The organism is Streptomyces sp. NPDC048560, from assembly GCF_040650955.1.
Lineage (GTDB): Bacteria > Actinomycetota > Actinomycetes > Streptomycetales > Streptomycetaceae > Streptomyces.
This window is the reverse complement of the sequence record NZ_JBEZIJ010000014.1, coordinates 168575-222548: the sequence shown is the minus strand read 5'-3', so window position 1 is coordinate 222548 and position 53974 is coordinate 168575. Positions and strand designations below refer to the sequence as shown.

Below are 53974 nucleotides of genomic sequence, written 5' to 3'. Positions count from 1 at the left end.
TGTACAGGTTGAAGCCGGCTGAGTTCGTTCCGGCGCGCGATGCGTACGTTGCCGAGGCCCGGAAGGCGAAGGACAGGGCCGCGGCGAAGGCTGTCGCCGCGCTGCGTCGGCCGGTAGCCGCAGCGTGGGCTGCCAACCTTCTGGTCCGCGAGCGGCAGCAGGAGGCGGAGCAGTTCCTGGCGTTGGGGGAGACGCTCCGCGAGGCCCACCGGACGCTTGATGCCGAGCAGCTGCGTGCGGCGAGCCATCAGCGGAACCAGCTCATCACCGCCCTTGCCCGGGCGGCTGCCGGACTGGCCCGCGGGGCTGGGGAGCCGGTGAGTGACACGGTGCTGCACGAGATCGAGCAGATCCTCCACGGTGTGCTCACGCACCCGGAGGTCGCCGAGCAGTGGTCGAAGGGCCGGCTCGTGAAGGTGCCCGAGGCCACGGCCGGATTCGCCGCTGTCCCCGAGGGGGCGGTGCCGGACCGCCCGGCCCCGACGGAACAGCCCACACCGAAGAAGAAGCCAGAACGCGCAGCGGCTCGGCGAGAGGACCTCGAGCAGGCGCGTGCAACTGCGGTGGAGGCCGACGCTGAGGTCGGCCGACTCGAGCGGAGGCTCGGGGAGGCCCGCGCTGCGCAGGAAACTGTCGAACGGAAGGCAGAGAAAGCGGCCGAGCGGATTCACCGCCTGGAGCGCGAGCTCCAGGCAGCCCGTCACGCCCACGCCGAATCGGGGGCAGCCACGGCGGAGGCTCGTTCAGCGGTGCAAGAAGCCGAACGTGCTCTGCGGGAGGCGCGCAGGAGTGCTGCGCACGCCACCCGTGTCGTGCAGCGCCTTGAACAACAGGGCGAAAAGTAGATGCGATCTCTACGAGGCCAGCCAGAGCGCGCTCGGCTGCCCGGTGGCGAGGCCAATCGCGCGATGACGTTCTCAGACCATGTTCTGCATGGTCAGTTCGAGGACCGCTTGTAGCGGCAGAGCGGCAGAGCGGCTGCCGGTCCGAGAGTGGCCAGGTAGTTGCCTGGAATCGGCTGACCATGCTGCCGACGACGGTCTTGCCATGCCCGCGGGCCTCGACGGTCCCGAGCGCGAGGAGCAGACCGTTATGAGGACGTGTCGGCACAGGTTTCGAGCTGTCTGCGAAGCTGTCGCCCGTCGAGCTGACCGTATGGGCTCTGAGCTGCGGTAATACGTCGCGGACGTGCCCGCGACGTCCCTTTCGGTATGTTCTTCGAGGCTCGCGGATGCCGGGCCTCAGATGTGCCGAGGAGGATGAACGTGTCTGGTGAGCGGCTCGACTCGGAGTGGGTGCGGAGCTGGTGCGAGCAGACCTCCGCGGTGCTCGGAGCCTTGATGTCGTCGTTTCTGAAGAACCATGGTTTCCCACCTGGTGAGAACGCCGTCGTCCTCGCGACAGATGAGAGCCACGAAGCGACAGACGCACTCGTGGACCTGACGCCGATCGCCTCCGACCTGACGACGCTTTACTGGGTGATTTCCGAGGTCTCTTTGCCTGATATCGAGCAGGGATGCTTCATCCACTCACCCTCGATGGTTGCCAAGCACTTCCGCGAATACGGCTCTGTCCCGCTCGATGACGAGTCACCCGGCATCGTGTTCGCCAGTGATGGTGGTGGTCATCTGTTCGCAGTGGGAGGCAGCGGACGAGTCTGGAGGTCGGCCACGGCTTCCTGGTTCGACGAATTCGAGGTCGCCGCCGTATCCATCCAGGAATTCCTTGAGCAGATGAGCCGACAGGCTGCCGACCAGAGCTGACCCGCCCATCCGTCCGATGACGTGGCTGCCGTACCACGCAGCCGGTGCGGTTCGCCGCCGGAACCCGAGGCTGCGCAGGTTCAGCCGGCGTCGGCGTCGAGCTTTCCTTCGCTCCGGAACAGCGAGCACACATAACGCGCCGTTGCAGTCCCGACGCGACTCCGGCCCCCTCCTCCTGTGCCGAACGCGCCGAGTTCGGAGCCACGTTCGGCAGGGAGCCTTTCGCGGGCCCTGGGCCCACTGGTCGCCGTCTGGATAGGTTGTCCCAGTGCGTAGACCGGGAAACTGGGTGAAGCGGACCCGAAAGGGGCTGTTGTGGGCTTCCGCGTCCATGCTTCTGGGCTCCACAAGTCACGTTGCGGCAGGTGGGCAACTGCCCGACGTGCGAGGTCTGGTAGCCGTCTTCGCCGCACTCGCCACGCTCGGTGTCGCAGTCATCGGCGGCCGACGCCATCGCTTCGACGTGGCTACGCTGATGCTGGGCGTCACCCAGTTCGCCCTTCACCTGGTACTCCATCGCCTCTCGATGTCCGGCGGCGCCGGACGCGGGATGACGCCACGACAGGCCGGCCACCATGCCGGGACTGTCGGCATGTCCGACGGGTCCATGGACATGGGCGCGGCGCGGGATGTCGTCACAGGGCAATCGATGACCCTGGGAATGACGGCTGCGCACGCGCTCGCCACCGTGGGATCAGCCCTTTGCGTCGTCCACGGAGAGCGAATCCTGCGGCGCCTGGCCGCGCTGATCCGCCCTGCCCTCCGGTGGGCGTCGCTACCCCCGCATCCCGGTTCGGCTGATCGTCCCCCGCCTTCCTTCCCCACGACCACGCTCCCTTCGCGGTTCGGTGTGCTGCTCGCGCGGACCCGGCCACTTCGAGGTCCTCCCCAGGTGACTCCTGTCTGATCACGTTCGCGTGATCACGGCACCCGATTCCGCGGCGCGTACGACACCCACCGCCGCGGCTGCTCTTGTCACCCACCCGACTTCGCCGTGCGCGCAGCCTCAGGCGCGCGTGCATTCCTTTGGGGAGCACCCATGTCGTCAACCACTGAACAAAGGCCACCGGAACAAACCTCCGGGGAAACCGACGCACCGACTGCCGGACGCTCCTGGGCGGGCGTGCGGGCGCTGCTCGTCCGGCTCCACTTCTACGCCGGAGTGTTCGTCGCCCCGTTCCTCCTCGTGGCCGCCCTGACCGGGCTCGCCTACACCCTCACCCCGCAGCTCGATCAGATCGTCTACGGTGATCAACTGCGCGTCGGGCGAGTGGGCGACGAGCCCCTTCCGCTGGCAGAACAGATAGCCGCGGCCCGCACCGCACACCCGGAGGGCACACTCGCCTCCGTCATCACCCCGGCCGAGCCGGACGGCACCACCCGCGTGGTACTGGACGTTCCCGAGCTGGGCGAGAAGCAGCGCACCGTGTTCGTCGACCCGTACACCGCCGAGGTGCAGGGCGAGCTCAGCACCTGGTTCGGGTCCACACCCCTGACCACCTGGCTCGACGACCTGCACCGCAACCTGCACCTGGGCGAGACCGGCCGCTTGTACTCGGAGGTGGCCGCGAGCTGGCTCGGGATCATCGTCACGGCCGGACTCGTCCTGTGGCTCGGCCGCAGCCGAGGCAGGCGCGACAAGTCCGCGCGCGGGGTCCTGCTGCCCGAGAAGGGAGCCCGCGGCGTGCGGCGGACACGCAGCCTGCACGCGGCGACGGGCGTATGGATCGCTCTCGGCCTGCTCTTCCTCAGCGCCACCGGCCTGACCTGGTCCCACTACGCGGGTGAGCGGTTCGGTCAGCTGCTCGACGCGGCGAAGGGCCACGCGCCCGCGCTGGATCCCGTCCTGCCGGGCGCTCAGCCGGAGGCCGGGGACGAGGGCGGGGAACACGCCGGGCACGCCGGCACCGATGCGAACGAACAAGGTGCCCAGACGGATCCCGCCGACTTCGACGCCGCGCTCGCCGTCGCGCGGAAGGCCGGACTGGAAGGGACCGTCACGGTGACGCCTCCCGCCGATGCCGCCGGCGCCTGGGTCGTCGCCCAGGACGACAACGTGTGGCCGGTGCGCTACGACCAGGTCGCGGTGGACACCGTGAACGCCGAAGTCACCTCGCACAGCCGCTGGGCGGACTACCCGCTGCTGGCCAAGCTCAGCAAGCTGGGCGTACAGGGGCACATGGGTGTGCTCTTCGGCATCGTCAACCAGATCCTCCTGGCCCTGCTCGCTGTGGGACTGATCGCGGTGACCCTCTGGGGCTACCGGATGTGGTGGCAGCGCCGCCCCACACGTGAGGGCAGTACAGCGCGCCTCGGAAAGGCGCCCGGGCGGGGCACCTGGCGGCGCATCCCACTGCCGGTGCTCGTTCTGGGCGTACCGTTCGCGGTCGCACTGGGCTGGGCCCTCCCGCTGCTGGGCATCACGCTGCTCGCCTTCCTCCTCGTGGATGCGGCCAACGGCCTCGTACAGCGAGCCCGGGCGGGACAGGCGGGATAGCTGACACCGGGGATCGCCGGCGCCGGGGAGCGCGCAGCAGTGCGCCCTCCCCGGCGCCAGGCACCACCTCGAACCTGTTTTCACATCCCTACAGTTCGGGCTGACGCCGATGGTGAGGTTCGCCCGAAGCGTGTCGGCTCAGGTGCGCAGTGAGTGCCCGGTCGTTACGTCCACGTGGTCCGGGATCTCGTCGTGACGATCGCCCACACTCGATGTTCCGGCGGGCTCGAACAGGAGGATCGCGGCGCCGGACGGAGCGTACGGCCTGTGCTCCGTGCCTCGGGGGACGGTGAAGACCGACCCCTGGGGGAGCAGGACCGTGCGTTCCCCGTCGGGCTCGCGCAAGGAGATGTGCAGCTCTCCGCCGAGTACGAGGAAGAACTCGTCGGTGTCGTCGTGGACGTGCCAGACGTGTTCGCCCTCGACCTTGGCGATGCGGACGTCGTAGTCGTTGACACGCGTGACGATGCGGGGGCTCCACAGTGCGTCGAACGAGGCCAGAGCCGTGCTGAGAGAGATGGGTACGTTGCTCATGGACTCATCCTGAGACGGTTCACCTGGCCGGCGTGAGTGCTAGGAATCGCACATGACGAAAGAATCCTCGCATGCAGGTGTGGCTGCGGGCGTACACCGGGTCGTCGTGATCGTGGACGAGAACTCGAACCCCTTCGAGCTCGGCTGCGCGACCGAGGTCTTCGGCCTGCGCAGGCCGGAGATCGGCCGTGAACTCTACGATTTCAGACTGTGCTCGCCCGAGCCCCGCACCTTGATGCGGGACGGCTTCTTCTCGCTCACAGGGATCGCCGGCCTGGGAGCGGCCGACGCGGCGGACACCTTGATCGTGCCCAACCGGCCCGACACCGAGGTGCCCCGCCGCCCCGCCGTGCTCGATGCCATCCGACGCGCTCACGCACGCGGTGCGCGCCTGGTCGGCTTCTGCAGCGGTGCCTTCACCCTGGCCGAGGCCGGAGTCCTCGACGGGCGCCGGGCCACCGCGCACTGGCAGTGGGCGGATTCCTTCCGCGCCCGCTTCCCCTCCGTCCGGCTCGAATCAGACGTGCTGTTCGTGGATGACGGTGACATCCTCACCGCTGCGGGGAGCGCGGCCGCGCTCGATCTCGGGTTGCACGTGGTCCGCCGCGACCACGGCGCCGAGGTCGCCAATTCTGTGAGCCGACGGCTGGTCTTCGCCGCGCACAGGGACGGTGGGCAGCGGCAGTTCGTGGAGCGCCCCATGCCCGACCTGCCGGACGAGTCCCTGGCGCCCGTCCTGGCCTGGGCCCAGGGCCGGCTGGACTCACCGCTCACCGTGTCCGACCTCGCGGTGCGTGCGGCGGTCAGTGCGGCGACACTGCACCGGCGTTTCCGGGCGCAGTTGGGCACGACACCGTTGGCGTGGCTCACGGGGGAACGGCTTGCCCTGGCATGCCGGTTGATAGAGCGAGGTGAGTCCCGCTTCGAGATGGTCGCGCGGCGCAGTGGGCTCGGCACCGCTGCCAACCTGCGTACTCTGATGCGCCGCGAAACCGGCATCACCCCGTCGGCTTACAGGCGCCGGTTCGGCCCCGGGGTGCGTTGACGGCCGTCCTGAATCCTCTGCCGACAGCCCTCTTCCCGAGAGCGTGAGGCCAGGAGCGTGGATCGGTGACGGGCAACCGGGCGACCGGTCGCCATCGGCGCAGCAAGCCCGTCGGCAGTTGCACCAGCCGCTCCCGGTGGCGCAGGGCCTAGGTGGCATCCCGGCCGAGCGCCGGCCGCGTCGGCACTGGCCAGGGCACCTGGAAGCCGAGGGGACCACCAACCTGCCCGGGTCCGCAATGTGCTGCCGACTCCATCCCCACCGGCCCAACCATCTGGCACTCTGCCGAGCATGACCTATTGGGATCCGATACCGACCGTCAGAGCCCTGGTGGGCCGGCCGCATCCGTTGTGGCGAGGCGACCTGGAGCACGACTGGTCCGAGCCCGCGCCCGACGGCGGGTGGGAGGGCCGGGACTGGCGGAACGTCCCCGGCCCCTTCTACACCGCCAATACCGACAACTGCTGCACCGGGCGCCAGTACGCGCCCCGCCTCGTCACGTATGAGGACGAGGAACTCAGGGAGTTCGTCTTCCGCCAGCCGGTAGGGGCCGTCGAGGTCCAGGAGCTGGTGTGCGCCGCGGAATGCGACCCGTTCGCCGGGTACGGCGGAGACGGCGACCTGCACTGGACCCCGGAGCTGGTGCGGGACTGGTGGCGTGAGCGCGGCGGGGTCCAGGAGTGGGCCCGGCGCATGGGCCGGAGCGAGTGGATGCTCTCCGACCGCGAGCACCTCCGGGACGCCGCGGTCGGCGCGCGGGCGTACTTCACCCACCTGAGCCAGGGCCTTGAGGCATACCTGCGCGACTACATGTTCTGGCTGGCGGAGGGCCGCCCGGCGACCTCTGGCGATCGGCTGCCGGTGCTGGACGCATAGAGAGTTTGCGGCTCACACGTGAACAGGTCGCATGACGCTCAGCTCACCGATGCGCCCGGTGCCAGAGTCAAGCCTGCGGCCGCGAGGAAGGCATCGAGGCTGATGAGACCACCGTCGGTGCCGTCATCCCACTCGACCAGGAGTTCCGAGAGGCCCGAGTTCCAGCTGTCGGGAGCGTCGGTGCCGGGGTCGGGGTGCCGTTCGACGCGGCCTTCACCGTGCCGGTAGCGGAGATGCAGGTACTGTCCGTCGGCGGTCCAGGCGTCCCACTGAGACGGGAACGCGCAACACGTCTGTACGACCCGTACCGAAGCCTGGCTCCCGGCGCTGTTCACCCGGCGATGATCGCGCACTCTTCCAGCCCGGGCTATCGGGTTCAGATCGCAGGGCGGACGCACGGTAAGCCAGAGCTCCCACCAGCGGTGACCGGCCGCAAGCGAGCGACGATCAGCCGGAGCGGCCGGCCGCTCCCGTGCTCACGAAGCGGTGATCGCCCCGGCTCGCTCCTCCCGTCCGAGCCCTCCCTTCGATGGCGTCCGACGGCATCGGAGCTGATCCACCGAACCGCCTCGGAGCGGCCCACCGGGTGCGTGCATACGCCGGTCGGGAGCATGCTGAGGTGTGACCTGGTTCGGCGCGGCGGAACGCGCTCCACTCGGCAAGAGCGGGGCTGCGCCTGCACGGCACAACGGTGGTGGTGTGCCGGACGAGCTGTCCCTGGTGCTGGCAGAGGCCGTGGTGAGCGCGGTCGAGTCCGTCGGCGGGTATACGGGCGGTGTATATCTGCGCTCCGAGACGCCGGGGCTGCTGCGCCTCACGGTGCTCGCAGGTCTACCCATCCCGCTGTTCCGCCCCTGGTGGCGCATGCACGTGAACCGGCCCTTCCCGGTGGCCGAGGCCTTCTCCACCGGTCAGCCCGTGTTCCTCGGCGACGCCGAGGAGGCCACGCGCCGGTTTCCGCAGCTGATGGCCGGCCTGCCCTTCCCCTTCGGCTCGCTGTACGTGCCCGTCGTCAGCGGTCACGAGAGGATCGGGGTCCTGGTCGTGCTCCGGCCCGCCACCCCCGGACAACCGGTCACGCCGGTGGACCGCGACAGGTTGCAGCACGTCGCCCAGCGGCTCGGCGACGACCTCGAGGCGCTGGCTGACGACGGAACGCCGGTCCGGTGGGAAGGCGATCCGGTTCCCGTCCAGCTGCCTGCGGCCACCGCGCCCCCGGTAAGGATCGGTCAGTTCGACTGGGACCTCGACAGCGGCGCCGTCACCGCGGACGAAGACGTGTGCGCGATCCTCGGTACGCGGCCCGCCGACTTCCCCGGCACCATCGACGCGCTGGCGGCGCGGCTGGTGCCGGAGGACGTGTACGGCCTCTGGACACTGGCCCGCCAGGCCGTGGGGACCGGCACACCTGTCACCCGCAGAATGCGACTCCAGGGCCCCGACGGCAGGTCGCACCTCCTGGAACTCTCGGGCCGCCGGGCCCGCCCACCCGGCGACGGCACGGGAAGGCACCTGACCGGATACCTCGTGGACCTCGGGACCGGGCCCGTCATTCCCGAGGCAGCCGACCGGTTGCCCCGAGGAATCTTCTCGCTCGACCGGCTCGGACGGATCACCTACGTCAACCATCTGGCGGAATCGCTCCTCGGCTCCGCCCGGGCAGACCTGGTGGGACGCGTCCTGTGGGAGGCCCTGCCGTGGTTCGGTCATCCCGCGTACGAGGACCACCACCGCGCGGCACTGCTCTCCGTAGAACCCGTGCACTTCCTTGCCCTCCGCGCCACGGAGGAATGGCTGTCCGTCTCCCTGTACCCGGGCGACGACGGGGTGACGGCCACGCTCACCGCCACGGACCAGCCCGCCTACGCCCCTGGATCGGCCGTCACCCCGGGCATCGGGATCGGAGCCCCGGCCGACCAGTCCACCGCGCTGTACCGGCCCGTGGCCCTCGCCATCGCGCTGACGGAGGCAGTCACCGCGCGACAGGTGTCCGCCGTGGTCACGGAGGAGCTGCTGCCCGCATTCGGCGGACGGCAGCTGGCGATCTACCTGCTGCACGAGCGACACCTCTACCTGGCCTGGGAGACCGGCTTCCCGAAGGGCTTCCTCGACCCCTTCGACGGCGTCGCCCTCGATGCCCACCTTCCGGGCGTGGAAACACTCACCTCCGGCCGCCCCATCTTCTTCGAGTCGATGCAGCACCTGGGCGCCGCCTACCCGGGCATCGCCATGGAGACCGACGTCGGCGCCCGGGCCTTCCTGCCACTCATCGCCTCCGGGCGGCCCGTCGGCTCCTGCATTCTCGGCTTCGACCAGCCGAGGGGCTTCAGCCCCGAGGAACGCACGGTCCTCACCGCCCTGGCCGGACTCATCGCCCAGGCCCTCCAGCGCGCCCAGCGTTACGACACCGAGGCTGCCCTGGCCCGTGGACTGCAGGACGCCCTGCTGCCGCACCGGCTACCCCAGGTCGAGCACGTCGACACCGCCGGGCGCTACCTCTCGGGCACCCAGGGCATGGACGTCGGCGGTGACTGGTACGACGTGATCGAGACCGACCGGGGCCTCGCCCTCGTCATCGGGGACGTCCAGGGACACGGCGTCGCGGCTGCCGCAACCATGGGCCAACTACGCAGTGCCGTACGTGCTTTCGCCTTGAGCGGCCAACCTCCGCAGGAGGTGATGAGCGGAACCAACCGGCTGCTCATCGACCTCGATCCCGGCCAGTTCGCCAGCTGCTGCTACATCGTCCTGGACCCCGGGACCGGCTACACACAGGCCGTGCGGGCCGGCCACCCGCAGCCGATCCTCCGCCATCCCGACGGCACGGTCGAGACCCTGGAACTGCCCGGCGGCGTCGTGCTGGGAGTGGACGCCACAGCTTCGTACCCGCTCACCGAGCTACGGCTCGAACCCGGGGCGACGCTGGCCCTGTTCACCGACGGACTCGTCGAACAGGCGGGCACGGACATCGACCTGGGCATCGAGCGGCTCTGCGGCACGATCGCCCAGGACCGTTCGGCCTCACTGGCCGACACCGCGGACCATGTGATCAGGGAGGCGAGGCAGGCGGCCGACCGCCCCGACGACATCGCGCTCCTGCTCGCCGCCCGCTGGGCCGTCGGCCGCGAGAGATAGAACCACTCGGCCTCACCGGCCCGGGTGCGGGCAGCGCCCTCGTCCCACGCGCAGCGGTCGCGCCGAACGGCCGCTCACCCGGCGGGACAGTGGTGACGGGTGCTCGGGGCGGGGGCGTGGTCGACTGGCCGGGTGAGGTGCGGTGCATGGCTGCGCGGTGCATGGCCGTGTGGTGCTTGCCAGGGAGGCAGTGATGGGGCAGGACCGGCTGTACGGGCGGGTGGCAGTGGTCACCGGAGCCGCGCGCGGGGTCGGCGCGGCGACGGCGCGCCATCTGGCCGAGCGTGGGCTGCGGGTGGTCCTGCTGGGGCGGGAGCTGGAGTCACTGCGGCGGGTGGCGGCCACGCTGCCGACCGAGGCCCGCTGCTTCGAGGTCGACGTCACCGACGAGGCCGCGCTGCAGGGCGCGGCACGCGTCGTGGGGGAACGGATGGGGCCCGCGTCCGTGGTCGTGGCGAACGCGGGGATCGCGGCGGCGGGCCCGTTCGCCGCCAGCGAGGCCGCGCTGTTCAACCGGGTCATCGACGTCAACCTTGTCGGCAGCGCGAACACGGCCCGTGTCTTCCTGCCCCAGCTCATCGCGACGCGCGGCTACTTCCTCCAGGTCGCCTCCACCGCCGCCTTCGGGGCCGCGCCCTTCATGAGCGCCTACTGCGCGTCCAAGGCGGGAGTCGAGTCCTTTGCCCAGGCCCTGCGTACCGAACTCCGTGCCGAGGGCGTCGATGTGGGCATCGCCTACCTCCACTGGACCGGCACCGACATGATCGACGCCCTCGACGAACACCCCGTCCTGCGCGCTCTGCGCGCCCATCAGCCCGCCCCCGCCCGCCGGGTCCACTCCTCCGACCAGGTTGCGGCCTGGCTCACTCGCGGTGTGGAGCGCCGAGCCACCAGCATCTACGCACCACCGTGGCTGCGCCTCGTGCAGCCCCTGCGCCCCCTGTTCCCCCTGATCGTCTCCCGAATCGCCCGCCGCTCCCTCGCAGGTCTCCCGGCCGACGGCCTTCAGCGCACCACCGGGGTGCTGGGAGCAGGAGGCCGGGCGGACTGGGAGGCCCGGCGACCGGAGACGCCAGGACCACCCGTCATCCCGCCTCAGTGTTGAACCTCGGGGGTGGATGGGGATGCACCCGGAGCGTACGCAGGGTGTGTCCGCCACAACACGACGCTGTCGCGGCGTGGTGCCGCGTGGATGGGGCGCGGTCGCCGCGACGGCCTCACCGCCGTCCTCGGCTGCATCCCTCTTCCGGCCCCTGGTGGGATGATTGTGCGGCCGGAGGTGTTTGCGCGTGCTGCCACCGGTCACACGAGAACTGTTCCTGATGTCGAGCAGAGCAAGGGTGTGAATGACATGGCTGCCGATGAGAAGAGCAAGGCGAAGACCGAGCAGGCCAAGGGCAAGGTCAAGGAGGCCGCCGGCCGCACGGTCGGGAACGAACGCCTCACCGCCGAAGGCCGGGCCGAGCAGACCAAGGGCGACGCCCGCCAGGCCAAGGAGAAGGTGAAGGACGCCTTCAAGCACTGACGTCCGCGAGAGCGCGACACGCTCTCAGCCTTGTGTGTGGCCCGGCCCCCTGCCGGGCCACACACATGTCGGCGGCAGGGGCGAGCGATGTGCGTGCGCCGGGTACGGGCCGGTGGTTGTTCCTCCCGACCGCTTCCCGCTCTCCCGCTCTCCTGCCGCTCCGGGTCGTCTGCGACCGGAGCCCGGATACGTCTCCGCCGTGCCTGGCGGCCTCCACCCGGAGTTCAGCTGACGTCGTCGCCGTGCCGGGGCTTCGGAGCGCCCGGTGGTACGAAGCAGGCGGTGACGGTCTTGCCCGACGCCTGCGGATGCGTGGCCCAGCTGTCCGCGAGCGCGTCGATGATGGCCATGCCGCGCCCCCCGGTCGTCGTGAGGTCCTCGGGCCGCTTGGTGGGGGGCAGGGGATCGGAGTCGTGGACGCTCACGTGGAGACAGTGGCTGTCCCAGGTGAGGACCAGCTGCGCGTCGCTGTGCGCGTGCACGTGAGCGTTGGTGATCAGCTCGGAGACGCTGAGCAGTATCGCGTCCACCGTGTCGGGGGAGTCCTCGGTCCACTTCAGGGACTCCAGGTGCTCCCGCGTCCACCGACGGCCGGCCCGCACGCCCTGCGACACCGGAAACGACTGTGCCCATCCCATCGCGCGCAGCGACGTGTCCTTCGTCATCGGCCCTCCCTCGCTCGGCTCTCCACATCTCCTACCCCCGCCTGCGCGGCACATCCGGGCATCCCCGGCGCACACCCCGGCAGATGACCCGAAGCAAGAGCGGGAGCAGAAGCGGAAAACAGAACAGAAGCGGGAACGGGGTCTGTCCCTGGGATATCCGGGCACACGCATCTCACCCCCTTCGAGAGGAGCGCCCCATGCTCGGTATAGCCGCAGCCGTCCTGTTCTTCATCGCTTTCCTGATCAACGCAGCGGACATCGCCACGAACGACGTCTTCGCCTCCGTGAACGTCATGCTCCTGGGCCTGACACTTCTCGCGCTGCACGTCGCGGGCATCGGAGCCAACCGCCCCGCCCGCAGACGCTGACGACACCAACTGGAACCCGGCGCGGGCAAGCGGTCATCGAGCTTCCGCTCCCGCACCGGGCACAGAGCGGCCCTGGCCCCGAAGCGATTCGAGGCCAGGGCCGCTCTGTGCCCGTGCGCAGTGAGTGGAACGCGGCCTGCTCGGGGCGCCGTGCGCCGGGCTGCCACAGCCTGCCGCCCTCATGCCGTATATCATGTAATGGCGCCATATCTATGTGACGCGGGCAGCGTGTTGTCTCCGATTGCTAAGAGGGCACATGGCCGCAGGCGAAGAGGACGAGACAGAAGAGGTCCGGCGTCCGTCCACCAGGAAGCCCACCAAGAAGTCCACGAAGAAGACGACGGCTGGGCGGGCGGGCAGCGGGACGAGCGAAGCCGGGCGCGCACCCCGCAAGGTATCCGCGGCGGGCGCCATGCGGAACGCAGCCGCGCAGCTCCAGGAGCTCCTGGGACGAGCCCCTGAGTCCGTATCGGCTGTGAAGCCGACGGAGGAGGGCTGGCAGGCGGACGTGGAGGTCATGGAACTGGAGCGTGTCCCCGGGACCACCAGCGTGATGGCGAGTTACCGGGTGACGCTGGACGAGGAGGGTGAACTGGTGGCGTACGAACGCACCCGCCGGTACACCCGAGGGCAGATCGACCAGAGGTAGCCAGGCCGGCGCCCCGGGACGTCACCGCGGCCGCCGTGTGCAAGCGCCCGGAGCAGGCCTGGACCTCCGAAGGGAGGCACCATGACTGTGGTGCCGCAAGGTGGAGGAACCGTTTCCAGGGGCGGCGGAGCGGGGTCCGGGAACCTCTACGACATCCTCGAACTGATTCTGGACCGCGGCCTGGTCATCGACGTGTTCGTGCGTGTGTCGCTGGTGGGAATCGAGATCCTCAAGATCGACGCCCGCATCGTCGTGGCGAGCGTCGATACCTACCTGCGTTTCGCGGAGGCCTGCAACCGCCTGGACCTGGAACAGGGGCGCAAGGCGCCCTCCCAGCTGACCGACCTCGTCGGCGAGGTGACGGAAGGCGGATCGCACGGCAAGGCCAAGGGGGCCCTGAGCGGGGCCGCCGAAGTGGTGACCGACGCCCTCAAGGGGGAGAGCGGGGACGACGAGGAATCCGGCACGAAGCGCAAGGAGCCCGTGGAGAGGCGGGAGCGGCCGAAGCGTCGGCCTGCCGCCCGACGCCGTGAGGAGTGAGCCATGGCCGTATACGTCTACTCCATCGTCGCGAGCACCCATCCGCAAGGCCTGGACGGCCTCGACGGGGTGGGGGACCCGCCCGCGGACCTTCGCACGGTCCGGGCGGACGGACTGTCCGCGATCGTCAGCGACGCCCCGGACGAGCTACGGCCCAAACGCCGCGACCTCGGCGCGCACCAGGCCGTGCAGGAGCGGCTGATGGCCGACGGCACGGTCCTGCCGTTGCAGTTCGGGCTCACCGCAGCGGACGACGACGCCGTACGAGCCGTGCTGGAGGACAGCGCGGACGCGTTCAACGAGCGGTTGCAGGCGCTGGACGGTTGCGTCGAGTACCACCTGAAAGCCGGCCAGGACGAGGATGCGCTGCTGCGGCAGATCATCCTGGAGTCCGACGAAGCGCGTCAGCTCAATGAGGAGATCAAGAGCGGCAAAGGTGGCCAGGATCTGTCGCTCGCACTCGGGGAACTCGTCTCCAAGGAGGTGCAGGCGCGGCAGGACAGGCTCGCTGCCGGAGTCTTCGACGCACTGCGCGGCTTCGCGCGGGAGGATCGCCCGTCGCAGGCGTCCGGTAACGACTTCCTCAGCGTCTCCTTCTTGGTCGAGCAGGCCGACGAGGAGAACTTCCTCCGTGAGGAGCAGGCGCTGGCCAAGGAGTTGGGTGAGGACTTCGACTTCCGGCTCCTGGGTCCGCTGCCCGCATACAGCTTCGTCTAGGGAGCCTTCCCATGGGTTTGCTGAGCCAGCTCGCCACCTTGCCCCTGGCGCCCGTGCGAGGCGTGGCCTGGGTCGTGGAGCGCGCCATCGAGGCCGCGGAGAACGAGTACTACGACCCCGCTCCCGTCAAGCGTGAACTCGCCGAACTGGAAGAGGCGTTGCTGGCGGGTGAGATCGACGAGGAGACCTTCGACCGGCGCGAGGACGAGTTGCTCGACCGGCTGGACGAAATCAGGGCCCATGAACAAGGCACCACTGCCTGATCACGGGGGTTGCCGCCCTGACGGGGCACCGCTGCGGGCGCCCGTCGCACCAACCGGGACACCGAACGAGGGAGGTGCAGCGACGTGAACGAACCCGTCGCCAGGAGGATGGGCGACTTCCCCTCAAGGGCCGGGCCGTACGGCGGTCAGGGCTCTTCCGCCAATCTCGCCGACATCCTTGAGCGGGTCCTGGACAAGGGCATCGTCATCGCGGGCGACATCCAGATCAACCTGCTGGACATCGAACTCCTCACCATCAAGCTCCGCCTGCTGATCGCTTCGGTGGACAAGGCGAAGGAGATGGGCATCGACTGGTGGGAGCACGACCCCTCGCTGTCGTCACGCGCCGAACCCGCGCTGTCATCACGCGCCGCGGGCGAACGTTCACTCGCCGAGGAGAACAAGCGGCTTCGCGCCGAGATCGAGGCCCTCCGTGAGGGCAGTGAACTGCCCCCGGCGAAGGACGGGGAGAGCTCCGAGCCCACCCCCCGACGCACCTCACGCTCCACCCGCACCAAGCGGGCCGAGCCCAGCCCCCGCCGCAAGAAGGGGGACGCGTCGTGACCGACGTCGTCAGCTATGCCTACGCCGTCGCACGGGACGTCGAGGGCGTGTTGGAGGATGCGCTGACCGGGCTCCGGGGAGTGGCGGACGCGCCGGTGCGCCTGGTGCGCGTAGCGCGCGCCCCTGACGTGGTGGTCGCCGTCAGCCCCGTGCCCGCGCCGGACTTCGACGAAGTGGCACTGCGTGCACACCTGGAGGACCTGGACTGGCTGGAGGCGGTCGCCCGCGCTCACCACCGGGTGATCGAGGCGCTGGCCGCGCACACCACCGTCCTGCCGCTCCGGCTGGCCACCGTGTATCTCGACGACCAACGGGTGCGACAGATGCTCGAAGCCCGTCTGGAAGCGTTTGCCACCCGGCTGTCCGACCTGGCCGGGCAGGTGGAATGGGGGGTGAAGATCTACGCCGTGGCGCCCGCGGCCACGGAGGGACCGGAACCCTCCGCGGATCCCGGCCTGAGCCCTGGACGTGCCTACCTCAGCCGGCGCAGAGCGCAGCGCCACGCCCGCGAAGACACCTACCGTGACGCCGAACAAGTCGCCCGTCGTATCGAGGACGCGGCCCGAGAAGTGGCCGTCGACCGGGTGCAGCACCGGGCGCAGCAGGGCGAACTCGCCCGCGGGCCGGGAGAGAACGTCGTCAACGACTCCTACCTCGTGCCGATGGCGCACGCCGAACAGTTCCGCTCCGGCGTCCTGCGGGCCGCCGAGGGGCTGCCAGGGGTACGCGTCGAGGTCACCGGACCGTGGGCGCCCTACTCCTTCGCCACGCCGGAAGAAGCCGTACCGCGCAAGCGAGCGGTCCCATGAGCGCGGCCGGTGGTCCGTACGCAGCGGAAGAGCCGCTCCCGGACCGGCAGATCGCGCTGATCGACCTGCTGGACAGGCTGCTGAGCGGAGGGGTGGTCCTCACCGGTGACGTCGTGCTCTCGATCGCCGACATCGACCTCGTACGCGTTTCGCTGCGCGCCCTGATCGTCTCGATCAGCGAACAGAACCCTTCCCCGTGGCCTGCCATCACGCCGGTGCGAGGCGGCCATGAATGAGGAAACCCCCCGACCCGGCAACCGCTTCGAGGAGGTCGCCGCCGCGGCGACCCGTGCCTTCAGCCTGCTGCCCGCGGCACCGCAGGACGCTCCGCCCTTGCGCGGCGCCGGGACGGCGAAGCGCGCGCACCGGGTCTCCACCGACCCCGACACGGTGGAACGGGACCTGATGAAACTGGTTCTCACCCTGGTCGAGCTGCTGCGACAGCTCATGGAACGCCAGGCACTGCATCGGGTCGATGCCGGAGACCTCACCGAGGAACAGGAGGAGCGGCTGGGCGCCACCCTCATGATCCTTTACGAGCGCATGGTCGAACTCTGCGACCGGTACGGCCTTTCCATGCAAGACCTGAATCTGGATCTCGGACCGCTGGGAACACTGCTGCCGCCGTCCGAGTGACGGCCGGCCGACTGCACCCCTGCGGCTCGCCCGCGCGGCTCACCTGCCGGGGCTCCTCACGTAAGCACCGGTCCAGAACGACGGGATGGATCAACCGGCGCCGAGGACGACGCCGCCGTCCGGCACGATCGTCACCGTGCGGAAACCGGGCACCCGTCGGCGGAAACTCGGGTGCGGGTGCCGCGCAGCCGCTCTAGGCTGCGCCCTGCGCAGGCCGAGGCGCCGTATCAACCGTCAGTGGATCGGAGACACCCGGGGTATGACCAGTCAACTGTTCGCGATCTGCTTCAACGCGACCCGGCCCTCGGGCCTGGCGCGGTTCTGGTCCGGGGTCCTGGGCTGGGAGTTGGCCGACGGCCCGGACGACGAGATCGCGATCCTGCCGCCCGACACCGACGGGTACCGCATCCGTTTCCTGCCGGGCCAGGAGCCGAAGACCGGCCAGAACCGGGCGCACTTCGACCTGACGAGCACCTCCCCGGAGGATCAGCAGCAGACGGTGGCCAGGGCGCTGGAATTCGGCGGGCAGCACATCGACGTGGGCCAACTCCCCGAAGAGGGGCACGTGGTGCTCGCCGACCCCGACGGCAACGAGTTCTGCGTGATCGAGGCGGGCAACACGTTCCTCGCCGACACCGGCTTCATCGGAGCGCTGGCCTGCGACGGTACGCAGGAGGTCGGTTACTTCTGGAGCGAGGCGCTGCGGTGGCCACTGGTCTGGGACCAGGACCAGGAGACCGCGATCCAGTCGCCGAACGGCGGTACGAAGATCACGTGGGGCGGTCCTCCGGTCGCTCCGAAGAAGGGCACGAACAGGCTGTCCTTCGAGCTCGCGCTCCCCGCCGACGCCGACTGGGAGGCGGAGGTCGACCGCCTGATCTCACTCGGCGCGCAGCGCACCGACATCGGCGAGGGCGACGGCCTGCAGGCGCTGATGCTCGACCCCGACGGCAACGAGTTCTCCGTACGGAGGCCCCGGTAGCGGGGCTGTTGTCGCGCGCGAGCAGACGGATGTCATCGGCGGTGTGTGAATCGGCCCCTCCCCCCGCCTTGATGTGGCTGCTCCCCGAGCACAACGGTCAGAGCCGCGCGTACCCGCGTCCGGGCAACCTCACGAAAGCGGTGCCGGCATCGTACGAGTCATGAGAACCGCAGGAACGACACCGGAACCGGAGTCATCGGCCAGGGATGCTCTCACGTCTCTGGGCGAGGTGGCGTGCCGTTACCAGGCGCATGAGATCCGCCCGGAGGACCTGCCGATGATCGCGGCCGAGGCGATCGCCGCCGGACTGGACACCCCGACGCTGTGCGAGCTCGCCGGACTGCCACGCAACGCGGATACCCGCGAGATCCGCGACGCGTTCGAGCAAGCACTCTCCGAAGCCGGGATCGAGTTGCCCGACCCGGGCCTGGCACGGCGCCACGCGCTGCGCCGGCTGGCAGCGAGGCTGATCCATGGAGAAGTCGAAGCGGCCGACCTGACGTCGAACGACTGGTGGGACACGGAGGCCGAGACCGATGAGGAGAGCACACTCGTGGCGCTGATCCCGCAGTGCGGGTGCTGCATCGAGTACGCGTCGGGGCTCGACCATCGGACCTGGGTGTCCGAACTGCGGATCGCCGCGCTCGCCCTGACATCGTCTCCGCCGATCCGCCCCGGCTGCTGACTGCGCCTGACGGCGTGAGTACCCGTCGAGGGCGCGGGCTGTGCTGCGTGCACGCGGCCGGGCCCGGTGTCAGCACCTGGAACGCGGCCCGGCCGGGGTGAACACTGCCGGGCCCCGGGTAGTGGCCGGTCGGCTGAGTACGGGGACCGGCCGCGGACTGTCGCCCCACTGCCCGGGCGTGATCACATCTGCGCCGGACCTAGGCAGTTTCGTTTGGATCACCGAGTAGAGGAGAGGAAGATGCCCGCGATGTGGAGTCCAGCCAGGTAGATGGTCGCGGTCTTCTCGTAGCGAGTGGCGATGCCTCGCCACTGTTTCAAGCGGTTGATGCAGCGTTCGACGGTGTTGCGCTGTTTGTATGCCTCGAGGTCGAATGCGGGTGGCCTGCCGCCCCGGCTGCCGCGCCGCAGCCGGTGGCCGCGCTGATCGGCCGGAACGGGGATGACCGCACGGATCCCACGCTTGCGCAGGTGCTCGCGGATCGCGCGGGAGGAGTACGCCTTATCGGCCAGGACCAGGTCCGGCCTGGTACGGGGACGTCCTCGCCGTCGAGGAACGCGGAGACGGGCCATGACGTGAGCGAAGGCGGGTGCGTCACCGGCCTGTCCGGCGGTGAGCACGAAGGCCAGTGGCCGGCATTGGGCATCGGAGGCCAGGTGGATCTTCGTGGTCAGTCCACTGCGGGACCGGCCTATGGCACGGTCTGCCGGTTCGCCTGCTGGTGCCCCTTTTTGCGGGCTCCGGCAGCGTGCTGGTGTGCGCGCACGATGGTGGAGTCCACCGAGACAGCCCAGTTGAGATCGTCGTCGGCGTCGGCCTGCGCGACCAGCGCGGTGAACACCCGCTCCCAGGTGCCGTCGACGGCCCACATCCGCAGCCGGTTGTAGACGCCTCGCCAGTTGCCGTACTTCTCGGGGAGGTGGATCCACTGCGATCCCGTCTGGAACTTCCAGGCGATCGCGTCGATCACTTCTCGGTGATCCCGCCACCGGCCACCCTGCCGCGGTGTCCGATCTGGGAGTAACGGCTCGCTTCACGCCCACTGCGCGTCAGTCAACGGCACACACGAACAACGACTGGCGGTGCGGGTCGGAACGGCGCCCCTGTCAGACGGTCGGCCCGGTGCGGAGCCGCCGCGCGTCCCGCACGAGCGTGCACGAAGCGCTGAGGAAGATCACGGCTCCAGCCACGAGCCAGAGGATCGAGGCCCCAGAGCGGTACTCACGAACGCCCGCAACTACCAGCATCACGCTGGCAAGGACGCCGAAGGCCGAGATCAGAGCGCTGATGCGGTTAGTCACACGGCCATCATCAACGACAACCTCGGCCAGCGGAAGTGATCCAAACGAACCGGCCTAGCCGCCGGTTGTGCCGTCGAGCATCTCGCGCAGGATGTCCAGGTGGCCGTTGTGGCGGGCTGTCTCCTCGGTGAGGTGCAGGAGGATCCAGCGCAGGTCGACGTGGAGACCGTCGCGGACGGCCCGCTCGGCCCGCTTGTCCAGGCCGTTCCCGGTGACCAACGTGCGGTAGCGGGCGCTCTGTTCGGCGTATTCGTCGAGCAACCGCGTGAGTGGGAAGTCGACGGCGATACGCATCTCCCGGTCGGGGTCCTCCTCCGTCCAGGGGCCCTGGTCCTCCTCGCCGAGGAAGACCACTTGGAACCAGTAGTACTCGACCCAGCGGAGGTGGTTGATCACCCCGCTCAAGGTCATCAGGGGAGACCCCGGCAGGAGCGCCGTGCGGGCACCCTCCGCGGAGACGCCGTCACACTTGGCGCGGGCGGTGTCACGTGCGTAGTCGAGAAACGTGGTGAGCTGGGTGCGCTCGTCCCACGCGGGCGGTGTGTCGTCGATTCTGGTCATCGCGGGAAGCGTCCCCGATCACCGCGACCGATGTCGATGCATTTTCCGGAACGCCCTTTCCGCCTGCCGCCGGTTTCCTGCAACCAGCGCCCGCGCGCGATGGCGCCTTGGTCCACTACTTGCCGCAGTACATACGGCACTTGCCGAGGTACCGACGAAGACAGTGGGACCGGGCTGTTCCGGTGGCCGTGGGGGAGAGGTGGTCCACCTGATGGCGCAGCGCCGCGTGATTGCCAGCCCGCCGGAGGAGCGAGCGAAACGCTGCGACCTCGGCTCCGTACAGGCACTCTTTGGGGACATTGCCGGTCGATTCGCATCTCTCGGGGGACTCATGAAGATCCGCGCGCTCGCCACCGTCGCACTTCCGGCCGCTTCGCTGACCGCGTGCGGGGAGGCGGATGAAGCGCCGCAGGACGATGCCGTCTCCGCTGAGGACATCGGGGACGACGGCACCTATGGTGACGACGAACCTGAGCCTGAGACGGAACCCGAGTCGGATTTCGCGAGGGGTGACGCCGTCGCGTCCAGCACCGAGTACCTGGAGAGCGTGGGCGTTACGGACGAGCTCGTACAGCAGCTTGCCGCAGTGGGCCAGGTGAACAACTACTGCTTGAGCGTGGAGAAGCCGATGACCTAGTTCGAGAAACAGGGCCTCGCCGTCGGCCAGGTGATGAACTGTCAGGACGTGAACGGCGGCGACCGGACGTACGAGGATCTGATGAACGACGACATGAGCACGGGCGCCACTCACGAACAGGTCAGTGCGATGTACGGCTTCCTGGAAGTCTCGTTCTGCCCGCATGTCAAACCCGACCCGGTCTCGTGAATCCGGCGGGGCGAAGTTCCTCGGGGTGTTTTTCGGTCACACCTCTATCCCCGTGGCTGATTCAGGTGCATCGTTGATCACGCGGTAGGGACTTCGCCCCCGATGGCCCCCGCTCAGGTCCTGCCCGCTGCCCCCGTTGCGGGCGGGACCTGCCGCCCCTCCCGACCTCCCTGCGGGAGGGTCGGGGCATGTGCGGGGTCAGGTCCTCCAGGCCGTTCGAGGTCAGTGGTGACGTCGCCGCTCCGCGCCGAACACCCGCAGCAGTCCGGACGGTTCACACCCAGGGCATCGTCCCGGGTGGTGACTGCGGCGGCAGAGAAGCCGAGGCGGCCTGCGTGGCCTTGCCAACTGGGCTTCGTCGACCGTCGGGTTGGTCCAACAACTCGCTCCCGGTCCAGTGGCAAGGTGGTGAGATGAGAAGCCTCATAGTGCCCACCCTGCTGGCAGCATCGATCCTGACCGGGTGTTCGGACACCGGGGGGTCACCCTGCACCCTCATCGGTATGGATTCCGCGGTATCACTTGTCTGGCGCCCCTCGGACTTCGGCAAGGCGAACGCGGCCACCCTGCGTCTCTGTGCCGGCGAGGCGTGCGAGGAACGGAAGTCCGGCGATCCGAACGACCCGGTGAACCGACTGGCGGTCCCACTGCCCGAGGCAGCCGGTCCCGGACCCGTGCGGGTCCGGCTCACCGTCACGTCCACGGTCGACGGCAAGGAGATCGTCACCGACGAGACCGAGGCGCCCCTGAAGGAACAGCACCCCAACGGCAAGGGCTGCGAACCCACGGCATGGACCGCCACGTTCCGCGCCGAACCCGTCGGGCTCACCGACCCGAAGGGGCTGTCCCTCCAGTAGGGACGGACCTTGTGGACGAGCGATACCTTGCGTGGCGCCCCTCCTGCGACTGAGCGGGGCCCAAGGGCGGCAGTTACGATCGCCTGTGCGCGGCCCCGGCCGCGGGTCCGGGAGAGAGCGGGACGGGAGGCGGCGCGTGGGCAGGCGTGACTGGCGCGGGTTGTTCCGGCGCCGTCGTTCGGACGAACTGGCGCTGATCGACGCCGACATCACCGCATTCGGGGAAGAACTGGCCCGGCACGTGTTCGTCCCGACCGGGCACGATGCGGACGCCCTCGTGACCGAGGACCTGCAGCGCGCGCTGGAGGCGTACGAGCGGGCGAAGAGCGATTTCGTCGGCGACCGCGACCGTCAGGACGCCGAGGACGTCATGCGCGCCCTGGCGGACGGTCGGCACGCACTCGCCTGCGCGTCGGCGCGCGCGGCGGGTGACCCGCTTCCCGCGCGCCGGCCACCGTGCTTCTTCGATCCGCGTCACGGTCCGTCCACGGCTGCGGTGCGGTGGTCACCGCCGGAAGGAGCGCCGCGCCTGGTGGACGTCTGCGCGGCGGACGCCGTCCGCATCCAGGAGGGGCATGCGCCGATCACCACCGGCGGGAACCACGTGCCTGCGCCCCGCACCACCTCTCACACCACCCGCCGGGCCCCGGTGGTGGCGCCCCGCACGCCTTCGCCCGCTCCGACGCCGCGGGCCGGGCCACGTTCCGTTCCCGGCACGCGGGCAGTGCCCCGACAGAGCACCAGCGGGCGGCCGTTCAGGATGTGGCCTCCCGGCACCCCGGCCGCTCAGTGTGCCGAAGGGGCGGGGAACCGGGACACCGAACTGGTCCGACCGGACGCGGACCGGCCGGTGATCCTCGTGGTCAGGCTGCATACCGGTGGATCCGCCGAACTCATGGGCCCAGGTGGGAGGCAGCGCCTCGTCAAGCGCGGCAGCAGTGTGCGGCGGACGGTCATTCCGCTACCTCCGAACGGCAGCGAGTTCGTCCACGTCAGGCTGGAGACACACCGCACATGGCACGTATGGCTCCAGCCGTTCGACGACCTCGTGCCGGTGCTGGAGACGAAGCTGAACTCCAACGGCCCTTATGTCTTCCGCTACTTGGGGGGCCCGGCGACGATCCGAGTCAGCCAGCGCGGCGGCGGTGCGTTCTCCCTCGACGAGGTGACGGACGAAGGCGAGGCAGGGCAGCGACTGATCACCGGGCAGGGGACGTTCGACGGTGAGGCCCGGCTTAGCGGGCCCGGCCTCTTACATGTCCGGTCCAGCGCCCTCTGGCACGTGGCGCTGCGCCCTTCGGGGTAGGGCGCCTGACGGCCTGGTCCAAGGCGGTGCTGCCGAGCGCTGAGGATCGGTTGGGTCACGTACGTACGAATGCCGTCACTGCTTCGCAGGGGTCGGAGTCCGTCCCCTGCCGGACCGTAGCGGACTGCACAGCCGGCCGTACTCAGTCCAAGCAGAACTCGTTGCCCTCGACGTCCTGCATCACGAGGCACGACTCGTTGTCGTCGTCGGCGGTCAGCAGTCGCACGCGTACGGCGCCGAGCGCCATCAGTCGTGCGCATTCGGCCTCAAGTGTGGCCAGGCGCTCTTCGCCGACGAGCCCGGTGCCGACCCGAACGTCGAGGTGCAGCCGGTTCTTGACGACCTTGCCTTCGGGAACCCGCTGGAAGAACAGTCGCGGGCCCCCACCTGAGGGCTCGATGGCTGCGAACGCCGGTCCCCGATGCCCGGGTGACACCGCGCGATCGAAGTCGTCCCAGGAGGCGAACCCCTCCGGCGGCGGAGGTACGTCGTGCCCCAGCACCTCGCGCCAGAAGCGAGCGACGCGCTCAGGGTCCGCGCAGTCGAATGTGACCTGAACCTGCTTGATCGACGCCATCGGTCCACCCTAGAGGCTGGTCCTGCGCCGTCTCCACCGGCCCGCCCCTCACTCGAATGCGAGGGCGACACCGCGCTCCCTCAGCGACTTGATGACGCGGGCGTTGTCGAAAGCGGACAGCACCGGGTGCTCGTCGCCCGCGATGCGGCCGTAGCGCCGGTAGTCGAGGGTGCGCAGCGACGACATGCGCTCAAGAGGGGCGAGGTCGATGATGTTGCGGTAGTTGCTGTCGTGGCAGCCGTCGAGGGTGATGTTCTCGAGCGGAAGGCTTGCCAAGGGGCTCAGGTCCTCGACCAGCTTGGACGTGAGGACCAGTGTGCGGAGGGAGTCGGCCCGGGAGAGCGGATTCAGGTTCGTCTCGTCGTCGTACCGTCCGGCCAGAGACAGCATGCACAGCCGACCGCAGTGGGCCAGCGGGGTCAGGTCGGTGACCTCGGTCAGTTCGAGATGGAGCGATTCCAGGGCGGGCAGCGCGATGGCGATGCCGTCCAGCGACCGGACGTTGAACTCGTCGCACTCGCCGCCCCATTCACTCCAGATCATGGCAATGGCCCTGGAGGACGTGTCCCACCGCACTCGGCTCAGCGTGGCGCACTGCTCGGTCGTGACAGGCAGGCCGAGGAGGGCGTCGGCCACATCCTTGCGGTACTCGAACTCCCAGGGTCGGTCGAGCCAGTCCGTGCAGGTGTCGTCGCAGTCGTCGCCGCACTCATGAGCGCCTTCGGGCGCCGGGACCTGGAACGGCGGCACCGTGCCCATGTCCATGAGCCGGCTGAGAACGGCGAGGTGCAGGTTGGTGTCGGGGAGTTCCCGCAGCGGATTCGCGGTGGTCATGCCCGGACTGTACTGCCGGGGTCGGACAGCGTGACGTGGCAGCGGTGTGGCCGCAGCGGGTGGCATCTGGCACGGAAATCAGGAAGGCTCGCCTGCATGGTCTCGGTATTGCAGAACGTAGCGATCGACTGTGCGGACGCTTATGAGCTGGCACGGTTCTGGAGCGGAGTCACCGGCCGACCGCTCGACCCGGATGACAAGCCTGGCGATGGGGAGACTTCGGTGCTGCTGGCGGATGACGGCCCGGTGCTGTACTTCAACCAGGTGCCCGAGGCCAAGACGGTCAAGAACCGGGTCCATCTCTGCCTGCGCCCTGAGACCTCGCGCGATCAGGAGGTGGACCGGCTGCTGGGCCTAGGTTCCACACTGGTCGCGGATCACCGGGACCCTGATGGTGCGGGCTGGGTGGTCCTGGCCGATCCCGAGGGTAACGAGTTCTGTGTTCCGCGGAGCGAATCCGACCGGGCGGCCATGCATCCCTGATGCTCACGTGCCGTCCTGGGGACGACAGTTGGTACCGGCCCACCGCGCGAGCGGGCGGGCCGGTACCAGCGCGGGACCGGCCGGATCGGCGTGCGGGCGGCTCCGCCCGCACGCTGACCCGACGGCTCCGCTCCAGGCCACCGACTCCGCGATCCGGCGGCGTACTGGTGCGCCTGGGCGCGCCTCGGATACGGCTCTAGCGGCGGCGCAGCGCCTGCGCGCCCGCGTACTGGGCGCTGTCTCCCAACTGTTCCTCGATACGGATGAGTTGGTTGTACTTGGCGGTGCGGTCGGAGCGGGACAGTGATCCGGTCTTGATCTGGCCGCAGCCCGTGGCGACCGCCAGGTCCGCGATCGTCGTGTCCTCCGTCTCTCCCGAGCGGTGCGACATGACGACGGTGTACCCCGCCCGGTGGGCGGCGTCGACGGTGGCCAAGGACTCCGTCAGGGTGCCGATCTGGTTGACCTTCACCAGCACCGAGTTGGCGACACCGGAGTCGACGCCCTCACGCAGGAGGGTCTCGTTCGTGCAGAACACGTCGTCACCGGTGAGCTGGCAGCGCGCGCCGACCCGAGCGGTCAGGTCCCGCCACCCTGCCAGGTCGTCCTCGGCCATCGGGTCCTCTATGGACACGATGGGATAGGCGTCGATCAGCTTGACCAGGTAATCGGCCTGTTCGGCGGGTGTGCGCCGCACCTCTTCCCCGGTGTAGTCGTAGACGCCTTCGCGGAAGAACTCGGACGAAGCCGGATCCATGACCAGGCCGATGTCCGTGCCCGGCCGGTACCCCGCGCGCTCGACGGCGGTCACCACGAAGTCGAGAGCCTCCTCGGCGGTGCGCAGTGCGGGCGCGAAGCCGCCCTCGTCGCCCACACCCGTGGAGTATCCGGCGGCGAGGAGGTCGCGGCGCAGGGTGTGGAAGATCTCGGATCCCATCCGCACGGCCTCGGCGAAGGTCTCCGCGCCGATCGGCGCGATCATGAACTCCTGGAAGTCCAGGGGGTTGTCGGCGTGCGCGCCCCCGTTGACGATGTTCATCATCGGTACGGGGAGCAGCCGGGCGCCGGCGCCGCCGAGGTAGCGGTAGAGCGGCAGGCGGTGGGCGGCGGCAGCGGCCTTGGCGTTGGCCAGGGAGACACCGAGGATCGCGTTGGCGCCGAGCCTGGACTTGGTGGGTGTGCCATCCGTGGCGATGAGGGCCGCGTCGAGGCCGGCCTGGTCCTCGGCCTCGCGACCGGTGACGGCGGCTGCGAGCTCCGTATTGACGTGGCGTACCGCGTGGTCGACGCCCTTGCCGTGCCAGCGGGCCGGGTCGCCGTCGCGGAGTTCGACGGCCTCGCGGGCGCCGGTCGAAGCGCCGGAGGGGACTGCTGCCCGGCCGATGGATCCGTCCGCCAGCTGCACGTCCACCTCGACGGTGGGGTTGCCCCTGCTGTCGAGGACGCGGCGGCCGGTGATGGAGGTGATGGCGGTCATGGGAGACCTTCCCGTTGTCGCGTGCGTGCCGGGTTCGGCTGCGACGACGGTGGCGCTGAACCCGACGCGGAGCACTCTACAGCAATGCTGTGCAGTTGTGCTGTTCAGCTGCGCTGTGCAGCCATGCTGTTCAGTCACGCTGTTCAGTTCTGCTTTGCAGTCGTGCTGCGTTAAAGTTCGGTATGCCCCTCCCGGAATCCGCCGCCGTCGCGGCCGAACTGCGTACCACGATGGGAAAGCTCACGCGGCGCGTGAAGCTCGAGGACCAGATGCCGCTCGGCCAGGTAGCCGTCCTCGGCGCGCTGGACCGCAGCGGTGCGATGACGACCAGCGAACTGGCAGCCGATCAGCGGGTGCGTCCGCAGTCCATGGCCCGGGCCGTCGGACTGCTCATGGATCAGGGGCTGATCACGCGCCGCGCGCATCCGACCGACGGCCGCAAGAGCCTGGTCGAGCTCTCCTCTGCGGGGCAGGCGCTGCTGGAGGAGGAGCGGGGGCGCAGGGCGGATTGGCTTGCGCGGGCGATCGAGGCGGAATTGACGGGCGAGGAACGCGAGTTGCTGGCGCGGGGTATCGAGCTGGTGGAGAGGCTCGCGGCGCACTAGGTTCTGGCGTCGACCGGGGCGGGCGTCGTCGTACGGTTCGCCGTCCGCCGTCGTGACGTCAGTCGCGCGCGGCCGTCGACCGTCGATCGGTTGCGGAGGGGCCGGGGAGCCCGTCCGTGAACGGACGGGCTCCCCGGCCTTCGGCGCGGGTGTATCAGGTCAGCGGCGCGGGAGGCTGGGCGCCGTAGAACGTGAGCGGAGGCCAGCCCTTCGACTCGGCGATCGCAGACAGTGCGTTGGCGACCTCAAGGGGAGTGATCTCCTGCGCCGACGGAAGGCCGTTGGGCCAGTCCACCCGTACGCTGAACGTCATTTCCATCATGAGGTCCGATTCGTCCATGCTCGCGCTGGTCTCGAACTTGGTCCCCGGTGAGAACACCGCGGCCGACTGCGTCGCGGTCGTGTCGTCGGCCGCGGCGGTCCCGGCGGAGGCGAACACGGCGCCCGCAGCCGCCGTCCCCGAATATCCCAGCAGTGACCGTCTGGACATGTTCGACATGTGGTCCCCTCGTCCTGATGATCCCCCGCGCCCCGCGGGAGCTGAAAGTGATCATATGAACGGCTCCTCGGCGGACGGGTGGCTTCCGGCGAATCGAGCGGACCGACGGGGTTGAGTTCCGTACGGCTCTGTCGGCGTCCCCCGGCCGCCCAGTTGGAACCCGCGAGGTGGGAGGACGTCTCGGACCCCGGATGCGGTGGCCCCGGAACCCGTCACAGGGCAGCGGTGAAGCGCGGATGCAGAGGCGGCCGGCCGGCCGGTCGTCGGACTGGAAGCGCAGGCAGGCGAAGGCGAACGAGCTGTCGGTCCAGTCCCGGCGGGTGAGGGTAAGGCGATGGACACAGGCGGCCCAGGCGAGATCAGCCGCACGTCCAACGGCGGGGGAGCCGCGAAGCCGGGCCGAGAGGGCGGGGCCCGGTTGTGGGCACAGGCGGTCCATCAGCTCCGACCACACGCCGCCCGGATCCGCGCCGAACCGGTCCAGCAGAGCAGGGACGTGTTCCGCGGAGCCACACGCGTCGATGAGTTTCGACCAGTCCCGTCATCGGTTGATCCGACAGGCCCGGGGGGCCGGAAGACCGCGTCCCGACGGTGCGGGGCGCGTCCGCGATGGAGGTGTCCTCTCAGTCCTCGTCCGCGATGGACAGAGCGTCGGTGATCAGGCGACTGGCGAAGTCGGGATCGTCCGTGATCCGGTTGATGTGCTCCGCGAGCAGGAAGGCGGTGGCTTCCAGGGGGTTCATCTCCTTGTCGGTCCAGTCTCCGTACTGCTTGCGCCACAGGTTGGGACTCAGGCCGGTGCCCGCGGCGACGACCAGTCCGGCCATGGTGGGAATGGCCTCGGGGCGGATGCTCTTGGGCATCTTGCGCATGGTCGCCACCAGATTCGGCACGACGTACTCGATGACGTCCTTGTCGTGAGCCTCGTGTGCCTGCCGCAACCAGGTCATGAACATGAAGATGAGCGTGCAGGCGCCGTCCAGCACGTCATCGACCCCCTCGGCATCCAGCGAGGCGGCGAACTGGTCGGTCAGCGCCTGCTGTTCGGGGTCGGTCTCCGTCCTGCCGTCGTGGATTCCCTTGAGCCGGGAGTCGATCATCAGGAGCGCTGCGCCCACATCACCGACGGGAGCGTGCTGGGGGTCGCAAGGCGATGACACAGGATTCCTCCTCAGGTGGCTGCGACGAGCAGCACGGGCACGTCCGTACAGTAGACGGCCGCCGGGACGGGACCGGGCGGCTTTACCCCATCAGGTGACGGGGCGTCGGGGGGCCGTTCCCGGCCCCGAGCGGACAAGGCGGAACGCGGCGAGCTGCGGGTACGGATCTCCTCCACGGCAGTACGCGGAGTAGTGGTTGCCGCGTCGCCGGAGTCGCCGTCGCTGCGCGGATGCCGAACGCTGCATCAGCCACCTCACAGTTCGGAACAACCGAACGGACGTCCAGCACACGGACAACTGGGGTGCCGTCCGCAGCACGATCACCGTCGACGAGCGCTTCGGGGAGGCGTGTCTCCAGGGTCTGGAGGGTTTCTCCCATGTGGAGGTCCTCTTCATCTTCGACCAGTTCCCGGAACAGGACGACTACAGCGAACCCCGTCCGTACCGCGGCCGCTCCGACCTCCCGCCCGTCGGTGTCTTCGCCGGCCGTGGGCCCCGCAGACCGAACCGCATCGGGGTGACGTGCTGCGCCATCGAATCCGTCCACGGCCGCGAACTGACGGTGATGGGCCTGGACGCGGTCTCCGGCACTCCGGTCATCGATCTGAAGCCTGCAATGGCGGAGTTCAGCGCGGTCGGCATCAAGCAGCCGGAGTGGGTCAGCCGCCTGATGTCGGAGTACTTCCTGCCGTAGATCGGCCCCTGCCGTCACGTCGTCCGGAAGTCCGTCGGGCCGACTCCGGAGGTGGGGTCCGGCGTATCGGAATCGAGGTCGACGTCTGTGTCGGATTCCTGCCAGAAACTGGGCGGCAGCCGATGTTGACTGCGTCCATGACCATCACACAGGCGGACAACGCCCGCGTCTTCCGCTCGCTGCACAGCCCCGCGCAACCTCTCGCGCTGGCCAACGCCTGGGACGTCGCGAGCGCTCGCGTCATCGAGGCCGCGGGTGCCTCCGCGATCGCCACGACCAGTGCCGGCATCGCCTGGGCACTGGGTTCTCCGGACGGCGACGTCCTCACTCGTGACCGGGCGCTGGAACTGATCGGCCGAATCGTCACGGCCGTCGCGGTTCCCGTCACCGCTGACATCGAGGGCGGGTACGGCGACGACGCCGCCGGCGTGGCCGAGACCGTCGCCGGGGTGCTCGCGGCGGGCGCCGTCGGCGTCAACATCGAGGACGGCACCCGGCCTCCGGCAGAACTCGCCACTCGGCTCACGGCGGCCCGGCAGGCATCCGACCGGGCAGGGGCGGACCTGTTCCTCAACGCCCGTATCGACACCTACCTGTTCGGACTCGGCGCCCCGGCCACCCGCCGGAAGGAAACCTTGTCCCGGGCGCGCATGTACGTCGATGCGGGCGCGGACGGCATCTTCGTCCCCGGCGTCACGGACACCGGCATCATCGAGGCGCTGGCCAGGGACATCTCCGTACCGTTGAACGTCATGGCCGGCCCAGGCGCCCCGACCGTTGCCCAGCTCGGCACCCTCGGCGTGGCTCGCGTCAGTCTCGGCTCGGGCGTGGCACAGGTCGCCTATGCAGCCGCCCGCCGCGCTGCGCAGGAGCTCCTCGGCACCGGCGACTACGACTCCCTCGCCGAAGGCATGGCCTTCCCGGAACTCAACGCGCTGTTCACCGAACCCCACTGACCCGGGACGAGTCGGGAGGCAGGCCACGGCAGGGCCCGTTCACCGGCCTCAGCCCGCACTGGTTCTGTGCGTTGGTCACCGCGCTGTGTCGTGAAAGGGGCTGATTACGTGCGTCCGGGACCGCCGTGGAGCCTGCCGCAGGAAGCCCGGAGGGACCTCCGCCAACTGCCGACCGAAGGGCGAAGGCGTCCACCACGTGATGCTCCGCATCGCCCATCTGCACAACCTTGCATGCAGCGCGTGACCGCACTCAACCCACGCTTGTGCCCGTTTCAAGATTCGATGGGCAGGAGCTGGACCAGGCCGACCCAGGTCTCCTCGTTCGCCTTGGTGTGGGTGGCACGGACCTTCCAGCGGCCGGCGGGCAGTGGGACCGACGCCTGGTCGGGTATCCCGCCGCCGGGATACTCGATGTCCAGATCGGCGCCTGCTTCGGCGGAGTCCATCAGCTTGGCTGGACCGTCCGACATCCACGTGCCGCACTCCTCCCACTGAGTGGCGGCATCTGCGAGGACAGCCTTGGCCGCAGCCTTCAGTTCGGCTTCGGAGTCGGCGGCAAGCCACCGCAGGAAGGCTCGGTGCTCGGGCAGAAAACAGCTGGTGGCGGGCTCGTCCGCCAGCACCAGTGCCTGCGCACCGCTGACTCCGACGGCGATCACACCGGCCAGATCATCCACCGTGCAGGCCCGGTCGTAGTCGTCTGGAGCGGTGGCGTCCCCCGCCAGGACCCCGCTCTCCGTACTTCCACGCCATGCAGCCAACGCAGAGTCGGGGACGACGATCAAAGGCCCGCCCATCGACTCGACCCAAACGGGAGAGTTGCGGGACGCATCGACTGCGGTAGACGGAGAGATGCTCATGCCGTCAGTGTGCCCGCGCCCACTGACAACGCCCTGCGGCGGCTTATTGCCGCCCATGACAGGAACGGGCACCGGGCATACATACGGCGAACGCAGCCACGGGGCAGTCCCTAGGCCATGGTCAGGAGGTGATCCGTCGGGCCGTAGTCGATCTTCCAGTCGGCGTAGACCCCCACGGCGCCGTCCTGCCGGCACCTCAGCCCCACGGTCACCCAGCGGACCGACCCGTCGCCGCCGAGCGAGTACGCGACTGCCGTCTCGAACTCGTCGCTCCCGCACGGGCAGCCGGCCTCGCCAGGATCCGCGTCGTCCCAGAACTCCTCGCTGTCCGCGATGAACGCGCGGCCGGCACAACCGGTGCACACCCGCTCGGCTCCACCCTCGACATCGTCAACGAGTACAGAGAAGACGTGTCCGTCGCAACTCCCGCAGACAGAAGGAACGATCTTCACCGGACGGCTGTCGTCAGCGTTCCGGAGAAGCGCCGCGAGGTCCGTGGATACGCCCTCACCAACCTGATCATCAGCGTGCACGGGCACATCGTTTCAGATGCCCCGACCTGGTACTCGTCCACCTTGACCAACGACAGTTGGGGTACGCCCCGGGCCCGGAACGACCCTTCAGACCACGCGAGGCTTGAGGCGTCTCGTGTGTCCAACGCGATGAGTGCGTCGCAGTCGGCTTCTTGTGACGCCTGTCCTGACCGGCGTACGGGCCTGGACGCATGACATCACCGCCTCTCCTATGCCCGGACGGTCGCCAGGAGCCAGGTCAACGGGAGGGTGAGGATGCCGAGGGCGATCGCGCCGAGCAGGGAAGCGAGCCAGACGAAGACGTAGTTGTCGCCGTCACGCAGACGTCCTTCGCGGGCGGAGGTGAGGAGCCAGTGCCCGGGCAGGCCGAGGGTGACGACCGTCCAGCCGGCGAGGGTGACATGCTCGGCGGCGGCGAGCGGCGAGGGCTCGAAGACCGCGTCGCCGACGAGCCGGACGTCGCGCCGGGTGCCCGACCGGAGGTCGCCGGAGGCGGAGCGGAGGTGTATCGGCCGCGCCGCCGTCGCCCCGGCTGACGAGGACGCGGAGGATGGTGTGTACGTGCCGCGGCAGTGGATGTCAGTGGTGTCCAGTCCGTCGAAGCAGTCGGTGACCACGAAGGTTCCTGTCGGACCTGCGACGCCTGTCAGCGCGCCCAGCCGGGCGCCGAACAGCAGCCAGATTACGGCCGATCCCCCCACGAGCCACAGTACGGCGAGCCCACCGGCCGCCCGCCAGACCCATGTCCGTTCCGTCCGTCCCATGCGATGCCCCCCGGCCATCCGTCCGAGGACGCCTTACCCGGCGGCGGCGCCGCGGAACCGCACGGGCTTTCGGTCGGGTCCCCGCACCGATGGGGCCCAACACCGGTCGGACAGCGCCGCGTAGGCCGGGCCGTACTGAACTGCTTGCAGACAAGGCTGCCGAAGCGGCCAGTTGTCGTACGTCGGCCTTCAGGTCAGGCGGTCACCTTCGCGATGAACGCGGCCAGGTTCGCCACCGTCCGCTGGATCTTCTCCTCCAGGGTGAGGGACTCATGCAGGCGCGCGCCGATGCCCGCGTCCCGCTTCCCGCGTACGTAGAGGGAGCAGGCCAGGTCGCTGCACATGTAGATGCCGACGGAGTTGCCCTGCTGTCCGGCCTTTCCGGATCTCGGCGCGACCATCAGTGAGACGCCGCCGGTGTGGGTGGTGACGCAGACCAGACACATGCTGCGGCGCGTCTGCCAGGAGCCGCTGCTGGAAGACCGCAGTTGTACGCCGACAGGGCGGCCGTCGAGCTCGGTGACGAGGTACGCCCTGTCGGGTGCCTGGGGGTCTCGCCAGCCCAGGAAGTCCAGGTCCTCCCAGGGCTGCTCGGCCAGGTCCCGGGGAATGTTCAGGCGCTTCGCCTCGCCCTTGGTGCAGTTCACAAACGCGTTTCGTATCTCGTGCTCGGTCAGCGGGTTCATACGCACCACGCTAAGTTGCCTAATTGGATTAGGCAACTTCATAATGAGTAGTGGCAGGATCGTAGGGGAATTAGGAGGGCGCATGGCAGCTCGGGCAGGACTCACCACGGAACGACTGGTACGGGCAGGGGCGGAACTCGCCGACGAGATCGGCTTCGAGCAGACGACCCCCGCAGCACTCGCCCGCCGGGTCGGAGTCAAGACGGCGAGCCTGTACTCGCACGTGAAGAGCGCCCACGACCTCAAGACCAGGATCGCCCTGCTCGCCCTGGAGGAACTCGCCGACCAGGTCTCGACGGCCGTGGCCGGACGGGCCGGCAAAGACGCACTCACCGCCTTCGCCAACGTCTACCGCGACTACGCCCTCAAGCACCCGGGCCGCTTCGCGGCAGCCGGGTTCCGGCTCGACCCGGAGACGGCGGCCGCCAGCGCCGGCGTACGGCACGCCCAGATGACGCGGGCCATCCTGCGCGGCTACAACCTGGCCGAACCGCACCAGACCCATGCGGTCCGTCTGCTGGGCAGCGTCTTCAGCGGTTACGTCGGCCTGGAGTCCGCCGGTGGGTTCAGTCACAGCGCCCCCGACCCGCAGGAAAGCTGGACCGCGATTCTCGACGCCCTCGATGTCCTGCTGCGCACCTGGCCCACCACCTCCTGACCGGCCACGTCCAGGCTCACCCCCACTCCGGGGCGTGCCCGGACCGGCCCTCCCGATCGAAGAGAACGACGAGATGAACACCGAGCCCGAGTACCGCTGGACCACCACTCCCCTCACGGCGGCGCTCCTGAGAGGCGCACTCGACCTGGAGCACACCGAGCGCGGCGTACTGCCCCACCGCCTGCCCGCGCCCGCCCGGCAGCAGATCCCCGACGGACAGCTGGCCAAGGCGGAGTCGCAGCCCTCGGGAGTGCGGCTGGCCTTCCGTAGCCGCGCCACCGCCGTCGAGCTGGACGTCGTGGCCACCAAACGGGTCTACGCCGGAGTGCCGCCACGTCCCGACGGGGTGTACGAGCTCCTCGTCGACGGACGACTCGTGGGCAGCGGCGGAACCACCGACGGCGACACCCTCACCATCGACCTGGTCACCGGGGCCTCGCACACCAGGCCCGGTCCGACGGAGACCCTGCGCTTCACCGGCCTGCCGGACCACGACAAGGACATCGAGATCTGGCTGCCGCACGACGAGACCACCCAGCTGGCCGCGCTTCGCACCGACGCCCCCGTCCGGACACCCCCCAGCGACCGCAAGGTCTGGCTGCACCACGGCAGTTCGATCAGCCAAGGCTCCAACGCCAGCACGCCGACCGGGATCTGGCCCGCCCGAGCCGCCGCGCTGGGAAACGTGGAGCTGGTCAACATGGGCTTCGGCGGCAGCGCCCTGCTCGACCCGTTCACCGCTCGCGCCATGCGCGACACCCCCGCCGACCTCGTCAGCATCAAGATCGGCATCAACATCGTCAACGCCGACCTGATGCGGCTACGAGCGTTCGGCCCGGCCGTCCACGGATTCCTCGACACGGTCCGCGACGGCCACCCCACCGCGCCGCTGATGGTCGTCTCGCCGATCCACTGCCCCATTCACGAGTACACGCCCGGACCCGCAGCACTGGACGTCGAGGCGATGAGCGGGGGGCAGCTACGGTTCGTGGCCACCGGCGACCCTTCGCAGACCGCCGCCGGGAAGCTCACCCTGACTGTGATCCGGCGCGAGCTCGCCCGCATCGTCCAGCAGCGTGCGGCCACCGACCCGAACCTGCACTACCTCGACGGACTCGACCTCTACGGCGAGGACGACCACACCGAGCTGCCGCTGCCCGACAACCTGCATCCGGACCCGGCCACCCACCGACGCATCGGCGAGCGCTTCGCCCACCTGGCCTTCGGCGGTCCATTCGGCGGGGCGAACCGACCTCCTGGCTGACGGTCGGGCGGGCAGGCGGTAGCGCCGCCGCCCGCCGCCCCTCACTCGGCAGTCCGGCCCCCGAGAGGCGGCGGCCAGGCTGCGCCGGAGAGGAGGGCATGGTCGCATCGGGAGATGGAGCTATCACACAGCGAGATGACGGCGGACCTGCGGCGCGCGGCCCGACTGGCCGTCGTCAAGCACGCCACCGATCCGGCCGACCTCGCGCAGCTCCTGGACATACTCGACCTGTGCAGCGAGACGGACCGCCCCCGTGCCGACCGATCCGGTGCCGACCGGCTCCGTGCCGACCGTTCCGGTTCTGACCGGTCCCGTGCCGACCAGGACACGGCGGGCCCCGCCTGATCGGTCCAGGGCCGCCGCGAGCGCGCCGTGCGGGCGACGCGGTCGTACGTGCGACGCCGTACGGGCTGCGGAAGTCCCCGCTCAGGGAGTCGGGGAGCGGGAGAGCCGGAGCAGGATCTCGCGCGAGCAGAACCGGCCGGCCCCCAGGCGCCGCGAGCACCGGAATCCGGCCGCATCGCGACAGCGGTGACCGGGCGGGGTGGAATGCGGCCCTGCGTCCCCGCTCGCTTCTAGGCTCGGCGCGTGACGGAGAACGAGATCAAGCTCAAGGCCATCGCCGCGCTGACGGCTCTGCGGGGCGACGTCGACGAGGGCCTCGTATCGGATCTGCTCGGCGAGGTGACTCCCGGGCAGTTCGCCGTGCCCGTGGGGGCGAGCGCGGAAGAGGTCGGCCTGGCGGTGCTCGCCCAGCTTTCCGAGCCCCTGAGCGCGCTGGTCAACGGCTTCATCATCGCTTTCGAGACGCTTGCCGAAGCCTACGATCGGACGGTCGGCGAGCCAGGCACCGAACTGATCCTCCAGGAGCTGGCGCGTCGCCTCGCGCGTGACAACTTCGAGTGAGGCAGTGAGAGCAGTGAGGGCGAGCGAGCTACCGCAGCACCTGTGAGGGCCCTCAGCATCCGTGTCGGCTGCATGGCCACGCCTACGTGGCCCGGAACCCGTCTCTGTTCGACCGCCGTCGCGAGTCCCCCGCCGGTCCGCTCCCGCACGCCCCACGGGACCGGGATGTGCCGGTGCGCCCGCTGGTAAACTGGGGGGTCACGCTTCGAAACCGTTGGGGCCCGTACCGAGGGGTACGGGCCCCGGCGCGTTCCGGGCGCCGAAACCGAGGAAGGTTCCCCATGAACGCGAAGCCGCCGGCCCCGGAGGGCGAACTCACGACGCCGCAGACGGTGGCCCCCGGCCTGCCGCCTGTCGAGTCCTTCGACGCACTCGGGCTGCCGCCCGAACTGACCAGGACGATGACCGGCCTCGGCGTGACGGAGCCTTTCCCGATCCAGGCGGCCACCCTGCCCAACGCGCTGGCCGGCCGTGACGTCCTCGGCCGTGCGCGGACCGGCTCGGGCAAGACGCTCGCGTTCGGGCTCGCGCTGCTGGCCCGGACGGCCGGAAGGCGAGCGGAGTCCAAGCGGCCCCTCGCCCTGGTCCTGGTGCCGACGCGGGAGCTCGCGCAGCAGGTGAGCGACGCGCTCGCGCCGTACGCGCAGGTGCTGAACGTGCGACTGGCCACGGTGGTCGGCGGGCTGGCGATCAACCGGCAGATGGCGATGCTGCGGACCGGCGCCGAAGTGGTCGTCGCGACCCCGGGGCGGCTGACCGACCTCGTATCGCGTAGGGCCTGTGATCTGCAGCAGGTGCGGATCACGGTGCTGGACGAGGCGGACCAGATGTGCGACCTCGGGTTCCTGCCGCAGGTGTCGGAGATCCTGGACCAGGTCCGTCCCGACGGGCAGCGGCTGCTCTTCTCGGCCACCCTCGACCGCAACGTCGACCAGCTGGTGCGGAACTACCTCCACGAGCCGGTCCTGGCCTCGCTCGACCGTGTGGCGGGCTCCGTCGCCACGATGGAACACCATGTGCTGAACGTCCACCCCGCCGACAAGTACGCGACCGCGACCGAGATCGCCGCGCGCGACGGCCGGGTCCTGATGTTCCTGGACACCAAGGCCGGCGTGGACCAGTTCACCCGTCACCTGCGGGCCAGCGGTGTGAGGGCCGCCGCCCTGCACAGCGGGAAGTCGCAGCCGCAGCGCACGCACACGCTCGCCCAGTTCAAGGACGGCGAGATCACCGTGCTGGTGGCCACCAACGTCGCGGCGCGCGGCATCCACATCGACGCGCTGGACCTCGTCGTCAACGTGGACCCGCCGGCCGACGCGAAGGACTACCTGCACAGGGGCGGGCGTACGGCTCGCGCCGGGGAGTCCGGGAACGTGGTCACGCTGGTCACCCCGAACCAGCGGAAGGACGTGAACCGGATCATGACCGACGCCCGGATCCGGCCGACGGTGACGCAGGTGCGCTCCGGCGAGGAGAAGCTGACCGCCATCACCGGTGCGAAGCGCCCGCCGGTCGAGGGGAAGGGCAGCGGGAACGTGCCGTTCCGCGGCATGGGTACGCGGCCGGGCCGCCCGAAGGAGACCCGCAGGACGGCCGATGCCCGCAAGGCGGCGGAAGCACGCGCGGCGGCCCGGGTGCGCAGGGGCCGCTGAGGGTGCTGATCCGGCCGGAGCACGTCGCCTGTCCGGCTCTGGTGTCGGCGGTCCACGCGAGCGAGCGGTGACGCGCGCAGGGGGGTGGGGAACACGGATCGCCGGGGAGGCCTCCGGCCCCTTCCGCAGAGCGTACGGGTGTCACGACGTGATCCGGATCACGTCGTGTCACAGAGGACGATGTCGTGGTGTCTTGAGGGCGAACCCCTGAAGCCGCATTCCTCGAACGAAGGAGACACCATGACTGAGCGCACCGATGTGGTCGTTATCGGCGGAGGATACGCCGGGGTCATGGCAGCCAACCGTCTGACGCTGAGCGACGACGTGACCGTGACCCTGATCAACTCGCGGCGGACGTTCGTCGAGCGCATCCGCCTGCACCAGCTGGTGACGGGGTCCGACGACGCGGTGGTCGACTACCGCGAGGTTCTGGCGGAGGGCGTACAGCTGGTCGTCGGGTCCGTGGAACGGATCGACGCGGCCGGGCGCGGCGTCACGCTCGCCTCGGGCGACACGGTCGGTTACGACTACCTGATCTACGCGGTGGGCAGCGGCGGCGCCGAGCCGAGCGTGCCCGGCGCGGCCGAGTTCGCCCACCAGGTGGCCACCCTGGAGCAGGCGGAGCGGCTGCGGGCGGTCCTCGGCACCTCGCCCGCGACGGCTCCGACGACAGTGGTCGGAGCCGGTCCGACCGGCATCGAGACCGCCGCGGAACTGGCGGAGGCAGGCCGTGCCGTGACCCTCGTCTGTGGCGGGGTGCTCGGCCCGTATCTGCACCCGCGTGGGCGGCGCTCGGTCGCCAGGCGGCTCGCCGCCCTCGGTGTGACCGTGCTCGACGGGCCCGGCACCAAGGTGACGGCGGTGACCGCCGACACCGTGCGGCTCGACGACGGGCGCGAACTGCCCAGTCGGGTGACCGTCTGGACCGCCGGATTCGGTGTGCCCGAGCTGGCCGCCCGCAGCGGGCTCAGCACCGACGCCGCGGGCCGGCTGCTCACCGACGAGACGCTGACGAGCGTGGACGACGTACGCATCGTCGCGGCCGGCGACTCGGCGGCGCCGTCGGGTCTGCCGTTGCGGATGAGCTGCCAGGCCGCGATGCCGCTGGGCGCGCGGGCCGCCGACACCGTGCTCAGCCGGATCGCGGGGGAGCAGCCCTCGACTCTCAACCAGGCGTTCGCCGGGCAGTGCATCAGCCTGGGCCGAGGCGCCGGCATCTTCCAGTTCGCCCGCCGGTACGACGTCGCCGTGTGGTTCCACATCGGTGGCCGCCCGGGCGCGAGGATCAAGGAGTTCGTGTGCAAGGGCGTCGTCGGTCATCTGGCGGGCGAGGCACGCAAGCCCGGCTCGTACGGCCTGCACCGCGTCTCAGGAGGTGCCAAGCGGCGACAGCTGCTGCAGGCGCAGCGCGGCGGGACGCCGGCCACCGCTGAGACGGCGGCGTAAGCCGGGGTCGGACGGCGGCAACGCAAGGGAGGATTCTGTCGTGTTCGCAGACGCAGCACGTGTGACGGCCGTCGGCCAACAGGGCCGGCCGCGAGGGGGAGGGCTCCAGACATGAGCGACCACACCGCTGATCCGGCGACCGAGGCTTTCGTCGCTCACCGGAACCTGCTCTTCACCGTCGCCTACGAGATGCTCGGATCGGCGGCCGACGCCGAGGACGTCCTCCAGGAAACGTGGCTGCGGTGGGTCAAGGCCGACCTGGCCGAGGTGCGCGACCACCGTGCGTACCTGGTCAGGATCACGACCCGGCAGTCGCTCAACCGGCTGCGCGCCATGAAGCGCCGCAAGGAGGCGTACGTCGGCGCCTGGCTGCCCGAGCCGCTGCTCACCGCGCCGGACGTGGCACAGGACGTCGAGCTCGCCGAGAGCGTGTCGATGGCGCTCATGCTCGTCCTCGAAACGCTGTCGCCGACCGAGCGCGCGGTCTTCGTGCTGCGCGAGGTCTTCGACGTCGGGTACGACGAGATCGCCGCCGCGGTCGACAAGAGCCCCGCTGCCGTGCGCCAGATCGCACACAGGGCGCGACGGCACGTGGACGCCCGCCGTCCTCGCGAGGTGGTCTCCGCGAGCGAGACACGGGCGGCCCTCGAGTCCTTCCAGCGCGCGCTCGAAACCGGCAACATCCAGGGACTCCTCGATGTGCTGGCCCCGGAGGTCGTCCTGGTGAGTGACGGCGGCGGCATCAAGCAGGCCGCTCCGAGGCCGGTCACCGGCGCCGACAAGGTGGCCCGGTTCATGGCCGGTGGTCTCGGCAAGGTCGGGGCGTTCGGCCAGGGCGACAGCCCGGTCACCGTCGTTCCCACCGTGGTCAACGGCAGCCCGGCACTTCTCGTGCACATGCACGGCGAGATCGACGGCGTCATGGCGGTCCGTGTCCAGGACGCCCGTATCACCGGCCTCTACTACGTCCGCAACCCGGAGAAGCTGTCCCGCGTCGCATCCGAGACCCGGCTCACCCTGCGATGACGTCCGGCTCGCCGGGCATCATGGAGTGATCCGACAGGGCGTCGCTGAACGATGGGGGGATGCGTGGGGAGGCCGACAGGTGGACAGCTCCCGACGGTTGCGTTTGAGGAGCACGTGCGGGCCCGCCCCGACCTGTACTTCGGGGTCGGGCGGGACAGCCCCGAGCTTCCCACCGAGGTGCTTCAGCGGGTGGTCAGGGACGCGCTGCACCACGGCGACGGCACGCATGGACGGATCAGCGTCGAGATCGGCTCCGACCTCTGCTTCACCGTGGAGGACGACCGGCGCCGCAGCGTGGACGAACAGGGCAGGCCGCTTCCCGGGTTCTACGACTCCCTCCTCGACAGGGAGCGGTGTGTTCCCGCGGCGGCCGCCGCGCTGAGCGTCGTCACGGTGGTGGAGGTCCGGCTGGACGGCCTGGGCTACCGCCAGGAGCTCGCCGGGACGAAGCCGACGGGTGACTGGGAGGAGTTTCCGGCACACGAGCCGGACGGAACCCGGGTCACGTTCTGGCTGGACCCCTCCTACTGCGGCGACGGCGAAGCCATCGCCTGGGCCCTGCGCCCCGAGGAACTGCACGAGGACACGTGCGAGGCACGTCCCTCGTTCACGGCATTCCCGATCCACGATCGCCGCCCCGGAGACGGAGACGGAGACGGAGCGGCGAACGCCCACTCCGGTGCAGGGCTAGGCGCCCCTGCGGCGGGACCAGCGGGCGAACGGGCCTCGTTGCTTGTGCGGCCGCGGGGCGAACGCCGTGGGGGCGATACCCAGCGCGCCGAGCCGTGACATGAGCTGTGCCTCCTGTTCGGCGGTGACAGCGACGTACAGGGACGTGCCCGTGTCGGCGGCGCTGAAGACGACCTGGTCCAGTCGCCACGCCTCCGCACCGATCGTGAAGGGGGCCAGAGTTAGCAACACGTCGAACTGTGCGTCGTCGCGGACCGCGATGGTGACCCCCATCCCGGCGTCGCCCTTGACCGACCGGCCCTCCGAGGACAGCTGGCTCGTACCCAGCGACAACGCGTACGCGTGAGCGGGCATGACGTCCAGCGGCCACGCGCTGTCGCTGTACGCGTCGACGTATGCGGTGTCGATGCTGTCCCGCAGGACATGCAGGGCCTCGCGGTGTGCGCCGACCACGTCCGCGGGCTCCAGGTCGTCCCGGAGGAACAGTTCCCGACGTGGTTCGTCCGCTCCGCTGATCATGGTGCCCAGCCTGTCATGCGGGGCCGCGGTCCAGAGGCAGCGGGTGCGAGCGAGCGCGGGCCAGGCCCTGACCGTGCCCCGCGCCCTCACCGTGGCCCGCCCCGACCGGGCCCCCGCGCAACCCCACCTGTGCACGGCCGGCTCACCCGGTGCCGGCTCCGACCGGGCCTCTGGGCTGGTTGATCTGGGCCGTCAGCAGGTGGGAGTCGAGCAGGGACACGTCTGCCGTGCGGTCGGCCCGCGCGTAGCCGGCCAGCATACGTTTGGTCAGGACGAGTGCCTCGGGGGAGCGTCGGACGAGGGGCCGCGTCCAGGCGAGGACGACGTCGTCCAGCTGGTCGAGAGGAGTGGTCCTGTGGAGGAGACCGAGCCGGTGGGCGGCGGCCGCGTCGAACACGTCGCAGGTGAGCATGAGTTCCCGGATGCGTGCGGCGCCGGCCTCCGAGACCAGGCGGCCCATCGCTCCTCCCCAGGCGGGCGGGAGTCCGATGCCGAGCTCCGGCATACGGAAGCGGCAGGTGTCGGCGCCCGCGCGCAGGTCACAGAACGAGGCGAGGGCGAGCCCCGCGCCGATCACCCGGCCGTGGAGCCGGGCAATGGTGACGGCGTGGGTGTTCTCCAGCGCCTGGCACAGGCGGTGGGCCTTGTCCGCGATGCGCCGCAGTCCGGCCCCGGTCGGGTCCGCGACGAGCGCTGCCTGGTACTCGGCGCGGTCGGCGCCCAGACAGAAGTCCGGGCCCATGGAGGACAGGACCAGGATGCGGATGTCCGGGCGTTCGTGGAGGTCGTCGAGCAGCAGCAGGAGATCGTCGAGGACGGCGACACCCAGTGTGTCGTCCTGGTCCCACGGGTTGAGGCGGACGTGGAGGACGGGGCCGTCCTGCTCGACCCTTATGGACTTGCCGGAAGGGCTCGTGAGGGCACGGGTGCTTTCGGTCATGCGACAGCGACATCCAGATTCAGAAGGCGCCGGAACGCGACCCGGGGAGCCATCGTCGGGCGGCGTACGAGAGTGAGGCGGGGGAGGTGCCGGATGAGCCCGCGGAGCAGTATCTGTGCCTCCATGCGGGCCAGCGGCGCGCCGAGGCAGTAGTGGATGCCGCCGCTGAAGGCCAGGTGGGCAGGCTTGCGATGCGGGTCGAACCGGTGAGGGTCGACGTGCTTGGCCGGGTCCCGGTGGGCCGCGCCCACCATGAGGTGGACCATCTCGTCCTTGCGTACGTCCAGTCCGCCCAGGACACAGTCCTCGCCGGCGATCCTGCTGATGACGTGGGTGGGCGGGTCGTAGCGCAACGTTTCTTCCACGAACGCGGGCACCAGGTCGGGGTGATCGGCGACCATGTCCCAGCGCTCCGGGCTTTCGACGAGCAGGAGTGTCATCGTCGTGAGGAGAGTCGACGTGGTCTCCAGAGCGGCCAGCAGGACGAACAGGACCAGGAAGTAGACGGCCTCGTCCGCCTTGTCACGGTCGGCCTCCATGGAGTCCCACGTCTCGATCCAGCGGGACACGGGGTCAGCACCCGGGTGGGCGCGCCGATCGCTCACCAGGGCCATGAAGTAGGCGCGAAGTTCGGCCGTGGCCGCGTCCGATCCGGCCAGCTGGCTCGCCGAGGGCAGCAGTTCCTGTGTGAAGACCTGATCGTGGGTCAGCTGCCGCAGGCGGGGCCAGTCGGCCGAAGGTATCCCGAGCCATTCCCCGATGGTGGCGACCGGCAGTTCGTCGCCCACCACGGTCACGAAGTCGGTCTCCCCCTCACGCACCTGCTCTGCCAGGGATTCCAGAAGCCGATCGGTCGTCCGGGTCACGGTCCGGCCGATCTGTTCCACTGCGGCCCGGTCGAACGTGCCGGCGGCCCGGCGCACCCGCGTGTGGTCCGGGGGATTGAGCGCGGCCAGCGTGTTGCTCATCTCCCGGGAGGAGGAGGCGTTCCAGCGTGTGCCGGATCCCTGCCGCTCGCGCCACTGTTTGTCCGGTTCGAGCCAGTCACGGCTGCGCAGCACCTGATCGCAGAGGGCGAAGCTCGTCACGACGGAACCTCCCCAGGGCGCGAGGCTGACATCGCCCCTCGACAGCAACTCGTCGTAGATCGGGAAGGGGTCGGCCTGCCCCTTCGCCGTCCGAAGACGGGAGAAGAGGGAGGCGGACGCCCTACGGTCGTACGACGGAGTCGTGATAACTCCCATATGGCGGCTCCTTTCTAGAACCAGCCGCCATGCATACCCACAAGATCGTTGCAGCATCCACCAACACAGGAGTCGCAGGAGTAACTTAGGTCACTCTCCGCGTGTCCATGCCAGGAAGCGGCTGAACATGCCCCCCTTGTGCTGCGGAGCCGCGGGGGCCGTCGGCCGTGACGACCGGGCGGCGGAACGCTGGTCGCCGGACGCGGGCTGCTGGTGCGCCTGGGCCTGCGGCTGGGCGGTCTCGGCGGCCGCCGCCACCGCCCTCGGGGTGAAGCGGACCGGAAGGGTCACCAGCGAGCGGCTCCACGGAGTCGGCGCCCAGGCGAGCGTCTTGAACGGAACGCGCATCTCGACGTCGGGCAGCCGGTTCAGGAGCGTCTCCACCGCTGTGACCGCGATCATGAACGCGGGGTCCTTGGCGGGGCACGCGTGCGGGCCGGCGCCGAAGGCGAGGTGAGCCTTGGCGCTGAGCTGCTGACGGTGCTCCGTCAGCTTCGGGTCGGTGTTCGCCGCCGCGAAGGAGACCAGCACCGGGTCGTTGGCCCGGAGCAGCCTGCCACCCAGCTCGACGTCATGAGTCGGGTAGTGGGCCGCGTAGTTGGCGATCGGCGCGTAGTTCCACAGCGTCTGGGCGATGGCGTCCTCGACCGGCAGTCCGCTCTGCCACTCCTCGCCCAGGTACAGCGCGCTGCTGGTCCCGATGGCGGCGGTCAGCGGCGCGGTGCCACCGGAGAGCAGGGTGACCAGCTGGTGCAGCACCTCCTCGTCGCTCAGCTGGGCCGAGTGCTCCATCAGGCGGGTCGTCAGGTCCGCCGCCGGACGTCGTCGCTTGAGAGCGATCAGTTCGGCGAGCGCACCCCCCAGTACCTCGTCGGAACCGGGAGTGCCCTCGAAGATGCCGCTGATCCCGGCGATCACCCGGTCACCGATCTCGGGCGGGCAGCCGAACAGGTCGCTGAAGACCAGCAGCGGCAGCGGCTGGGCGTACTCGGCCATCAGCTCCGCCTGGCCGCGCGGCTCCGAACTGAAGCGGCTGATCAGGTAGTCGGCGGACTGCTGCGTCTGCCTGATGAGCTGGAGCTCGTTGACCGTGGCGAGGCTGTCCGTGACCGCCTGGCGCAGACGGGCATGTGCCGCGCCGTCACTGAACAGCGCGTTGGGGCGGTAGCTCATCATCGGCAGCGCCGGACTGTCCGGCGGGACGAGCCCGGCGTTCAGCGCGTTCCAGCGCCGCGAGTCGCGGACGAAGGACGCCGGGTTCTGCAGGACGTACAGAGCGGCGTCGTAGCTGGTGATCAGCTCCACCGGGACGTCCGGGGCGATGTCCACGGGCGCGCTCGGGCCGGAGCCACGCAGATGCGCGTAGTGGCCGTCGGGGTCGGCTCCGAACGCGGGGCCGTACAGCTGGACGTTCCCGTGCGCGGGGCATCCGGGGGGTATCTCCTGCGCTTCGAACGGCTGTTGCATACCGGCGCTCTCCTAGCCGAGTTGGGACATGAGATGAGTGACGAGGGTGATGAGCGCCTGCGCCGAGGTGTTCTCGTCGCGCACGTCGCACTTCACGACGGGGGTGGCGTCCGTCAGGTTCAGCGCCTCGCGGACTTCGTCGAGCGGGTAGTCCGTGGTGCCCTCGAAGTGGTTGACACCGATGGCGTACGTCAGGCCGAAGCTCTCGACCAGGTCCAGGACGGGGAAGGACTCGTGCAGCCGCTCGGGGTCGACGAGGATCAGTGCGCCGAGAGCGCCCCGGGACAGCTCCTCCCACATCTCCTTGAAACGCTCCTGACCGGGCGTTCCGAAGAGATAGAGGACCAGCGTGTCACTGAGGGTGAGCCGGCCGAAGTCCATGGCCACCGTGGTGGTCTTCTTGTGAGGCGTGCCCGACAGGTCGTCGAAACCCTCGCTGGCCTCCGTGATCTCCTCTTCGGTCCGCAGAGGCTCGATCTCGGAGAGACTTCCGATGCAGGTGGTCTTCCCGACCCCGAAGTGCCCCACTATGAGGATCTTCACCGCATGGGAGACGTCTGGATCCAGGTACACGCTTTACGCTCCGAATCGATTCTTCAGGCCTTCGAGCACGGCGCTGACCAGTTCTCTGTCGACACGCTCGGCGCGCGGTATCGGCCTCCTCACGAGAATGAGGCTGTCCTCCTCCAACTGCGCGAGCAGGATGCGCACGATGCCCAGCGGCAGGTGCGTGTGGCCGGCCACCTCGGCCACGGAGAGGAAGCCGTCGGCGACCAGATCCATGACCTGACCCGCTTCCGGCGAGAGCGTGCGCGCCGCCGCCGAGGCGTCCTGTGCCGCCATGACGAGCGTGGTGTGCTCGTACTCGTGGTCGGGGGGCAGGGCCCGTCCGTTCGTGATGACGAACAGAGGGACTAACGGGGACGTGAGTTCCAGTTCCTGCTCGGGTTCGTCAGGCATGGCCTGCCCCCTCTGCTCGTACTGCCGATGCGGTCAGCTTCGGAATCACTTCGTGCAGGCGCGTGGTGAACTCCTCGATGTCGCAGTCGTGCTCGGCGGCGGCCGCGAGGAACGCCCCGGTGCCCGCCGCGATCAGGAAGATCCAGCCGTGCTGGAACTCGATGACCGTCTGGCGCCACTCGGCGCTCTCCAGCACACCCGCGAACTGCGAGGTGACCCTGCTGTACGCGTGGATACCCGTCATCGCTGCGGAGATCGTGTCCGCCAGGTCCCGGTTCAGCCCGCTGGTCGCGCCGCGCGGCAGACCGTCGGCCCCCAGCAGTACGGCGTGACGTGCGCCCCGCACGTCGGCGATCACCTGGTCGAGGTCGGCGAGCACGAACCCGGAGGAGCCTGAGCCCTCACGCCGGGGGGCGCCGGAGCCCCCCGTGCCGGCGTCGTCCTCGGCGTTCACGCGCGGCGGCGAGGTGAGGTTGTTGCCCAGCCGGGCGACGAGGCGGTGCATACGGAAGGAGATCTGCTGCATGTCCACATCGGGCGCGGCGGCGGCGGCCAGATAGGCACCCTGCCCCGCTCCGATCAGGAAGCTCCACCCGTGGGAGAACTCGATGATCGTCTGGTTCCACTGCCGGTCCTCCTCGGGCCCGGCGAAGTGCGCCGTGGCCCGGCTGAGCGACTGCATCCCGGCCATGGCGGCGGAGATCGTACGCACCTCCTTCTCGGCGAGGCCCTCCGTGGCCCCACGAGGAAGGCCGTCGGCGGACAGCAGGACGGCGTGCCGTGCCCGGGGCACGTTGTGCACGATGTCCTCGAGCATCCACGACAGGTCGGCGGTCATGCGTCTTCGGACCCTTCGAACGACGTGGCATCAAGGTTGCGGCCGGAAAGGGTGCCGCGCTGGAAGGCGCCCAGGCTGCGTCCGGAGGCGCGGCCCGTGCCCTCGGCCGTCCGGGGCGCCGCAGGGGTGGTCTCGGGGTCGGGCACGCTCGCGATGGGTGCCTGACGGGCTCCGCGCTTGGGCAGGCCGTGCGTCGTGCGCGTCGGTGCGGTCTGGGGCCGCCCCTCGGCACGCCGGATGCTGCTGACCGGGGCCTCCTGGGCCGGCGGCGTCTCCTCCATGGTCCACAGCTCCTCGGGAAGCAGGACGACGGCACGGACGCCGCCGTACCGGGAGACTCCGGTGACATCCACCTTGAAGCCGTACTGACGCGCGATCAGTCCGATCACCGGGAAACCGAACTTCGGCTGGTTGCCGAGCTGCGACAGCCGAGGGACCACGTCGCCCGACAGCAACTCGGTCGCGCGCTGCCGGTCCTCGTCGCTCATGCTGACACCGGCGTCGTCGATGACGATGCACAGGTTGTTCTGGACCCGCTGGAACGTCACCTCGATCGGTGCGTCCTGCTGCGAGAAGCTGGCAGCGTTGTCGAGCAGTTCGGCCACCGCGAGGGCCACGGGTGCGACCGCGGACGCCTTCAGCGCGAGACCGGTCTGCTGCATGATGGCGACCCGGTTGAAGTTGCGTATCTGCCCCTGGGCGCTGCGCACCACGTCGTACACGCTGGCGGCCCGGTTGCGGCGGCCGAGGGGCGCACCGCACATGACCGCGATGCCCTGCGCCTTACGCGCCATCTGGGCGTTGGCGTGGTTGACCTCCAGCAGGTCGCTGAGTACCGCGTGGCCGCCGTACTTGCGCTGGATGCCGTCCAGGAGGGTCGTCTGCTCCGCCGCGAGACTCTGCAGGAAGCTGGCGGCACCCTTGAGGACCGCCTTGGTGTTCTCCTCGGCCGCTTCCTTGGCCTCGCGGAGGGTTCCGTCCTGCTCGCTACGGAACCTCTGCAATTCCGCTCGCGAGAGATGCAGTTGACTGTCCGATATATGGAGCCTGCTCCTCAGCTCCGCCTCGTTCTGTTGCTTCTTCGCCCCTAGAGCTCGGTTGCGGGCGGCGAGTGCCACGACCGCGACGACGGCTGTCGCCGCCACCGCGACCAAGCACCACACAAGTGCATCTCGAATCATGGAAACCTTTCCCGGGCGCATGGCAGGCGGACGGCGACGGATACACCTCGCGAGGATCAGGGATCCAGCCGCTCGGCACTGCTCACCCGCTGGTGCGGAAAGCAGGCCGCCGATCGCGAATCAGCATCTGGACCCAGTGGATCAAGATCACAGATGTGCGGATGCTATCACCGGAATCGTTCCTTCAATCGAGCCGGCTCCCGGTCCCTATACCGGTCAACACGCCTTGTATACAAGGGCGTTGAGCAGATTCTTCGCCCCTGGGGCGGCCCGGTCCGCGCGCCGTCGGTGTCGGGGCCCGCAGTGTCGCGGGCAGGCCTTCACAAGAGGAGTGACAATCTCTCACATGCGTGTGCGGCGCCGACAACCGGTGTCTCCCGCATTCGCCACCAGGCGTGTGTGTCGGCCCCTCCGTCGGTGGCCGTCCTGATGCGTATGAGTCATGCTTGGGGGGCAGTTGACCTCGTTACCACGTCACCGGGCCGACAACGCGCTCGGCGGCATCGTGGCGAAAAGCTCGACGTTCAACCCGGCGGCACCTTCGGCGTGACGACCTTCGCCGAGGTCGACCCCGGGGGCAACATCTGCGAAGAGACCGCCGACTGCGCCGTAGGGACGTGCCGACCACTTCGACCGGAACGACCGCAAGAACGACGTCTTCGTCGCGGACGCCTTCCAGTAGTTCTCGAGAAGTTCACGTCTGCCTCGCCTGCCGGAGCGGGCGCCCGGATCCATGTCATGGCCGTGGCCGTGGCCGTGGCCGCGGCGGCGATCGGACTCCTGGGCGCCGGCTGGTCCGTGCTGCGCCGCGTGCGCAGGGCGAGCGCCCCACCTGCGTAGGAGAGGCCAGGCGGGCACGCGCGGTGGCGGCTCCCGGTCGAGGGACGCCACCGCGCGGGGCGCCCGGAGCGGCCCGACCCGGCGGACGCGGCAGCCGGTGGGGGAGCGTTCCGCGCTAAGCTGCAAGCGCCCCGCGGGGGAAGTCCGGTCGAAGTCCGGCGCTGACCCGCAACGGTAGGCGGAGCCCTCACAGGGTTCCGTAAGCCCGATTTCCCGCGGTGGTGATGGCTCCTGTCAATTCGCCGTGGACTGCGAGGGGTGCTGCACAGGGGCCCCGAGTCCCGGGCTGCTCCTTTGAATACGTAGGCGCACGGCCCGAGGCGAAAGAGATCCGCCCGTGGCCACATCGCTCGAACGCATACCGGCCGTGCCGCCGCGCGCCGCCCTGACCGGCGCCGGGCCCACGCCTCCCAAGCGGGTGTCACTGCCGCTGCTCCTGACCCTCCTGGGCGTCGCACTCCCCGTCTCCCTCGCCATGGGCGCCGGAACCGGGGCGTCGGGGCTCTCCTGGGGAGAGGTCGTGCACCATCTCTGGGCCGGACTGACCGGCGGGCCCATCGCCGCCGACGAGGTCCCGGCCTACACCATCGTCTGGGAACTGCGCTTCCCACGAGCCGTCCTGGCCGCGATCGTCGGTGCGGGCCTCTCGGCCATCGGCGTCGCCGTGCAGGCCATGGTCCGCAACGCGCTCGCCGACCCGTTCGTCCTCGGCATCTCATCCGGCGCGGCCGTCGGCGCCAACGCCGTACTCATCTTCGGGGCGTTCGGCGCCTTCGGGATCTGGGCCCTGTCCTCGGCCGCCTTCGTCTCCGCCCTCCTCGCCATGGTGCTCGTGTACGCGATCGCCCGCACCGATCGCGGCCTCACCCCGCTGCGGCTCGTCCTGACGGGCACCGCGATGTACTACGGCTTCTCGGCCGTCACCACGTTCATGGTGTTCGCCGCCGAGCGCGGCGAGGCTGCCCGCTCCGCGATGATGTGGCTGCTCGGCAGTCTCGGCGGAGCGACCTGGGCCTCCGTGCCGATCGCCGCGGCGGCCGTACTCGCCGGCCTCGCCCACCTCGCGTGGTCGGCCCGCCGCCTGAACGCCCTCGCCATGGGCGACGAGACCGCGGCCGCCCTGGGCGTGGACGCGGGAAGGCTCCGCAAGGAGCTGTTCCTCGTCTCCGCCGCCGTCACGGGGGCGGTCGTCGCGGTGAGCGGTGCGATCGGCTTCGTCGGACTGATGGTCCCGCACGCCGCACGGATGCTGGTCGGCGCCGACCACCGCAGACTCCTGGCCGTCGCGCCGCTCGCGGGCGCCGTCCTGCTGATCTGGGTCGACATCCTCTCCCGGGTGGTCCTCGCACCTGCCGAACTGCCCGTGGGGGTACTGACCGCCGTCATCGGCGTGCCGTGCTTCGTCCTGCTCATGCGCCGCCGCTCCTACACGTTCGGGGGCGCGTGATGCGGATCGACATCGATGAACTCACGGTGGAGATCTCCGGCGCACGACTCGTGGACGACGTCACGCTGCGAGCGGGCGAGAGTCAGGTCGTCGGCCTCGTGGGGCCCAACGGCAGTGGGAAGTCCACGCTGTTGCGGTGCGTCTACCGGGCCCTGCGCCCCACCGCCGGCACGGTCCGGCTCGGGGGCGAGGACCTGGACTCGATGAGTGCGCGCGAGAGCGCCCGCCGGCTCGCCGCGCTTCCCCAGGAGGCGGTCACCGAATTCGACTTCACGGTCGCAGAGGTCGTGGCGATGGGACGGCTCCCGCACCAGCGGTCCATGGCCCGGACCACCGACGAGGACCGGCGTACCTGCGAGGCGGCACTGGCGGGCGTCGGTGCCGCACACCTCGCCGATCGCGGCTTCCTCACCCTCTCCGGCGGTGAGAAGCAGCGCGTGCTGATCGCCCGCGCTCTCGCCCAGCAGCCCCAGGTGCTGGTCCTGGACGAGCCCACCAACCACCTGGACATCGCACAGCAGCTGGAGGTGCTGGCACTGGTACGCCGGAGCGGACTGACCGTTCTCACCGCCCTGCACGACCTCAACCTCGCCGCGCTCCACTGCGACGTCCTCCACGTCATCGACCGCGGCCGGATCGTCGCTTCCGGCGCTCCGCACGACGTCCTCACACCCGAGTTGCTGGCCGAGGTGTTCGGCGTACGGGCGCACCGCGTGCCGCACCCGGAGACCGGCGCCCTGCAGCTGCTCTTCGACCGTCTCCTCACCGCGTAACCCATGTCCCTAGGAGCACCCGCCACCATGCAGAACTCCGTACGTCCCGCAGCTCTCGTGCTCGCCGCCGCTCTGGCCCTCACCGGCTGCGGAGCGGAGGTCGAATCGCCGGGCGACCGGAAGGGCGGCTCCCGAGCCGCCGGCAGCCACTACCCGGTGACCGTGGAGAACTGCGGTGAGAGGAAGACCTACGACAAGGCCCCGCAACGCGTGGTCACCAACGACGTCGGTATCACCGAGATCATGTTCGCGCTCGGCCTTGAGGACCACATGGCGGGATACGTCATGCCCGACGACAAGGGCGACCTCACCGGAGTTCCCTGGAAGGACGGCTACGAGAAGACCGAGTGGCTCTCCAAGGAGACGATCAACAAGGAGCTCGTGCTCGACGCCCGCGCCGACCTGGTCTTCGCGGGCTGGAACTACGGGTTCAACGAGGGGGAGGGGTTCACGCCCGCCGAGCTGCGGCGCGTGGGGATCGACTCCTACCTGCTCAGCGAGTCGTGCCGCAACGGGCAGGGCAAGGCGCGCGGGGTGATGGCACCGCTCGACGCGCTCTACACCGACCTGCGCAACCTGGGGCGGATCTTCGACGTCGAGGACCGGGCCGACAGGCTCATCGCGTCGTTCCGCCAGGAGGTCGCCGACGTGCGGGCGAAGGCGGCGAAGGGTGCCGACCGCCCGCGTGTCTTCCTCTACGACGACGGCCGCGACAAGCCGTTCACCTCGGGTGTGTACGCCGGACCGCACGACATCATCACCAAGGCGGGCGGTGACCACATCATGAAGGACCTCAAGGACAGCTGGACGACGGTCGGCTGGGAGACGGTGATCGACCGCGACCCCGAGGTCATCGTGATCAACAACTACGGGGACACCAGCTCCGACCAGAAGCGGAAGTTCCTGAAGTCCTACAAGCCGCTCGCCGACGTCTCGGCGGTCAGGAACGACCGGATCGTCGTCCTCGACTATGTGGACCTGGTGGAGAGTCCGCGCAACCCGGCGGCCATCAGCTCTCTCGCCGCGGAACTGAGGGACCTCACCTCCTGACCCCCGGGCCGCGCCCCCCGGACCCGGGAGGGCGTGGCCGGTGACGTCCGCCCACCGGCGTCGGGACGCCGGTGGGCGGACGGGGTGTCAGGCGCTGATGTCGTAGAGGACGAACGTCTCCCACGCACCGGTGATGTCGGCGGAGCGGGCCCGCAGTACGTACTGCAGGGAGCCCGTGTAGCTGTTCTCCATGGTGACGAAGAGCCCGTTCAGCGTGGACCGCAGCGCATAGTGGTCCAGCTCCGCGTTGTGGTACATCTCGAACCGCTCCCAGCCGCCCGCACTGGCGGAGCGGGCCCGCAGCACGTTCTGGGCGCTGCCCGTGAAGTTCTTCTCGACCGCCACGTAGAGGTTGTTCGCCAGGGACTTCAGGGCGTACGTCTCGGTGGTCGCGTCCCACTCGAAGGCGAAGCCCTCCCAGGCGCCGCCGTACGCGGCGGAACGCGCGCGCAGCGCACCGGTGTTCGGGGCGGCGTAATTGAGCTCCGTCGCGGTGAACTTCCCGTTGCGGACCGACTGCACGGCCAGCAGCTCGGGCTCGTCGGCCGAGGCGGATAGCGCTTCACCGGTGGCGGACGGCGCCCGCAGGGACTCCGCCTCCCCGGTGATCCGAGCCAGTTCGGCGCCGTCCACCGCCTCCCACCCGCTGGGCACGGCAGCGGGCCGGTCGGCCTGCGGCGCGGCTCCCGCCACGGGGGCGCCCAGCGCGGCCGCCGCCAGCACGGCACTCAGGGAAAGAAGGACGGAGGTTATGCGTCGCACAGGTATTCCTTGCCTTTCGTCAACGGATTTCGGGAGCAGCGAGATACCGGAGTCCGCAAACGGACGCCGGTCGCCTCTCAGGAATTCGTGACACAGAAGAACCGGCGGATCCACGCACGTGGGGAACCTGTTCTTCCCGCACGGCGACGCCGTCCCTGAATTCCCCCACCCCCCGAAACTGCGGTCGGCGCCCCTCCCTGGGCGCGTCGGCAGTTGCTGCGCCACTCGGCGAAGCAGACTCAGCCTAACGGCTGGAACGTTATGTTCGGCGATTGATCGGCGACATTCCGGAGAGCCCGGGAAATAGTTGTTCCGCATTCTTTCTTCCGCGGCATTCCGTTAAGGCAGGCGAAACTCGGTGTTCGCACGGGAGCCGGTGGAGGCCGCCGTACGGAAAGCGCCGCCACCCGCGGCCGGGTGGGCCGTTCCGGCCGCGGGTGGCGGGACCGGAGACGCGACACGCCTTCGGGGGCGGGCAAGCCGTCGGTCGCGGGGGGCGGCGGCACACTGGCGGTCAGACGAGGGGCTGGGCCCCGATCCCCGTACCGAAGGAGTCCGTTGTGGCACTGACCCGTGAAGAGCGCGAACAATTCCTCGCCGAGCCCCACGTGGGCGCCATCGCCGTGACGACCCAGGACAGTGACCGGGCTCCGCTGAGCGTGCCGGTCTGGTACCAGTACGCACCGGGCGGCGACATCCTGGTCCTGACCGGCCGCACCTCGCGCAAGGCCGACCTGATCGGCGCGGCGGGCCGGTTCTCGCTGCTCGTCGACCGGGTGGAGCCGACGATCCGTTACGTGTCCGTCGAGGGGCCCGTCACCGAGACCCGTGCCGCCACGCGCGGCGACCTGGAGGAGATGGCGGCGCGCTACCTGCCGCCCGAGAAGGTCGCCGGCTACGTCGGCTTCGCCTGGGAGAACCACGGTGAGCAGGTGGTGATCCGGATGCGGCCCCAGCGCTGGGTCAGTTCGGACCTCGGCCGCATCTGAGCCCGGATCCGGTGCCCAGGGATGGCGTGGGGCACCGGATGCGCGGTCCCGAGGAGCGCGCGCCGGGGCTCAGGCGGACATGACCCGCAG

Annotated in this window: 63 protein-coding genes, 1 pseudogene and 1 riboswitch (2 of these 65 cut by a window edge); of the genes and pseudogenes, 39 read left to right on the top strand and 25 right to left on the bottom strand. The window is 69.8% G+C overall.

What is annotated here, in order from left to right; all coding sequences use genetic code 11:
* The 3 genes from AB0C82_RS32325 to AB0C82_RS32315 form a co-directional block, all read left to right on the top strand.
* Positions 1-845, top strand: partial view of a hypothetical protein gene (locus AB0C82_RS32325; protein WP_362849140.1) — the 3' portion only. Its footprint begins 28 nt before the window's first position; the window shows 845 of its 873 coding nt (coding positions 29-873); the start codon falls outside the window, past its left edge; it ends in the stop codon at positions 843-845.
* Positions 846-1259: 414 nt separating this feature from the next.
* Positions 1260-1763, top strand: a complete 504-nt coding sequence (locus AB0C82_RS32320) for a hypothetical protein (RefSeq protein ID WP_362849139.1) — start codon at positions 1260-1262, stop codon at positions 1761-1763.
* Between the two features lie 1039 nt (positions 1764-2802).
* Complete coding sequence (locus AB0C82_RS32315) at positions 2803-4260, top strand: PepSY domain-containing protein (RefSeq protein ID WP_362849137.1); 1458 nt, start codon at positions 2803-2805, stop codon at positions 4258-4260.
* Positions 4261-4398: 138 nt separating this feature from the next.
* Here AB0C82_RS32315 and AB0C82_RS32310 read toward each other — a convergent pair whose 3' ends face one another.
* Entirely contained in the window at positions 4399-4794 is a 396-nt protein-coding gene (locus AB0C82_RS32310; protein ID WP_362849134.1) for a cupin domain-containing protein, read from the bottom strand.
* Positions 4795-4846: 52 nt separating this feature from the next.
* On the opposite strand from AB0C82_RS32310, the gene AB0C82_RS32305 reads away from it, so the two are divergent.
* Positions 4847-5839, top strand: coding sequence for a helix-turn-helix domain-containing protein (locus AB0C82_RS32305; RefSeq protein ID WP_362849132.1), 993 nt, complete (start codon positions 4847-4849; stop codon positions 5837-5839).
* 291 nt (positions 5840-6130) lie between these two features.
* Entirely contained in the window at positions 6131-6715 is a 585-nt protein-coding gene (locus AB0C82_RS32300) for a ferredoxin (protein ID WP_362849130.1), read from the top strand.
* 38 nt (positions 6716-6753) lie between these two features.
* On the opposite strand, the gene AB0C82_RS32295 is transcribed toward AB0C82_RS32300, so the two are convergent.
* On the bottom strand, positions 6754-7050 hold the full coding sequence (locus AB0C82_RS32295) for a hypothetical protein (RefSeq protein ID WP_362849128.1): 297 nt from the start codon (positions 7048-7050) through the stop codon (positions 6754-6756).
* 364 nt (positions 7051-7414) lie between these two features.
* On the opposite strand from AB0C82_RS32295, the gene AB0C82_RS32290 reads away from it, so the two are divergent.
* The 3 genes from AB0C82_RS32290 to AB0C82_RS32280 all read left to right on the top strand — a co-directional run bounded on the left by AB0C82_RS32290 (position 7415) and on the right by AB0C82_RS32280 (position 11375).
* On the top strand, positions 7415-9850 hold the full coding sequence (locus AB0C82_RS32290) for a SpoIIE family protein phosphatase (RefSeq protein WP_362849257.1): 2436 nt from the start codon (positions 7415-7417) through the stop codon (positions 9848-9850).
* 193 nt (positions 9851-10043) lie between these two features.
* Positions 10044-10955, top strand: coding sequence for an SDR family oxidoreductase (locus AB0C82_RS32285; RefSeq protein ID WP_362849125.1), 912 nt, complete (start codon positions 10044-10046; stop codon positions 10953-10955).
* A gap of 246 nt (positions 10956-11201) precedes the next feature.
* On the top strand, positions 11202-11375 hold the full coding sequence (locus AB0C82_RS32280) for a CsbD family protein (RefSeq protein WP_362849122.1): 174 nt from the start codon (positions 11202-11204) through the stop codon (positions 11373-11375).
* A gap of 224 nt (positions 11376-11599) precedes the next feature.
* Here AB0C82_RS32280 and AB0C82_RS32275 read toward each other — a convergent pair whose 3' ends face one another.
* Complete coding sequence (locus tag AB0C82_RS32275; RefSeq protein ID WP_362849120.1) at positions 11600-12040, bottom strand: ATP-binding protein; 441 nt, start codon at positions 12038-12040, stop codon at positions 11600-11602.
* 197 nt (positions 12041-12237) lie between these two features.
* Here AB0C82_RS32275 and AB0C82_RS32270 point away from each other — a divergent pair, with 197 nt between their 5' ends.
* The 11 genes from AB0C82_RS32270 (at position 12238) to AB0C82_RS32220 (ending at position 18253) form a co-directional block, all read left to right on the top strand.
* Positions 12238-12408 (top strand): hypothetical protein, encoded by a 171-nt coding sequence (locus AB0C82_RS32270; RefSeq protein ID WP_362849117.1) that lies wholly within the window; start codon positions 12238-12240, stop codon positions 12406-12408.
* Positions 12409-12664: 256 nt separating this feature from the next.
* Positions 12665-13057 (top strand): gas vesicle protein, encoded by a 393-nt coding sequence (locus AB0C82_RS32265; RefSeq protein WP_362849114.1) that lies wholly within the window; start codon positions 12665-12667, stop codon positions 13055-13057.
* 81 nt (positions 13058-13138) lie between these two features.
* Entirely contained in the window at positions 13139-13597 is a 459-nt protein-coding gene (locus tag AB0C82_RS32260; RefSeq protein ID WP_362849111.1) for a gas vesicle structural protein GvpA, read from the top strand.
* Between the two features lie 3 nt (positions 13598-13600).
* A complete protein-coding gene (locus AB0C82_RS32255) occupies positions 13601-14314 on the top strand; it encodes a GvpL/GvpF family gas vesicle protein (RefSeq protein ID WP_362849109.1) in 714 nt (237 codons plus the stop codon).
* A gap of 11 nt (positions 14315-14325) precedes the next feature.
* Positions 14326-14577 (top strand): gas vesicle protein GvpG, encoded by a 252-nt coding sequence (locus AB0C82_RS32250; protein WP_362849106.1) that lies wholly within the window; start codon positions 14326-14328, stop codon positions 14575-14577.
* A gap of 108 nt (positions 14578-14685) precedes the next feature.
* Entirely contained in the window at positions 14686-15141 is a 456-nt protein-coding gene (locus tag AB0C82_RS32245) for a gas vesicle protein (protein WP_362849255.1), read from the top strand.
* Positions 15138-15950 (top strand): GvpL/GvpF family gas vesicle protein, encoded by an 813-nt coding sequence (locus AB0C82_RS32240; RefSeq protein ID WP_362849104.1) that lies wholly within the window; start codon positions 15138-15140, stop codon positions 15948-15950. The genes AB0C82_RS32245 and AB0C82_RS32240 overlap by 4 nt, the downstream gene beginning before the upstream one ends.
* On the top strand, positions 15947-16186 hold the full coding sequence (locus AB0C82_RS32235; RefSeq protein WP_362849100.1) for a gas vesicle protein: 240 nt from the start codon (positions 15947-15949) through the stop codon (positions 16184-16186). The genes AB0C82_RS32240 and AB0C82_RS32235 overlap by 4 nt, the downstream gene beginning before the upstream one ends.
* Positions 16179-16586, top strand: a complete 408-nt coding sequence (locus tag AB0C82_RS32230) for a gas vesicle protein K (protein WP_362849098.1) — start codon at positions 16179-16181, stop codon at positions 16584-16586. The genes AB0C82_RS32235 and AB0C82_RS32230 overlap by 8 nt, the downstream gene beginning before the upstream one ends.
* Before the next feature lie 259 nt (positions 16587-16845).
* Positions 16846-17568 (top strand): VOC family protein, encoded by a 723-nt coding sequence (locus AB0C82_RS32225; RefSeq protein ID WP_362849095.1) that lies wholly within the window; start codon positions 16846-16848, stop codon positions 17566-17568.
* A 160-nt stretch (positions 17569-17728) separates the two neighbouring features.
* Positions 17729-18253, top strand: coding sequence for a hypothetical protein (locus AB0C82_RS32220; protein WP_362849092.1), 525 nt, complete (start codon positions 17729-17731; stop codon positions 18251-18253).
* A 218-nt stretch (positions 18254-18471) separates the two neighbouring features.
* On the opposite strand, the pseudogene AB0C82_RS32215 reads toward AB0C82_RS32220, so the two are convergent.
* The 3 genes and pseudogenes from AB0C82_RS32215 to AB0C82_RS32205 form a co-directional block, all read right to left on the bottom strand.
* Positions 18472-19316: pseudogene (locus AB0C82_RS32215) on the bottom strand (IS5 family transposase).
* A 43-nt stretch (positions 19317-19359) separates the two neighbouring features.
* Positions 19360-19554 carry a hypothetical protein gene (locus tag AB0C82_RS32210; RefSeq protein WP_362849090.1) on the bottom strand — a complete coding sequence of 65 codons (195 nt, stop codon included), beginning with the start codon at positions 19552-19554 and terminating at the stop codon, positions 19360-19362.
* A 54-nt stretch (positions 19555-19608) separates the two neighbouring features.
* Positions 19609-20115: a DinB family protein gene (locus tag AB0C82_RS32205; RefSeq protein WP_362849088.1), complete on the bottom strand. Its 507-nt coding sequence runs from the start codon at positions 20113-20115 to the stop codon at positions 19609-19611.
* A 211-nt stretch (positions 20116-20326) separates the two neighbouring features.
* Between AB0C82_RS32205 and AB0C82_RS32200 the strand changes: the two genes are divergently transcribed.
* The 4 genes from AB0C82_RS32200 (at position 20327) to AB0C82_RS32185 (ending at position 23104) form a co-directional block, all read left to right on the top strand.
* Positions 20327-20752 (top strand): hypothetical protein, encoded by a 426-nt coding sequence (locus AB0C82_RS32200; RefSeq protein WP_362849085.1) that lies wholly within the window; start codon positions 20327-20329, stop codon positions 20750-20752.
* A 33-nt stretch (positions 20753-20785) separates the two neighbouring features.
* Entirely contained in the window at positions 20786-20941 is a 156-nt protein-coding gene (locus tag AB0C82_RS32195; RefSeq protein WP_362849082.1) for a hypothetical protein, read from the top strand.
* A 503-nt stretch (positions 20942-21444) separates the two neighbouring features.
* Positions 21445-21798, top strand: coding sequence for a hypothetical protein (locus AB0C82_RS32190; RefSeq protein ID WP_362849079.1), 354 nt, complete (start codon positions 21445-21447; stop codon positions 21796-21798).
* 136 nt (positions 21799-21934) lie between these two features.
* On the top strand, positions 21935-23104 hold the full coding sequence (locus tag AB0C82_RS32185) for a hypothetical protein (RefSeq protein WP_362849076.1): 1170 nt from the start codon (positions 21935-21937) through the stop codon (positions 23102-23104).
* A gap of 142 nt (positions 23105-23246) precedes the next feature.
* On the opposite strand, the gene AB0C82_RS32180 is transcribed toward AB0C82_RS32185, so the two are convergent.
* Together AB0C82_RS32180 and AB0C82_RS32175 are read right to left on the bottom strand one after the other, a co-directional pair.
* Positions 23247-23681 (bottom strand): VOC family protein, encoded by a 435-nt coding sequence (locus tag AB0C82_RS32180; protein ID WP_362849073.1) that lies wholly within the window; start codon positions 23679-23681, stop codon positions 23247-23249.
* Between the two features lie 48 nt (positions 23682-23729).
* Positions 23730-24515: a hypothetical protein gene (locus AB0C82_RS32175; RefSeq protein WP_362849070.1), complete on the bottom strand. Its 786-nt coding sequence runs from the start codon at positions 24513-24515 to the stop codon at positions 23730-23732.
* Between the two features lie 96 nt (positions 24516-24611).
* Between AB0C82_RS32175 and AB0C82_RS32170 the strand changes: the two genes are divergently transcribed.
* Positions 24612-24998: a VOC family protein gene (locus AB0C82_RS32170; protein ID WP_362849067.1), complete on the top strand. Its 387-nt coding sequence runs from the start codon at positions 24612-24614 to the stop codon at positions 24996-24998.
* Positions 24999-25194: 196 nt separating this feature from the next.
* On the opposite strand, the gene eno is transcribed toward AB0C82_RS32170, so the two are convergent.
* The gene (eno, locus tag AB0C82_RS32165) at positions 25195-26475 is read right to left on the bottom strand and encodes a phosphopyruvate hydratase (RefSeq protein ID WP_362849064.1); all 1281 of its coding nucleotides are present in this window, start codon (positions 26473-26475) and stop codon (positions 25195-25197) included.
* 182 nt (positions 26476-26657) lie between these two features.
* On the opposite strand from eno, the gene AB0C82_RS32160 reads away from it, so the two are divergent.
* Positions 26658-27080 (top strand): MarR family transcriptional regulator, encoded by a 423-nt coding sequence (locus tag AB0C82_RS32160; RefSeq protein WP_362849061.1) that lies wholly within the window; start codon positions 26658-26660, stop codon positions 27078-27080.
* 154 nt (positions 27081-27234) lie between these two features.
* Here AB0C82_RS32160 and AB0C82_RS32155 read toward each other — a convergent pair whose 3' ends face one another.
* Both AB0C82_RS32155 and AB0C82_RS32150 read right to left on the bottom strand, forming a co-directional pair.
* Positions 27235-27579, bottom strand: a complete 345-nt coding sequence (locus tag AB0C82_RS32155) for a hypothetical protein (RefSeq protein ID WP_362849058.1) — start codon at positions 27577-27579, stop codon at positions 27235-27237.
* 623 nt (positions 27580-28202) lie between these two features.
* Entirely contained in the window at positions 28203-28739 is a 537-nt protein-coding gene (locus tag AB0C82_RS32150) for a hypothetical protein (RefSeq protein ID WP_362849055.1), read from the bottom strand.
* 196 nt (positions 28740-28935) lie between these two features.
* Between AB0C82_RS32150 and AB0C82_RS32145 the strand changes: the two genes are divergently transcribed.
* Positions 28936-29433: an SAM-dependent methyltransferase gene (locus tag AB0C82_RS32145; RefSeq protein WP_362849053.1), complete on the top strand. Its 498-nt coding sequence runs from the start codon at positions 28936-28938 to the stop codon at positions 29431-29433.
* 137 nt (positions 29434-29570) lie between these two features.
* Positions 29571-30389 (top strand): isocitrate lyase/phosphoenolpyruvate mutase family protein, encoded by an 819-nt coding sequence (locus AB0C82_RS32140; protein WP_362849050.1) that lies wholly within the window; start codon positions 29571-29573, stop codon positions 30387-30389.
* 272 nt (positions 30390-30661) lie between these two features.
* On the opposite strand, the gene AB0C82_RS32135 is transcribed toward AB0C82_RS32140, so the two are convergent.
* The 4 genes from AB0C82_RS32135 to AB0C82_RS32120 form a co-directional block, all read right to left on the bottom strand.
* On the bottom strand, positions 30662-31249 hold the full coding sequence (locus AB0C82_RS32135) for an Imm21 family immunity protein (protein WP_362849047.1): 588 nt from the start codon (positions 31247-31249) through the stop codon (positions 30662-30664).
* A gap of 110 nt (positions 31250-31359) precedes the next feature.
* A complete protein-coding gene (locus tag AB0C82_RS32130) occupies positions 31360-31782 on the bottom strand; it encodes a hypothetical protein (protein WP_362849045.1) in 423 nt (140 codons plus the stop codon).
* A 209-nt stretch (positions 31783-31991) separates the two neighbouring features.
* Positions 31992-32546 carry a hypothetical protein gene (locus tag AB0C82_RS32125; RefSeq protein WP_362849043.1) on the bottom strand — a complete coding sequence of 185 codons (555 nt, stop codon included), beginning with the start codon at positions 32544-32546 and terminating at the stop codon, positions 31992-31994.
* Between the two features lie 194 nt (positions 32547-32740).
* Positions 32741-33232: an FBP domain-containing protein gene (locus AB0C82_RS32120; protein WP_362849040.1), complete on the bottom strand. Its 492-nt coding sequence runs from the start codon at positions 33230-33232 to the stop codon at positions 32741-32743.
* Between the two features lie 82 nt (positions 33233-33314).
* Here AB0C82_RS32120 and AB0C82_RS32115 point away from each other — a divergent pair, with 82 nt between their 5' ends.
* The 8 genes from AB0C82_RS32115 (at position 33315) to AB0C82_RS32080 (ending at position 40973) form a co-directional block, all read left to right on the top strand.
* A complete protein-coding gene (locus AB0C82_RS32115) occupies positions 33315-33890 on the top strand; it encodes a WHG domain-containing protein (RefSeq protein WP_362849037.1) in 576 nt (191 codons plus the stop codon).
* Between the two features lie 73 nt (positions 33891-33963).
* Positions 33964-35154 (top strand): GDSL-type esterase/lipase family protein, encoded by a 1191-nt coding sequence (locus AB0C82_RS32110; RefSeq protein ID WP_362849252.1) that lies wholly within the window; start codon positions 33964-33966, stop codon positions 35152-35154.
* Positions 35155-35268: 114 nt separating this feature from the next.
* Positions 35269-35499, top strand: coding sequence for a hypothetical protein (locus AB0C82_RS32105; protein ID WP_362849034.1), 231 nt, complete (start codon positions 35269-35271; stop codon positions 35497-35499).
* A 243-nt stretch (positions 35500-35742) separates the two neighbouring features.
* A complete protein-coding gene (locus AB0C82_RS32100) occupies positions 35743-36060 on the top strand; it encodes a hypothetical protein (RefSeq protein WP_362849032.1) in 318 nt (105 codons plus the stop codon).
* A 281-nt stretch (positions 36061-36341) separates the two neighbouring features.
* Positions 36342-37712, top strand: a complete 1371-nt coding sequence (locus AB0C82_RS32095; protein ID WP_362849029.1) for a DEAD/DEAH box helicase — start codon at positions 36342-36344, stop codon at positions 37710-37712.
* A gap of 240 nt (positions 37713-37952) precedes the next feature.
* The gene (locus tag AB0C82_RS32090; protein WP_362849027.1) at positions 37953-39158 is read left to right on the top strand and encodes an FAD-dependent oxidoreductase; all 1206 of its coding nucleotides are present in this window, start codon (positions 37953-37955) and stop codon (positions 39156-39158) included.
* 111 nt (positions 39159-39269) lie between these two features.
* Positions 39270-40184: an RNA polymerase sigma-70 factor gene (locus AB0C82_RS32085; protein ID WP_362849024.1), complete on the top strand. Its 915-nt coding sequence runs from the start codon at positions 39270-39272 to the stop codon at positions 40182-40184.
* Positions 40185-40298: 114 nt separating this feature from the next.
* Positions 40299-40973 (top strand): hypothetical protein, encoded by a 675-nt coding sequence (locus AB0C82_RS32080; protein ID WP_362849021.1) that lies wholly within the window; start codon positions 40299-40301, stop codon positions 40971-40973.
* Here AB0C82_RS32080 and AB0C82_RS32075 read toward each other — a convergent pair.
* From AB0C82_RS32075 to AB0C82_RS32040, 8 genes are all read right to left on the bottom strand, one after another.
* Complete coding sequence (locus AB0C82_RS32075) at positions 40872-41393, bottom strand: hypothetical protein (RefSeq protein ID WP_362849018.1); 522 nt, start codon at positions 41391-41393, stop codon at positions 40872-40874. The genes AB0C82_RS32080 and AB0C82_RS32075 overlap by 102 nt on opposite strands.
* A gap of 142 nt (positions 41394-41535) precedes the next feature.
* On the bottom strand, positions 41536-42333 hold the full coding sequence (locus AB0C82_RS32070) for an enoyl-CoA hydratase/isomerase family protein (RefSeq protein ID WP_362849016.1): 798 nt from the start codon (positions 42331-42333) through the stop codon (positions 41536-41538).
* Positions 42330-43577 (bottom strand): cytochrome P450, encoded by a 1248-nt coding sequence (locus tag AB0C82_RS32065; protein WP_362849013.1) that lies wholly within the window; start codon positions 43575-43577, stop codon positions 42330-42332. The genes AB0C82_RS32070 and AB0C82_RS32065 overlap by 4 nt, the downstream gene beginning before the upstream one ends.
* Before the next feature lie 90 nt (positions 43578-43667).
* Positions 43668-45044 carry a cytochrome P450 gene (locus AB0C82_RS32060; RefSeq protein WP_362849010.1) on the bottom strand — a complete coding sequence of 459 codons (1377 nt, stop codon included), beginning with the start codon at positions 45042-45044 and terminating at the stop codon, positions 43668-43670.
* A 12-nt stretch (positions 45045-45056) separates the two neighbouring features.
* Positions 45057-45617: an ATP/GTP-binding protein gene (locus tag AB0C82_RS32055; RefSeq protein WP_362849007.1), complete on the bottom strand. Its 561-nt coding sequence runs from the start codon at positions 45615-45617 to the stop codon at positions 45057-45059.
* Between the two features lie 3 nt (positions 45618-45620).
* A complete protein-coding gene (locus AB0C82_RS32050) occupies positions 45621-46004 on the bottom strand; it encodes a DUF742 domain-containing protein (RefSeq protein WP_362849004.1) in 384 nt (127 codons plus the stop codon).
* The gene (locus tag AB0C82_RS32045) at positions 45997-46842 is read right to left on the bottom strand and encodes a roadblock/LC7 domain-containing protein (RefSeq protein WP_362849001.1); all 846 of its coding nucleotides are present in this window, start codon (positions 46840-46842) and stop codon (positions 45997-45999) included. The genes AB0C82_RS32050 and AB0C82_RS32045 overlap by 8 nt, the downstream gene beginning before the upstream one ends.
* The gene (locus AB0C82_RS32040) at positions 46839-48023 is read right to left on the bottom strand and encodes an ATP-binding protein (RefSeq protein WP_362848998.1); all 1185 of its coding nucleotides are present in this window, start codon (positions 48021-48023) and stop codon (positions 46839-46841) included. The genes AB0C82_RS32045 and AB0C82_RS32040 overlap by 4 nt, the downstream gene beginning before the upstream one ends.
* 949 nt (positions 48024-48972) lie before the next feature.
* A riboswitch (cobalamin riboswitch) is annotated at positions 48973-49099 on the top strand.
* A gap of 101 nt (positions 49100-49200) precedes the next feature.
* Between AB0C82_RS32040 and AB0C82_RS32035 the strand changes: the two genes are divergently transcribed.
* From AB0C82_RS32035 to AB0C82_RS32025, 3 genes are read left to right on the top strand one after another with little or no spacing between them, the layout of a single operon-like run.
* Positions 49201-50310, top strand: a complete 1110-nt coding sequence (locus tag AB0C82_RS32035; RefSeq protein ID WP_362848995.1) for an iron ABC transporter permease — start codon at positions 49201-49203, stop codon at positions 50308-50310.
* Positions 50310-51083, top strand: coding sequence for an ABC transporter ATP-binding protein (locus tag AB0C82_RS32030; RefSeq protein WP_362848992.1), 774 nt, complete (start codon positions 50310-50312; stop codon positions 51081-51083). The genes AB0C82_RS32035 and AB0C82_RS32030 overlap by 1 nt, the downstream gene beginning before the upstream one ends.
* 27 nt (positions 51084-51110) lie before the next feature.
* Complete coding sequence (locus tag AB0C82_RS32025) at positions 51111-52133, top strand: ABC transporter substrate-binding protein (RefSeq protein ID WP_362848990.1); 1023 nt, start codon at positions 51111-51113, stop codon at positions 52131-52133.
* Positions 52134-52220: 87 nt separating this feature from the next.
* Here AB0C82_RS32025 and AB0C82_RS32020 read toward each other — a convergent pair whose 3' ends face one another.
* The gene (locus AB0C82_RS32020; RefSeq protein ID WP_362849249.1) at positions 52221-52886 is read right to left on the bottom strand and encodes a hypothetical protein; all 666 of its coding nucleotides are present in this window, start codon (positions 52884-52886) and stop codon (positions 52221-52223) included.
* A gap of 569 nt (positions 52887-53455) precedes the next feature.
* On the opposite strand from AB0C82_RS32020, the gene AB0C82_RS32015 reads away from it, so the two are divergent.
* A complete protein-coding gene (locus AB0C82_RS32015) occupies positions 53456-53884 on the top strand; it encodes a pyridoxamine 5'-phosphate oxidase family protein (protein WP_362848987.1) in 429 nt (142 codons plus the stop codon).
* Positions 53885-53953: 69 nt separating this feature from the next.
* On the opposite strand, the gene AB0C82_RS32010 is transcribed toward AB0C82_RS32015, so the two are convergent.
* On the bottom strand, positions 53954-53974 hold the final stretch of the coding sequence (locus tag AB0C82_RS32010) for a DoxX family protein (protein WP_362848985.1). Its footprint extends 327 nt past the window's final position; the window shows 21 of its 348 coding nt (coding positions 328-348); its start codon lies off the right edge, out of view; it ends in the stop codon at positions 53954-53956.

What these genes read in the sequence shown, in the direction of transcription:
- AB0C82_RS32320 (WP_362849139.1), top strand. Translation starts at nt 1,260, where the DNA reads ATGAACGTGTCTGGTGAGCGGCTCGACTCGGAGTGGGTGCGGAGCTGG.
- AB0C82_RS32315 (WP_362849137.1), top strand. Translation starts at nt 2,803, where the DNA reads ATGTCGTCAACCACTGAACAAAGGCCACCGGAACAAACCTCCGGGGAA.
- AB0C82_RS32310 (WP_362849134.1), bottom strand. Translation starts at nt 4,794, where the DNA reads ATGAGCAACGTACCCATCTCTCTCAGCACGGCTCTGGCCTCGTTCGAC.
- AB0C82_RS32305 (WP_362849132.1), top strand. Translation starts at nt 4,847, where the DNA reads ATGACGAAAGAATCCTCGCATGCAGGTGTGGCTGCGGGCGTACACCGG.
- AB0C82_RS32300 (WP_362849130.1), top strand. Translation starts at nt 6,131, where the DNA reads ATGACCTATTGGGATCCGATACCGACCGTCAGAGCCCTGGTGGGCCGG.
- AB0C82_RS32285 (WP_362849125.1), top strand. Translation starts at nt 10,044, where the DNA reads ATGGGGCAGGACCGGCTGTACGGGCGGGTGGCAGTGGTCACCGGAGCC.
- AB0C82_RS32280 (WP_362849122.1), top strand. Translation starts at nt 11,202, where the DNA reads ATGGCTGCCGATGAGAAGAGCAAGGCGAAGACCGAGCAGGCCAAGGGC.
- AB0C82_RS32275 (WP_362849120.1), bottom strand. Translation starts at nt 12,040, where the DNA reads ATGACGAAGGACACGTCGCTGCGCGCGATGGGATGGGCACAGTCGTTT.
- AB0C82_RS32270 (WP_362849117.1), top strand. Translation starts at nt 12,238, where the DNA reads ATGCTCGGTATAGCCGCAGCCGTCCTGTTCTTCATCGCTTTCCTGATC.
- AB0C82_RS32265 (WP_362849114.1), top strand. Translation starts at nt 12,665, where the DNA reads ATGGCCGCAGGCGAAGAGGACGAGACAGAAGAGGTCCGGCGTCCGTCC.
- AB0C82_RS32260 (WP_362849111.1), top strand. Translation starts at nt 13,139, where the DNA reads ATGACTGTGGTGCCGCAAGGTGGAGGAACCGTTTCCAGGGGCGGCGGA.
- AB0C82_RS32255 (WP_362849109.1), top strand. Translation starts at nt 13,601, where the DNA reads ATGGCCGTATACGTCTACTCCATCGTCGCGAGCACCCATCCGCAAGGC.
- AB0C82_RS32250 (WP_362849106.1), top strand. Translation starts at nt 14,326, where the DNA reads ATGGGTTTGCTGAGCCAGCTCGCCACCTTGCCCCTGGCGCCCGTGCGA.
- AB0C82_RS32245 (WP_362849255.1), top strand. Translation starts at nt 14,686, where the DNA reads ATGGGCGACTTCCCCTCAAGGGCCGGGCCGTACGGCGGTCAGGGCTCT.
- AB0C82_RS32235 (WP_362849100.1), top strand. Translation starts at nt 15,947, where the DNA reads ATGAGCGCGGCCGGTGGTCCGTACGCAGCGGAAGAGCCGCTCCCGGAC.
- AB0C82_RS32230 (WP_362849098.1), top strand. Translation starts at nt 16,179, where the DNA reads ATGAATGAGGAAACCCCCCGACCCGGCAACCGCTTCGAGGAGGTCGCC.
- AB0C82_RS32225 (WP_362849095.1), top strand. Translation starts at nt 16,846, where the DNA reads ATGACCAGTCAACTGTTCGCGATCTGCTTCAACGCGACCCGGCCCTCG.
- AB0C82_RS32220 (WP_362849092.1), top strand. Translation starts at nt 17,729, where the DNA reads ATGAGAACCGCAGGAACGACACCGGAACCGGAGTCATCGGCCAGGGAT.
- AB0C82_RS32205 (WP_362849088.1), bottom strand. Translation starts at nt 20,115, where the DNA reads ATGACCAGAATCGACGACACACCGCCCGCGTGGGACGAGCGCACCCAG.
- AB0C82_RS32200 (WP_362849085.1), top strand. Translation starts at nt 20,327, where the DNA reads ATGGCGCAGCGCCGCGTGATTGCCAGCCCGCCGGAGGAGCGAGCGAAA.
- AB0C82_RS32195 (WP_362849082.1), top strand. Translation starts at nt 20,786, where the DNA reads ATGAACTGTCAGGACGTGAACGGCGGCGACCGGACGTACGAGGATCTG.
- AB0C82_RS32190 (WP_362849079.1), top strand. Translation starts at nt 21,445, where the DNA reads ATGGATTCCGCGGTATCACTTGTCTGGCGCCCCTCGGACTTCGGCAAG.
- AB0C82_RS32180 (WP_362849073.1), bottom strand. Translation starts at nt 23,681, where the DNA reads ATGGCGTCGATCAAGCAGGTTCAGGTCACATTCGACTGCGCGGACCCT.
- AB0C82_RS32175 (WP_362849070.1), bottom strand. Translation starts at nt 24,515, where the DNA reads ATGACCACCGCGAATCCGCTGCGGGAACTCCCCGACACCAACCTGCAC.
- AB0C82_RS32170 (WP_362849067.1), top strand. Translation starts at nt 24,612, where the DNA reads ATGGTCTCGGTATTGCAGAACGTAGCGATCGACTGTGCGGACGCTTAT.
- eno (WP_362849064.1), bottom strand. Translation starts at nt 26,475, where the DNA reads ATGACCGCCATCACCTCCATCACCGGCCGCCGCGTCCTCGACAGCAGG.
- AB0C82_RS32160 (WP_362849061.1), top strand. Translation starts at nt 26,658, where the DNA reads ATGCCCCTCCCGGAATCCGCCGCCGTCGCGGCCGAACTGCGTACCACG.
- AB0C82_RS32155 (WP_362849058.1), bottom strand. Translation starts at nt 27,579, where the DNA reads ATGTCGAACATGTCCAGACGGTCACTGCTGGGATATTCGGGGACGGCG.
- AB0C82_RS32140 (WP_362849050.1), top strand. Translation starts at nt 29,571, where the DNA reads ATGACCATCACACAGGCGGACAACGCCCGCGTCTTCCGCTCGCTGCAC.
- AB0C82_RS32135 (WP_362849047.1), bottom strand. Translation starts at nt 31,249, where the DNA reads ATGAGCATCTCTCCGTCTACCGCAGTCGATGCGTCCCGCAACTCTCCC.
- AB0C82_RS32125 (WP_362849043.1), bottom strand. Translation starts at nt 32,546, where the DNA reads ATGGGACGGACGGAACGGACATGGGTCTGGCGGGCGGCCGGTGGGCTC.
- AB0C82_RS32120 (WP_362849040.1), bottom strand. Translation starts at nt 33,232, where the DNA reads ATGAACCCGCTGACCGAGCACGAGATACGAAACGCGTTTGTGAACTGC.
- AB0C82_RS32115 (WP_362849037.1), top strand. Translation starts at nt 33,315, where the DNA reads ATGGCAGCTCGGGCAGGACTCACCACGGAACGACTGGTACGGGCAGGG.
- AB0C82_RS32110 (WP_362849252.1), top strand. Translation starts at nt 33,964, where the DNA reads ATGAACACCGAGCCCGAGTACCGCTGGACCACCACTCCCCTCACGGCG.
- AB0C82_RS32105 (WP_362849034.1), top strand. Translation starts at nt 35,269, where the DNA reads ATGGAGCTATCACACAGCGAGATGACGGCGGACCTGCGGCGCGCGGCC.
- AB0C82_RS32095 (WP_362849029.1), top strand. Translation starts at nt 36,342, where the DNA reads ATGAACGCGAAGCCGCCGGCCCCGGAGGGCGAACTCACGACGCCGCAG.
- AB0C82_RS32090 (WP_362849027.1), top strand. Translation starts at nt 37,953, where the DNA reads ATGACTGAGCGCACCGATGTGGTCGTTATCGGCGGAGGATACGCCGGG.
- AB0C82_RS32085 (WP_362849024.1), top strand. Translation starts at nt 39,270, where the DNA reads ATGAGCGACCACACCGCTGATCCGGCGACCGAGGCTTTCGTCGCTCAC.
- AB0C82_RS32075 (WP_362849018.1), bottom strand. Translation starts at nt 41,393, where the DNA reads ATGATCAGCGGAGCGGACGAACCACGTCGGGAACTGTTCCTCCGGGAC.
- AB0C82_RS32070 (WP_362849016.1), bottom strand. Translation starts at nt 42,333, where the DNA reads ATGACCGAAAGCACCCGTGCCCTCACGAGCCCTTCCGGCAAGTCCATA.
- AB0C82_RS32065 (WP_362849013.1), bottom strand. Translation starts at nt 43,577, where the DNA reads ATGGGAGTTATCACGACTCCGTCGTACGACCGTAGGGCGTCCGCCTCC.
- AB0C82_RS32060 (WP_362849010.1), bottom strand. Translation starts at nt 45,044, where the DNA reads ATGCAACAGCCGTTCGAAGCGCAGGAGATACCCCCCGGATGCCCCGCG.
- AB0C82_RS32050 (WP_362849004.1), bottom strand. Translation starts at nt 46,004, where the DNA reads ATGCCTGACGAACCCGAGCAGGAACTGGAACTCACGTCCCCGTTAGTC.
- AB0C82_RS32045 (WP_362849001.1), bottom strand. Translation starts at nt 46,842, where the DNA reads ATGACCGCCGACCTGTCGTGGATGCTCGAGGACATCGTGCACAACGTG.
- AB0C82_RS32040 (WP_362848998.1), bottom strand. Translation starts at nt 48,023, where the DNA reads ATGATTCGAGATGCACTTGTGTGGTGCTTGGTCGCGGTGGCGGCGACA.
- AB0C82_RS32030 (WP_362848992.1), top strand. Translation starts at nt 50,310, where the DNA reads ATGCGGATCGACATCGATGAACTCACGGTGGAGATCTCCGGCGCACGA.
- AB0C82_RS32025 (WP_362848990.1), top strand. Translation starts at nt 51,111, where the DNA reads ATGCAGAACTCCGTACGTCCCGCAGCTCTCGTGCTCGCCGCCGCTCTG.